Annotated in this window: 71 protein-coding genes (2 of these 71 only partly in view); 2 read left to right on the forward strand and 69 right to left on the reverse strand. The window is 26.8% G+C overall.

The features are described from left to right. The 42 genes from ACYQ1T_RS14275 to ACYQ1T_RS14480 form a co-directional block, all read right to left on the reverse strand. On the reverse strand, positions 1-6 hold the start of the coding sequence (locus ACYQ1T_RS14275; RefSeq protein WP_459836011.1) for a hypothetical protein. Its footprint begins 126 nt before the window's first position; 6 of the gene's 132 nt are visible here — the first part of the coding sequence; its start codon is at positions 4-6; the stop codon falls past the left edge of the window. Between the two features lie 236 nt (positions 7-242). Then, positions 243-1103, reverse strand: coding sequence for a hypothetical protein (locus ACYQ1T_RS14280; RefSeq protein WP_459836013.1), 861 nt, complete (start codon positions 1101-1103; stop codon positions 243-245). A 97-nt stretch (positions 1104-1200) separates the two neighbouring features. Further along, the gene (locus ACYQ1T_RS14285) at positions 1201-1695 is read right to left on the reverse strand and encodes a hypothetical protein (protein WP_459836015.1); all 495 of its coding nucleotides are present in this window, start codon (positions 1693-1695) and stop codon (positions 1201-1203) included. 145 nt (positions 1696-1840) lie between these two features. Then, positions 1841-2179: a hypothetical protein gene (locus ACYQ1T_RS14290; protein ID WP_459836017.1), complete on the reverse strand. Its 339-nt coding sequence runs from the start codon at positions 2177-2179 to the stop codon at positions 1841-1843. A gap of 69 nt (positions 2180-2248) precedes the next feature. Further along, a complete protein-coding gene (locus ACYQ1T_RS14295) occupies positions 2249-2890 on the reverse strand; it encodes a hypothetical protein (RefSeq protein ID WP_459836019.1) in 642 nt (213 codons plus the stop codon). A gap of 101 nt (positions 2891-2991) precedes the next feature. Continuing rightward, entirely contained in the window at positions 2992-3189 is a 198-nt protein-coding gene (locus ACYQ1T_RS14300; protein ID WP_459836021.1) for a hypothetical protein, read from the reverse strand. 54 nt (positions 3190-3243) lie between these two features. Next, a complete protein-coding gene (locus ACYQ1T_RS14305) occupies positions 3244-3450 on the reverse strand; it encodes a hypothetical protein (protein WP_459836024.1) in 207 nt (68 codons plus the stop codon). A gap of 172 nt (positions 3451-3622) precedes the next feature. Then, positions 3623-4426, reverse strand: a complete 804-nt coding sequence (spo0A, locus tag ACYQ1T_RS14310; RefSeq protein WP_459836027.1) for a sporulation transcription factor Spo0A — start codon at positions 4424-4426, stop codon at positions 3623-3625. Between the two features lie 293 nt (positions 4427-4719). Then, positions 4720-5910, reverse strand: coding sequence for a SpoIVB peptidase (gene spoIVB / locus ACYQ1T_RS14315; protein ID WP_459836029.1), 1191 nt, complete (start codon positions 5908-5910; stop codon positions 4720-4722). A gap of 178 nt (positions 5911-6088) precedes the next feature. Beyond that, complete coding sequence (gene recN, locus ACYQ1T_RS14320) at positions 6089-7789, reverse strand: DNA repair protein RecN (RefSeq protein ID WP_459836031.1); 1701 nt, start codon at positions 7787-7789, stop codon at positions 6089-6091. A 21-nt stretch (positions 7790-7810) separates the two neighbouring features. Beyond that, a complete protein-coding gene (locus tag ACYQ1T_RS14325; protein WP_459836034.1) occupies positions 7811-8260 on the reverse strand; it encodes an arginine repressor in 450 nt (149 codons plus the stop codon). Position 8261: 1 nt separating this feature from the next. Beyond that, positions 8262-9113: an NAD(+)/NADH kinase gene (locus tag ACYQ1T_RS14330; protein ID WP_459836036.1), complete on the reverse strand. Its 852-nt coding sequence runs from the start codon at positions 9111-9113 to the stop codon at positions 8262-8264. Between the two features lie 107 nt (positions 9114-9220). Further along, positions 9221-10030 carry a TlyA family RNA methyltransferase gene (locus ACYQ1T_RS14335; protein WP_459836038.1) on the reverse strand — a complete coding sequence of 270 codons (810 nt, stop codon included), beginning with the start codon at positions 10028-10030 and terminating at the stop codon, positions 9221-9223. 1 nt (position 10031) lies between these two features. Beyond that, positions 10032-11900, reverse strand: a complete 1869-nt coding sequence (dxs, locus tag ACYQ1T_RS14340; RefSeq protein ID WP_459836040.1) for a 1-deoxy-D-xylulose-5-phosphate synthase — start codon at positions 11898-11900, stop codon at positions 10032-10034. 19 nt (positions 11901-11919) lie between these two features. Then, positions 11920-12789 (reverse strand): polyprenyl synthetase family protein, encoded by an 870-nt coding sequence (locus ACYQ1T_RS14345; protein WP_459836042.1) that lies wholly within the window; start codon positions 12787-12789, stop codon positions 11920-11922. Then, complete coding sequence (gene xseB, locus ACYQ1T_RS14350; RefSeq protein WP_459836044.1) at positions 12779-13000, reverse strand: exodeoxyribonuclease VII small subunit; 222 nt, start codon at positions 12998-13000, stop codon at positions 12779-12781. The genes ACYQ1T_RS14345 and xseB overlap by 11 nt, the downstream gene beginning before the upstream one ends. 10 nt (positions 13001-13010) lie before the next feature. After that, complete coding sequence (gene xseA, locus ACYQ1T_RS14355; protein WP_459836046.1) at positions 13011-14210, reverse strand: exodeoxyribonuclease VII large subunit; 1200 nt, start codon at positions 14208-14210, stop codon at positions 13011-13013. Next, positions 14200-15048, reverse strand: coding sequence for a tetrahydrofolate dehydrogenase/cyclohydrolase catalytic domain-containing protein (locus ACYQ1T_RS14360; RefSeq protein ID WP_459836048.1), 849 nt, complete (start codon positions 15046-15048; stop codon positions 14200-14202). Before ACYQ1T_RS14360 ends, xseA begins: the two co-directional genes overlap by 11 nt. Before the next feature lie 29 nt (positions 15049-15077). Then, a complete protein-coding gene (nusB, locus tag ACYQ1T_RS14365; protein ID WP_459836050.1) occupies positions 15078-15482 on the reverse strand; it encodes a transcription antitermination factor NusB in 405 nt (134 codons plus the stop codon). Between the two features lie 124 nt (positions 15483-15606). Further along, a complete protein-coding gene (locus ACYQ1T_RS14370; protein ID WP_459836053.1) occupies positions 15607-15993 on the reverse strand; it encodes an Asp23/Gls24 family envelope stress response protein in 387 nt (128 codons plus the stop codon). Positions 15994-16078: 85 nt separating this feature from the next. After that, positions 16079-16621: a SpoIIIAH-like family protein gene (locus ACYQ1T_RS14375; protein ID WP_459836055.1), complete on the reverse strand. Its 543-nt coding sequence runs from the start codon at positions 16619-16621 to the stop codon at positions 16079-16081. A gap of 38 nt (positions 16622-16659) precedes the next feature. Then, the gene (spoIIIAG, locus tag ACYQ1T_RS14380) at positions 16660-17265 is read right to left on the reverse strand and encodes a stage III sporulation protein AG (protein WP_459836057.1); all 606 of its coding nucleotides are present in this window, start codon (positions 17263-17265) and stop codon (positions 16660-16662) included. A gap of 13 nt (positions 17266-17278) precedes the next feature. After that, positions 17279-17860, reverse strand: coding sequence for a stage III sporulation protein AF (gene spoIIIAF / locus ACYQ1T_RS14385; protein WP_459836059.1), 582 nt, complete (start codon positions 17858-17860; stop codon positions 17279-17281). A gap of 1 nt (position 17861) precedes the next feature. Further along, positions 17862-19103, reverse strand: a complete 1242-nt coding sequence (gene spoIIIAE, locus ACYQ1T_RS14390) for a stage III sporulation protein AE (protein ID WP_459836062.1) — start codon at positions 19101-19103, stop codon at positions 17862-17864. Between the two features lie 8 nt (positions 19104-19111). Further along, complete coding sequence (spoIIIAD, locus tag ACYQ1T_RS14395) at positions 19112-19495, reverse strand: stage III sporulation protein AD (RefSeq protein WP_459836064.1); 384 nt, start codon at positions 19493-19495, stop codon at positions 19112-19114. A 9-nt stretch (positions 19496-19504) separates the two neighbouring features. Beyond that, a complete protein-coding gene (gene spoIIIAC, locus ACYQ1T_RS14400; protein WP_459836067.1) occupies positions 19505-19702 on the reverse strand; it encodes a stage III sporulation protein AC in 198 nt (65 codons plus the stop codon). Between the two features lie 15 nt (positions 19703-19717). Then, positions 19718-20236 carry a stage III sporulation protein SpoIIIAB gene (spoIIIAB, locus tag ACYQ1T_RS14405; RefSeq protein ID WP_459836069.1) on the reverse strand — a complete coding sequence of 173 codons (519 nt, stop codon included), beginning with the start codon at positions 20234-20236 and terminating at the stop codon, positions 19718-19720. Continuing rightward, the gene (gene spoIIIAA / locus ACYQ1T_RS14410; protein WP_459836071.1) at positions 20224-21147 is read right to left on the reverse strand and encodes a stage III sporulation protein AA; all 924 of its coding nucleotides are present in this window, start codon (positions 21145-21147) and stop codon (positions 20224-20226) included. Before spoIIIAA ends, spoIIIAB begins: the two co-directional genes overlap by 13 nt. A 184-nt stretch (positions 21148-21331) precedes the next feature. Continuing rightward, complete coding sequence (locus ACYQ1T_RS14415; protein ID WP_459836073.1) at positions 21332-21694, reverse strand: CD1247 N-terminal domain-containing protein; 363 nt, start codon at positions 21692-21694, stop codon at positions 21332-21334. A gap of 111 nt (positions 21695-21805) precedes the next feature. After that, positions 21806-22363, reverse strand: coding sequence for an elongation factor P (gene efp / locus ACYQ1T_RS14420; protein WP_459836075.1), 558 nt, complete (start codon positions 22361-22363; stop codon positions 21806-21808). A 157-nt stretch (positions 22364-22520) separates the two neighbouring features. After that, on the reverse strand, positions 22521-22886 hold the full coding sequence (locus ACYQ1T_RS14425; RefSeq protein WP_459836079.1) for a hypothetical protein: 366 nt from the start codon (positions 22884-22886) through the stop codon (positions 22521-22523). 10 nt (positions 22887-22896) lie between these two features. Beyond that, positions 22897-23298: a hypothetical protein gene (locus ACYQ1T_RS14430; protein WP_459836082.1), complete on the reverse strand. Its 402-nt coding sequence runs from the start codon at positions 23296-23298 to the stop codon at positions 22897-22899. Continuing rightward, a complete protein-coding gene (locus tag ACYQ1T_RS14435; RefSeq protein WP_459836084.1) occupies positions 23282-23920 on the reverse strand; it encodes a hypothetical protein in 639 nt (212 codons plus the stop codon). Before ACYQ1T_RS14435 ends, ACYQ1T_RS14430 begins: the two co-directional genes overlap by 17 nt. 13 nt (positions 23921-23933) lie before the next feature. Further along, on the reverse strand, positions 23934-24395 hold the full coding sequence (locus tag ACYQ1T_RS14440; protein ID WP_459836086.1) for a hypothetical protein: 462 nt from the start codon (positions 24393-24395) through the stop codon (positions 23934-23936). Next, positions 24386-24901 (reverse strand): type II secretion system protein, encoded by a 516-nt coding sequence (locus tag ACYQ1T_RS14445; protein WP_459836088.1) that lies wholly within the window; start codon positions 24899-24901, stop codon positions 24386-24388. Before ACYQ1T_RS14445 ends, ACYQ1T_RS14440 begins: the two co-directional genes overlap by 10 nt. After that, complete coding sequence (locus ACYQ1T_RS14450; protein ID WP_459836091.1) at positions 24858-25013, reverse strand: hypothetical protein; 156 nt, start codon at positions 25011-25013, stop codon at positions 24858-24860. Before ACYQ1T_RS14450 ends, ACYQ1T_RS14445 begins: the two co-directional genes overlap by 44 nt. A gap of 138 nt (positions 25014-25151) precedes the next feature. Beyond that, positions 25152-25607, reverse strand: coding sequence for an IS200/IS605 family transposase (gene tnpA / locus ACYQ1T_RS14455; protein ID WP_459831012.1), 456 nt, complete (start codon positions 25605-25607; stop codon positions 25152-25154). A gap of 126 nt (positions 25608-25733) precedes the next feature. Further along, entirely contained in the window at positions 25734-26000 is a 267-nt protein-coding gene (locus tag ACYQ1T_RS14460) for a hypothetical protein (RefSeq protein ID WP_459836093.1), read from the reverse strand. Beyond that, on the reverse strand, positions 25997-26452 hold the full coding sequence (locus ACYQ1T_RS14465) for a type II secretion system protein (protein ID WP_459836096.1): 456 nt from the start codon (positions 26450-26452) through the stop codon (positions 25997-25999). The genes ACYQ1T_RS14460 and ACYQ1T_RS14465 overlap by 4 nt, the downstream gene beginning before the upstream one ends. Next, positions 26452-27495, reverse strand: a complete 1044-nt coding sequence (locus ACYQ1T_RS14470; RefSeq protein WP_459836098.1) for a type II secretion system F family protein — start codon at positions 27493-27495, stop codon at positions 26452-26454. The genes ACYQ1T_RS14465 and ACYQ1T_RS14470 overlap by 1 nt, the downstream gene beginning before the upstream one ends. Further along, positions 27470-28855 carry a GspE/PulE family protein gene (locus ACYQ1T_RS14475; protein ID WP_459836099.1) on the reverse strand — a complete coding sequence of 462 codons (1386 nt, stop codon included), beginning with the start codon at positions 28853-28855 and terminating at the stop codon, positions 27470-27472. Before ACYQ1T_RS14475 ends, ACYQ1T_RS14470 begins: the two co-directional genes overlap by 26 nt. Before the next feature lie 103 nt (positions 28856-28958). Beyond that, positions 28959-29945, reverse strand: coding sequence for a hypothetical protein (locus ACYQ1T_RS14480; protein WP_459836100.1), 987 nt, complete (start codon positions 29943-29945; stop codon positions 28959-28961). Between the two features lie 298 nt (positions 29946-30243). On the opposite strand from ACYQ1T_RS14480, the gene ACYQ1T_RS14485 reads away from it, so the two are divergent. Further along, on the forward strand, positions 30244-31995 hold the full coding sequence (locus ACYQ1T_RS14485; RefSeq protein WP_459836102.1) for an Rqc2 family fibronectin-binding protein: 1752 nt from the start codon (positions 30244-30246) through the stop codon (positions 31993-31995). A 56-nt stretch (positions 31996-32051) separates the two neighbouring features. Here the strand turns inward: ACYQ1T_RS14485 and ACYQ1T_RS14490 are convergent, their stop codons facing one another. The 21 genes from ACYQ1T_RS14490 to ychF all read right to left on the reverse strand — a co-directional run bounded on the left by ACYQ1T_RS14490 (position 32052) and on the right by ychF (position 50936). After that, entirely contained in the window at positions 32052-33209 is a 1158-nt protein-coding gene (locus ACYQ1T_RS14490; RefSeq protein ID WP_459836104.1) for a THUMP domain-containing class I SAM-dependent RNA methyltransferase, read from the reverse strand. 18 nt (positions 33210-33227) lie between these two features. Then, entirely contained in the window at positions 33228-33764 is a 537-nt protein-coding gene (pyrR, locus tag ACYQ1T_RS14495) for a bifunctional pyr operon transcriptional regulator/uracil phosphoribosyltransferase PyrR (protein ID WP_459836107.1), read from the reverse strand. An 11-nt stretch (positions 33765-33775) separates the two neighbouring features. Continuing rightward, positions 33776-34687 carry an RluA family pseudouridine synthase gene (locus tag ACYQ1T_RS14500; RefSeq protein ID WP_459836110.1) on the reverse strand — a complete coding sequence of 304 codons (912 nt, stop codon included), beginning with the start codon at positions 34685-34687 and terminating at the stop codon, positions 33776-33778. A 126-nt stretch (positions 34688-34813) separates the two neighbouring features. After that, complete coding sequence (locus tag ACYQ1T_RS14505; protein ID WP_459836113.1) at positions 34814-35413, reverse strand: DivIVA domain-containing protein; 600 nt, start codon at positions 35411-35413, stop codon at positions 34814-34816. A gap of 15 nt (positions 35414-35428) precedes the next feature. Next, entirely contained in the window at positions 35429-36199 is a 771-nt protein-coding gene (locus ACYQ1T_RS14510) for a YlmH/Sll1252 family protein (protein ID WP_459836115.1), read from the reverse strand. After that, positions 36196-36447, reverse strand: a complete 252-nt coding sequence (locus tag ACYQ1T_RS14515; protein WP_459836576.1) for a YggT family protein — start codon at positions 36445-36447, stop codon at positions 36196-36198. Before ACYQ1T_RS14515 ends, ACYQ1T_RS14510 begins: the two co-directional genes overlap by 4 nt. 12 nt (positions 36448-36459) lie before the next feature. After that, positions 36460-36909, reverse strand: a complete 450-nt coding sequence (locus ACYQ1T_RS14520; protein ID WP_459836117.1) for a cell division protein SepF — start codon at positions 36907-36909, stop codon at positions 36460-36462. Positions 36910-36925: 16 nt separating this feature from the next. Beyond that, on the reverse strand, positions 36926-37579 hold the full coding sequence (locus tag ACYQ1T_RS14525; protein ID WP_459836119.1) for a YggS family pyridoxal phosphate-dependent enzyme: 654 nt from the start codon (positions 37577-37579) through the stop codon (positions 36926-36928). A gap of 93 nt (positions 37580-37672) precedes the next feature. Next, positions 37673-38410, reverse strand: coding sequence for a DUF881 domain-containing protein (locus tag ACYQ1T_RS14530; RefSeq protein ID WP_459836121.1), 738 nt, complete (start codon positions 38408-38410; stop codon positions 37673-37675). Between the two features lie 12 nt (positions 38411-38422). Then, positions 38423-38761, reverse strand: coding sequence for a small basic family protein (locus ACYQ1T_RS14535; RefSeq protein WP_459836123.1), 339 nt, complete (start codon positions 38759-38761; stop codon positions 38423-38425). Between the two features lie 12 nt (positions 38762-38773). After that, positions 38774-39496, reverse strand: a complete 723-nt coding sequence (locus ACYQ1T_RS14540; protein ID WP_459836125.1) for a DUF881 domain-containing protein — start codon at positions 39494-39496, stop codon at positions 38774-38776. Positions 39497-39512: 16 nt separating this feature from the next. Next, entirely contained in the window at positions 39513-40265 is a 753-nt protein-coding gene (locus ACYQ1T_RS14545) for a cell division protein FtsQ/DivIB (protein WP_459836127.1), read from the reverse strand. Positions 40266-40419: 154 nt separating this feature from the next. Continuing rightward, positions 40420-41550, reverse strand: a complete 1131-nt coding sequence (spoVE, locus tag ACYQ1T_RS14550; protein ID WP_459836129.1) for a stage V sporulation protein E — start codon at positions 41548-41550, stop codon at positions 40420-40422. Between the two features lie 23 nt (positions 41551-41573). Continuing rightward, entirely contained in the window at positions 41574-42548 is a 975-nt protein-coding gene (mraY, locus tag ACYQ1T_RS14555; RefSeq protein ID WP_459836131.1) for a phospho-N-acetylmuramoyl-pentapeptide-transferase, read from the reverse strand. Between the two features lie 36 nt (positions 42549-42584). After that, positions 42585-43949 (reverse strand): UDP-N-acetylmuramoyl-tripeptide--D-alanyl-D-alanine ligase, encoded by a 1365-nt coding sequence (locus tag ACYQ1T_RS14560; RefSeq protein ID WP_459836134.1) that lies wholly within the window; start codon positions 43947-43949, stop codon positions 42585-42587. Between the two features lie 15 nt (positions 43950-43964). Then, entirely contained in the window at positions 43965-45410 is a 1446-nt protein-coding gene (locus ACYQ1T_RS14565; protein ID WP_459836136.1) for a UDP-N-acetylmuramoyl-L-alanyl-D-glutamate--2,6-diaminopimelate ligase, read from the reverse strand. A gap of 100 nt (positions 45411-45510) precedes the next feature. Beyond that, positions 45511-47706 (reverse strand): stage V sporulation protein D, encoded by a 2196-nt coding sequence (locus tag ACYQ1T_RS14570; RefSeq protein ID WP_459836138.1) that lies wholly within the window; start codon positions 47704-47706, stop codon positions 45511-45513. Between the two features lie 44 nt (positions 47707-47750). Further along, positions 47751-48248 carry a cell division protein FtsL gene (locus ACYQ1T_RS14575; protein ID WP_459836140.1) on the reverse strand — a complete coding sequence of 166 codons (498 nt, stop codon included), beginning with the start codon at positions 48246-48248 and terminating at the stop codon, positions 47751-47753. 35 nt (positions 48249-48283) lie between these two features. Beyond that, a complete protein-coding gene (gene rsmH, locus ACYQ1T_RS14580) occupies positions 48284-49216 on the reverse strand; it encodes a 16S rRNA (cytosine(1402)-N(4))-methyltransferase RsmH (RefSeq protein ID WP_459836142.1) in 933 nt (310 codons plus the stop codon). 12 nt (positions 49217-49228) lie between these two features. Continuing rightward, entirely contained in the window at positions 49229-49657 is a 429-nt protein-coding gene (mraZ, locus tag ACYQ1T_RS14585) for a division/cell wall cluster transcriptional repressor MraZ (protein ID WP_459836144.1), read from the reverse strand. A gap of 181 nt (positions 49658-49838) precedes the next feature. Next, complete coding sequence (ychF, locus tag ACYQ1T_RS14590) at positions 49839-50936, reverse strand: redox-regulated ATPase YchF (protein WP_459836146.1); 1098 nt, start codon at positions 50934-50936, stop codon at positions 49839-49841. A gap of 189 nt (positions 50937-51125) precedes the next feature. Here ychF and pdaA point away from each other — a divergent pair, with 189 nt between their 5' ends. Continuing rightward, positions 51126-51914, forward strand: coding sequence for a delta-lactam-biosynthetic de-N-acetylase (pdaA, locus tag ACYQ1T_RS14595; RefSeq protein WP_459836148.1), 789 nt, complete (start codon positions 51126-51128; stop codon positions 51912-51914). 23 nt (positions 51915-51937) lie between these two features. On the opposite strand, the gene ACYQ1T_RS14600 is transcribed toward pdaA, so the two are convergent. The 6 genes from ACYQ1T_RS14600 to ACYQ1T_RS14625 form a co-directional block, all read right to left on the reverse strand. Continuing rightward, complete coding sequence (locus tag ACYQ1T_RS14600; protein ID WP_459836150.1) at positions 51938-52588, reverse strand: cyclodeaminase/cyclohydrolase family protein; 651 nt, start codon at positions 52586-52588, stop codon at positions 51938-51940. Between the two features lie 14 nt (positions 52589-52602). After that, positions 52603-53751 carry a glycosyltransferase gene (locus ACYQ1T_RS14605; RefSeq protein WP_459836152.1) on the reverse strand — a complete coding sequence of 383 codons (1149 nt, stop codon included), beginning with the start codon at positions 53749-53751 and terminating at the stop codon, positions 52603-52605. Between the two features lie 5 nt (positions 53752-53756). After that, the gene (locus tag ACYQ1T_RS14610) at positions 53757-55028 is read right to left on the reverse strand and encodes a glycosyltransferase (RefSeq protein ID WP_459836154.1); all 1272 of its coding nucleotides are present in this window, start codon (positions 55026-55028) and stop codon (positions 53757-53759) included. A 9-nt stretch (positions 55029-55037) separates the two neighbouring features. Continuing rightward, a complete protein-coding gene (gene murJ, locus ACYQ1T_RS14615; protein WP_459836156.1) occupies positions 55038-56573 on the reverse strand; it encodes a murein biosynthesis integral membrane protein MurJ in 1536 nt (511 codons plus the stop codon). Further along, on the reverse strand, positions 56573-57301 hold the full coding sequence (locus ACYQ1T_RS14620; protein ID WP_459836158.1) for a WecB/TagA/CpsF family glycosyltransferase: 729 nt from the start codon (positions 57299-57301) through the stop codon (positions 56573-56575). The genes murJ and ACYQ1T_RS14620 overlap by 1 nt, the downstream gene beginning before the upstream one ends. A 131-nt stretch (positions 57302-57432) precedes the next feature. Beyond that, positions 57433-57671, reverse strand: the 3' portion of a protein-coding gene (locus ACYQ1T_RS14625; protein ID WP_459836160.1) for a winged helix-turn-helix transcriptional regulator. It continues 91 nt past the right edge of the window; only the last 239 of its 330 coding nucleotides appear in the window; its start codon lies beyond the right edge, outside the window; its stop codon occupies positions 57433-57435.

The following is a 57671-nucleotide window of genomic DNA, read 5'->3' on the forward strand; positions in this document are numbered from 1 at the left end:
ATTCATAAAACTATTTCCTCCTTATATGTAATTTTTTCACGACAAAAAAAGATAGCCAAAAGACTATCTTTATATTTCTCATATTCAATTTATAAAATAAAATCCAAGTTTTAATTAGGTAAACACTAGTTATTTGCTTAGTTTGTAGGCTCTCTGTTTTTTCATAGATTTATAGGATTATTTGTACCTTAATTATTTTTTGATGCTAAAAAGGCACTGTAATCAAAAAAGATAGTCAATGACTATCCTTTGTTCCTTTCTGAAGTTACATTTATAACTTTTATAATATCTTCTTTTGGAATGTTTTCATCAAACCTTAAATATGAAAAAATTTTTGGCTTTGAATGTCGCAGTATTTTATTAGCAATAACAAGTATAGCTTGTATTATTAACCATTTTTTTATATGATACTGCTTGTCCTCGTTAAAACTTTCCTCGCTCATTCCATCAGATGAATAATTAAACCATTCATAAGTATAAGGAGTTGCCTTATACTCTACAATGTAACATTGCTCGAACTTACTTGCCCATTCATATTGTAAGTTAGTATTATTAATAAACTTTCCTAGACTGCCTATAAATTCAGGTCTATGTGCTACATTACCACCATATTTTATAGGATCTTCATCACAATGAAAACCATTAATCAAATAATCTTTATACAACTTGTGATACACAAAATCATTTTCACTCCAACTGTTTTTTGAATTATCTACAATTTCTAGCTCTTTTCCTTTGTATTTAATTATCCTATTCTCAAAATCTATTTCTATTCCTTTATCAATTAAGAATCTTCTCATTGGAGTATCTCTTTTTATAGTTTCTCTCAAATTTAAAAGTCCATTATTTAAAATTGATTTTCCATCATCACAACCAGTAGTAACATGAATAGACTTTATTTCAATTATGTCTAAGTCTATTTTTTCAAGGTCTATATTAAACTCTTTAATCATATCTCGGTACAACTGTTCACAATCTAAGTAGCTAGTTGCATTAAACATTAAAAACTTAAAAATATTACATTCTTTAATATTTAGTAGCTTACTTAATGATTCTAAAGCTTTTTCAAAATCAGTAATATCATATAACCACTCTTCTCTCATTTATTCCTCTCTCCTTACATAAAATTTCTTAAAATATTATACTATATTATAAAAATAAGGATATACAGCTAAATCTATTATCATCTTTATTGAAACATTAAAAATAACTACCAGCTTTGCTTTCATCAACATTATCTATATCATCTACTAATAATCCACTTGTACCTTGTGCTATTGGTGGTGCTCCATAAATTTTAATATGTGCATTTATTAAATCTCTTTCTATTGCTTTTCTTTCATCCTTTGTAATATTACCTACCTCATATATATCTAATGAAAGCTTAACCCCGTTCCAATAATACTTGTGCAATGTATAGTTTATGTTTCCTCCTCTTGCCCCAAACTCAGTTGATGCTATATGTTGGCTAAATCTTAATCCAGTAGGCTTATTATTCTTACAACTCTCTCCAATATATACTACTTTACCTTTTTTGTTTGGGTATGGTATATCTGAAGCAACTAGACTATAAATATAAACTACATTTGTAGATTCCTTAATGTAACTAAGATGATTTTTATTCTTAAGATTTTCCAATACACTTCTATCATCGGTTGTTCCTAACTTAAATTCATAATGGTACTTTTTATTCATATGTTTTCCTCCTATTTTCCATAATTTAATTTTTTCATAATATCAAAATTAGAAATCAAAAGGCATCAAACCACCATAATAAACTTACCTTTTATGAAAATTAATAATATCATCTCTATCAATAATATATTTTAATTCATCATCCTTAAATCCAATTTCTTTTAATATCTTGTTTACTACTTCTTAAATCTTCTATATTTTTACTTATCAAATCATAATTTTCTCTGAATAATTCTTGTAACCTTTCTCCAAGTGATTGTCCTAGTTCTAATTCTTTCTTTATTTTATTAGCAACTTTCCAAGCTTCAAATTTTAAATCAAATTTTTTAAATAACTCTTCAAATTCTTTAGTAATTTCCTCTTTTTTTGATACCTTTTTAATTTCTTTTCCAAATTTATTTGTATTAATGTCTGTTTCATTTTTATGAATCAAATATCCATCAAATATATTACACCATCCTAAAAACATATCCTCATAAGACAAAGGAATACCTAAATTTAATTTAAAAAAGTGCTCCATAACAATATAATATTCATCATATAAACGACACCATTAATTATAATAGTTAGTTAATTTCTGTGGTAAATCTTTACACTTAGTTCTATGGAAGCTTTTGTAACATTCATATTCTTTCATATGAGAATTTTTTGTTGAAGTAAAATAACGACTATAATAATTATTACCCTCTAATGTTATCCATATTTCTTTAACACTATCAATTCTTCCTATTAAAATGGCAAAAAATTTAGTTACTATACTTATATCTTTATCCTCAAAAGCAATAGTTTCAATAAATATCTTTTCTCCATCTACTTCTATATTTTCTCTCAACTTATATTCCCCATTATCACTTAATGATAAGCCACTTCCTCCAAGCCACCAATACAAATTAGAAATATTAAATTTAACCTCTGTAATGACTTCTCTATCTACTTCCGATACTATTTTAATGTCTTCATCATTTAATGAAACCAATCCAAATCTAGCATTACCAACTCCATTTAATAAAAAATTATTGCAATAAACTGCTATATAATCTTCATTAATTTTTGAGGAAAGTATAGTTCCATCAGTAATCATTTTACCTTCAAAGTTAACTAATATCTCTTCATCCTTTAATTCGATATTACCTTCTATCGTATTTTTCTCAGAAATATTAATTCCGCTACTCCACTGCCCATTATATGAAAACACACCTCTCACCATCCTTAACATATTGATTATTAATTATACCATATTATTACAATAAAAAATAAGGATGTATAACTAAATCAATAGTCATATATCCTTAAATCCTAGTAAGCTAATCCAGCTATCCTATTTGAACGCTTATTGATAGTGTTTATCTCGTTGTTCATATACTTAGCACTTTGCTTAACTATTTCTTTTCCTGATATTTGTATAGAGTTTTCAAGATTAATAGTTTGTCCTGAAGCTAAGATAGTTACCATTTGCATCAGTAAACCATTTTGATTCTTAAGTTCATTAATCATATCAACGTTAGTTTTATCAGCTTTTACGCTAGAAGTTGATAAAACTGGTGTAGGTTAATACATTCTTCCAGCATAAGCTATATCTCTAGTCATTAATTGCATATTAACCATATATTCTTCCTTTAAGTATTTAAAAAATAATTGTAAGGTAGATTCATAACTATTTAAAGTTTTCTTACTTAACTCTTTTAAAGTACAATGTTCCATAAAATCTTCCAAATAAAACTCTAATGTTTTTGATTGTTTTAATAATCTTGCCATAAAAAAATACCTCCATTTGCTAATACATTTCTGTATTTGCCAATAGAAGTATTTTCACATGTATAAATAACCTACTTAGTAGGCTTAAAAACATATTAGTCGGCTTTTTAATATAAATTTGACAAAATATCAAATCTATTCTCTCACGCTATTTCACTAACTTTACAGCCAATTAAGATACTTTATTTTTTAAACGAAGCTTGTCAGCTATAATTGCAATGAATTCACTATTTGTTGGCTTACCTTTATCATTGTGAACTGTATATCCAAATAGTTTATTTATAGCTTCTATTTGGCCTCTACCCCAAGCTACTTCTATAGCATGTCTTATAGCTCTTTCTACTCTTGAAGCAGTTGTATTATATTTCTTAGCAATAGACGGATATAGTTCTTTAGTAACTGCTGATAAAAGCTCCATATCGTTTACTACCATTGTTATTGCTTCTCTTAAATACATATATCCTTTTATGTGTGCAGGAACTCCAATTTCATGTATTATATTTGTGATTTCTGTTTCTAAATCAACTGGACCTTTACTTTGAGGTTTAACTTCTTCAACAGAAATTGATTGTTTTCTTACTACATCATTTGAAGATCCATTAAACATTTCTCTTATTCTCTTTGTAAATACATCCATATCAAATGGCTTTACAACATAATAATCTGCTCCTAAAGTTATAGCCCTTTGTGTTATTTTATCTTGCCCCACTGCTGATAAAACAATTATTCTTGGTACTTTTTCTAATTCCATTGAATTTAATTTTTCAAGTACACCTAGACCATCTAAATGTGGCATAATTATATCTAAAACCACTAAATCTGGTTTCTTTTCCTCAATTAATGTTAATGCTTCTCTACCGTCTTTAGCCACAGCTGTCACGATTATATCCCTTTGATTAAGCAAATAATCATTTAAAATACTACAGAATTCTTTGTTGTCATCAGCAATTAATACTGATATTTTTGATCCATTCATGTTTTTCTCCCCTTCTTCCCATTATACTCCACGTTACATAAATAATTAATTCTACATATGTTCTCAAAATCCTTTTTAATTTTAGGTTTATTACATAATTATCCAATAAACTTTACTTAATGAGATTTTATTTAAAATACTTTGTTTAGCAGAATAATTTATCATTATTATATCACAATAAAATTCAAATTAATAGTTATTTTACATTTTTTTCTAAATTTTATTATAATATTTAGTATTCTTGAAAAGTATTTTCTGTTTTTGCATTATTATAAGCTTATGTGTATTTTATATTAACTAATCACTTCTGCATCTTGTAACATCCATTCTATATAAATTCCATACCCAACATCTGGTTTATTAATCAAGACATGTGTTACAGCACCTATAATTTTATTATTCTGTATTATAGGACTTCCACTCATTCCTTGAACTATACCTCCAGTTTTTTCAAGTAACTCTTTATCAACTACTTTAATTACCATACTTTTAGGTCCAGGCTCATCTTGAGGTAACATTTTTATGATTTCTATATCATATTCTTTGGGTCCATTTTCATCAATTGTTGTTATTATTTTAGCTGGACCTTCTTTTATTTCATTTCTAAAAGCAACCTTCATTGGTTTACTATGAAGTTCATTTACTAATGGTATATTACTTTTCCCAAAAATTCCTGATTCAGTATTTTTTTCAATAGATCCTATAGTTTCTTTATCATTATTAAATAATCCTTTTAATTCTCCTGGAGTACCTTTTTCTCCTTTTCTTACACTAATTACAGAGGATGCTAACAAATCTCCTTTCTTTATTGTAAATGATTTATTTGTATCACCATCTGTAATTGGATGACCTAATGCTCCAAAAGTTTCTGTTCCCTTATGATAAAAAGTTAATGTTCCAATTCCGGCTGTAGAATCTCTAACCCATAATCCTAATTTATATTCTTCCGCTTCTTTTATTAAATTTATTTCTTTTGTTTCATTCTTATCATCTCTAATATATTCTAAATTAATTTTACCACTTTCTAATTGTTTTATTTTTTTAGCTAAATCTTTTGAACTTTCTATCTCTTCACCATTAACTTTTATTAATATATCTCCAAGTTCTATACCAGAAGCCTTAGCTGGACTATCTATTTTTCCTTCTTCTGTTTCAATCATAGAGTGACCTACTACTAAAACTCCTTTAGTTGATAGTCTTACTCCTACACTAGTTCCTCCTGGATAAACTTCTAAATCATTAATTTTAGTTACTGGAATTGTCTTTATGGGAATTACTCCTAAAAAATTCACTTTTAACTTATCTTTTTTATAATTTAATTTACTTAATACATTATTATTAGGCAATGAAATATCTGTAGTTTCAATTGCTTCATTTAGATAAATCTTTTCTGGCATTTTCTTTAAACTAAAGTACGTAACTAAACCTAAAATCAAGATTGGAGCCGCTATAATGCTAAAATATTTTATTTTTTTTCCTGTCATATTATCTCCTCCTTTGCTTCTATTTTTAAGTTACCCCGATAGAGATTTTTATATGCTGTATTAACTTTGCTAAAACCGTCAAATATTTTAAAGATATAGTTATTAAAGATAAAAAAATAAAATCATGGTAATAAACCATGATTTTAGTCTGTTCATTTTTTTATTTAGTTATGTGTGTTTAGCTATATTTTTTTCTTATTTCATCTTTTTTTAATTGAGCAAAAGTTACCATTTCAGAAGCATTTTCTAGTGTCACTTCACTAACTTCATCACCTGATGTCATTTTTGCAATTTCTTTTATTTTATCATATTTATTTAGTGTATCTATTTTAGTAAAAGTTTTATCATTTTTAACAAATTTTGATACAAAATAGTGACAATCTGATAAAGCTGAAATTTGTGGTAAATGTGTAATACATAACACTTGATGTTTTAAGGATACTTGATACATCTTTTCTCCTACTCTTTTGGCAATGCTCCCACTAATTCCTGTATCAATTTCATCAAATATTAAAGTTGGAATTTTATCCTTATCTACAAATACACACTTAAGTGCAAGCATTATTCTTGAAAGTTCTCCACCTGATAAAACCTTTTCTAAAGGCTTTAAAGGCTCTCCTGGATTAGTAGATATTAAGAAAGTAACATCATCATATCCTCTACTATTAAAATTATTTAACTTTTGAACATCTATTTTTATTACTGCCTTTTCAAGACCAACATAAGCTAATTCATCTTTTATTAACTTTTCAAGTAGAAGTGCATTTTTAACTCTAGTTTCACTTAATACTTCTCCTATTACTTTCATTTTTTCTAAAATATCCTTTTGCTTTGATTTTAAGCTTAATATTATTTCTTCTGAATTTACTAATTCATCATGTTGATTTTTTAACTTTTTTAAATAATTAATTATTACTTCAATTGACTCTCCATACTTTTTCTTATACATACTAATTTCATAAATTCTAGAATTTATTTTTTCAAGACATGCTTCATCATAATATACTTCATTCATCATATCTCTAATTTCTCTTGAAACCTCTTCTAAAGTATATAATGTTCCTTCTATTTGTTCTCTTTTATCTTTAATTTTATCAAAATGATTTTCTACTAATGAGAGATCATTTACTATTTTAGAAAGTCCCTCTAAAACAGATGTACCTTGTTTTGGTGCATCTAAAACTTCATAACTTCTCCCAAGAGCTAAGGAAATTTTCTCAGCATTTGAAAGCAAATTAAATTCTTCTCTTAATTCTTCTTCCTCACCTAGTTTTAAATTTCCTTTTTCTATATCCTCAATTTGAAATTTAATATAGTCTAAAAGTTTTTCTCTATCATTAGTACCATTTAAAGATTTTATTTTTTCTTCTATAGATGAATATTCATCATTTAATTTAATAAATTTAATTAATTGCTTTTCTAAAGTTTCACCTGAAAAGCTATCTAGATAATAAATATGTGAGGATTTATTAAGTAAATTTTGATTTTGATGTTGACCATGAATATCTAGTAACTTCTCTCTTATTTTTCTTAAATATGTTAAAGGAACAGATCTTCCATTTACTTTTACAATACCTTTTCCTGATAATGTAGTTTCTCTAGATATTATTAATATTTCCTCAATTTCAATTTCTAATTCAGTTAAAATACCTATAAGTTCATTGTTTTCTATAGTAAAAATTGCTTCTACAAAAGTTTTTTCTTCTCCATATCGTATAAGATCTTTTGAAAATTTTCCACCTAATACATAATCTATAGTATCTATTAAAATTGATTTACCGGCACCTGTTTCTCCTGATAATATGTTAAAACCCTCGCCAAATTCAACTGATAATTCTTGAATTAAAGCAAAGTTTTTAATATTCAATTGTAATAGCATTTTATCCCACCTTTATATTTATTACAAAATCATTTTTCTAACTTTATTAACTAAATCTTCTGCTTTATCTAAACTTCTTACTAGTATGAAAATAGTATTATCACCTGCTATTGTTCCTGCAACTTCAGTATCGAATAATGTGTCTATCGCTTCAGCAACAGCCATTGCTGAACCTGTTAATGTTTTTACTACTACAAATTTATCTACATTCTCTACTGAAACTGCTGCATTTGCTAAAATACTAGCTAATTTATCATTTATGTCTTTATGTTCTTTTGAAGAAGCAACATATCTATATTTTCCAGTTAAGTTTTGCATCTTGATTAATTTTAATATTTTTATATCTCTAGAAACTGTTGCTTGAGTAACATCAAAACCTGCACTTTTTAATTCTTCTGCTAATTCTTCTTGCGTTTCTATATCCTTTTCACTTATTATTTCTAGAATTTTATTATGTCTTTTTGATTTCAAATTAATCACCTTCACATTCTTTTGAGTTATTAATAATTTTACTTCTAAGTACTTTAAAATAATCATAGTCATCAAATAACACAATTTTGGCATAATACTTAGATTTTTTAATTTTAATATAAGTTTCGTGGTTTGTTTTTATAGCTTTTTGACCATCAAATGTAATATATATTTCTTCTTCTCCTATTTCTGCCTTTACTTCTATTTCGCTATAACCATTAAGTACTATAGGCTGCATACCTTTGGTATGTGGACAAATAGGAGTTAAAGTAATTACATCTAAATTAGGATAAATAAAAGGTCCACCTGCTGAAAATGAATATGCTGTAGAACCTGTTGGAGTAGCTATAATTAACCCATCTCCTTTAAATGTATAATACCTTTTTCCATCTATAAAAACATGAAATTTTACCATTCTAGATAATGTTCCCCTAGCAATTACAATATCATTTAATGCTTTATGTTCATCTTGAAAGTTTTCTAAAGGTAGTTCACATTCAAGTAACATTCTTTTTTGTAATATATAATTTTTATTTTTTATCTTTTTAAAAGCATCATTCATATCTGAAATTTCTACACTAGATAAAAATCCTAAATTCCCAATGTTAATTCCTAATATAGGTATATCTACTTTTCCATTAATGCCTCTTGCAACGCCTAAAATAGTTCCATCTCCACCTAATACAACCATTAGATCTATAGTTTTACTAAAATCATATGTAGCCACGTCATAACTATTTAACATAATGATTTCTGAAGTATTAAAATGTTTAGTTATTTCCTTTTTAACTTTATGAAATATTTCATTATTTTTATCCTTAGATGGGTTAATTGCTATTGCTATTCTATTCATATTCTGTCCACCCCCTTATGAATTAAAACATTTAAAATTTATTTAATTATCTTTATGTTTAAAACTCCAAAATAAAATTTTGGAGTTTACTTTTATTATTTTAATTTTTAAAGTGTAGAGTGAGATGCTTCCACAGTAATATCTATATCTTCTAATGAAAAGCTAGTTTCTCTATTTTTATCTTTAGTAAAGTAAACAAGATATTCTATATTTCCTTCTGGTCCCTTAATCGGTGAATAACTAACTCCAATTATATTTAAATTTTGTTCAATTAAAAAATTTATTATTGAAGTTACAACTTCTTTGTGAACATTAATATCTCTTACAACACCTTTTTTTCCAACTTTTTCTCTACCTGCTTCAAATTGAGGCTTAATTAAAGCAACTACCTCACCTGTTTCATTTAATAAATTAATTGTTGCGGGCATTATTTTTTTTAATGATATAAATGAAACATCTATAGATGCAAAATCTAGTTTTTCACCAATATCCTCTGGTGTAACATATCTGATATTAGTTCTTTCCATACATACTACACGTTCATCAGTTCTTAATTTCCATGCAAATTGTCCGTATCCAACATCTACTGAAAAGACTTTTCTTGCGTGGTTTTGAAGCATACAATCTGTAAATCCACCTGTAGATGCTCCAATATCCATACATACCTTTTCTTTTAAGTTTATATCAAATTCTTTGATTGCTTTTTCAAGTTTAAGCCCACCTCTACTAACATATGGAATTTCTTCCCCTTTAAATAAAATATCTGCATCTACATTAACTTTTTCTCCAGCCTTATCTACTCTTTGCCCGTCTACAAATATTTTACCTGCCATTATATTAGTCTTAGCTCTTTCTCTTGAAGTAAAAATTCCTTTATCAACTAATAATATATCCAGTCTTTCTTTTTTTGATGACATTTTATTCTCCTTTATTTTGTAGTTGTATAATTGTTTCTGCAATTCCTTCTGGATCTAATTTAGCATTTTTATATAATATATTAACTTCTCCATGAGGCACAAACTTATCCTTGAATCCTAATGCCTTAAATCTTTTGTTAAATCCTAATTGCATTAACTCCATTAATACATAACTTCCAAAACCACCACTTATCATATTATCTTCTATTGTAACTATATCATAGTTATTATCTACCAATTCTTTTAATAGTTCTATATCAAGTGGTTTTATAAATGTAGCATTTATAATTAATGGTTTAATTTTAGTTTCTTTTAATATTCTATTTGCAATTACAGCATGTTGAAGCATTTTTCCAACTGCAATAATTGCAATTTTATCACCTTGTATAACCTTTTCCCATTTACCTAATTTAACTTCTGTTATAGGCTTAATTTCATTACAACAATCTGATCCTCTTGGATATCTTAAAGCCACAGGTCCATTGTAATTTATTGCCCATTTTAATATAATAGGTAATTCATCTAAATGTTTAGGTGCTAAAATACTTAAATTTGGTATTTGTGATAAGAAAGATAAATCAAATATACCTTGATGCGTCTCTCCATCCTCACCTACAATACCAGCTCTATCAATAGCAAATACTACAGGTAGATTTTGTATACAAACATCGTGAATTACTTGGTCAAAAGCTCTTTGTAAAAATGTAGAGTATACAGCAAATACTGGTTTTAGCCCTGCTGCTGCCATTCCTGCTGATAATGTAGTTGCATGTTGTTCTGCTATCCCTACATCGAAAAATCTTTTTGGAAATTTATTTGCAAAATTTTTCAATCCAGTTCCATCTGGCATTGCTGCTGTAATAGCAACTACTCGTTTATCTTCCTTTGCTAAGGCAATTAAAGCATCTCCAAATACTTTAGAATAATTTTTTTCACTTGGAATATATGCCTCTCCACTTTCTAAATCAAAAGGACTTACCCCATGAAATTTATTAGGATTTTTTTCAGCAAGATCATATCCTTTCCCTTTATTAGTTACTACATGTATAATAACTGGCTCATCAATTTCCTTAGCATTTTCAAGAACCTCACTCATAGTATCTAAATCATGTCCATTAATTGGTCCAATATATTTTAATCCCATATCTTCAAATAACATAGATGGAACAACAAATTGCTTAATACTATCTTTAAATCTTGAAATGCAATGTGCAACTTTTTTTCCTACATTGTAATTGCTTAAAGTAGAGTTTATATCTGATTTTAGCTTATTATACTTTGGTTTCATTCTTAGTTTATTAAGATGAGTTGATAATCCTCCAACATTATTCGAAATTGACATTTGATTATCATTTAATATAATTATAAGCTTTGTTTTATTAAATCCTACATCATTTAAAGCTTCTAAAGCCATGCCTCCTGTTAATGCTCCATCTCCTATAACAGCTATAACATGATTTTTTTCTCCTTTTATATCCCTTGCTCTTGCAAAACCAAGAGCAGCAGATATAGATGTACTACTATGTCCTGTATCAAAGGCATCATACTTACTTTCACATCTTTTAGGGAATCCACTTAAACCATTATATTTTCTTAAGCTTTTAAATAGATCTTTTCTACCAGTTAAAATTTTATGTACATAACTTTGATGACCTACATCCCATACAATTTTATCTTCTTCTAAATTAAAATTCTTAAATAAACTAATTGTTAACTCAACTACACCTAGATTTGATGCTAAATGTCCTCCAGTTTTTGAAACACTATCAATTAAAAATTCTCTAATTTCTCCTGATAATACTTCTAATTCTACATTTGATAACTTCTTCACTTCTTCTGGTGAGTTAATTTTGTCTAATATCCTACCCATAATAAAACCTTTCCTTCTGTTAAAATTCTCTATTTAATAACTCAAGAGTAAGCTTTTTTAATTCTCCAGCATCTATAGAAAGACTTTCTAACAGTTTTATACATTCCTCAGATAATTGTTTGCATTTTGCTTCACAGTAATCAATACCAAAAATTGAAATGAAATTAGACTTGTTATTATTTTCATCACTTTTAGTATTCTTTCCAAGTTTGTTTATATCTCCAACTATATCTAATATATCATCTTTTATTTGAAATGCTAATCCTAACTTTTTGCCAAACTCGTTAAGAATATTAATATCATCTTTAGGCGCTTCTCCTAAAATTGCTCCTGCTATAATAGAAGCTCTAATAAGTTCACCTGTTTTCTTCGAGTGCATATATATTAATTCCTCTTGTGATACTAATTTACCCTCATTAATAATATCAACAACTTGACCCCCAATCATTCCTTCCATACCAGCACATTCAGCAATCTCACTTGATGCCATTAATGCTAGTTCACCATGTTTTAATGAGTATTTCATCATTAATGACATGGCTTCATTTAATAATGCATCACCTGCTAAAACAGCTATATTTTCTCCGAATTTTTTATGGTTAGTTGGCATACCTCTTCTTAAATCATCATTATCCATACATGGTAAATCATCATGAATCAATGAATATGTATGAATCATTTCAATTGCTGCTGCAACTTCTATAACTTTGTTATAACTTTCTTTATATAAATTATGTGTTAATAAAAGAAGAATTGGTCTAATTCTTTTGCCCCCTATATTTAAACTATAGCTTGCTGCATCATAAATAATTTTATTATAACTTCCTTTGTTTTGAAAATAGTTATTTAAATAATTATTTATTAAATCTCTACAAAAATTAATCTTCATTCCCTCTATTTATCTCCATTTCAACATTATCTTTAATGGTTACAAACTTTCCCTCTAAAGAGTTTAAAGTACTATAAAGCTTATTTATAAGTTTAACTCCATTTTCATATTCTTTCATAGATTCTTCTAAATTAAGTTCATTTTCCTCTAAATTTTGGAGTATATTTTGTAACTTTTCTACCATATCATTATAAGTATCTTTTTTTGCCATAAAAAACTCCTTATTCTATTTCACTAAATATTCCCTTTACTGATCCATCTTTTAATATAATATTAATTTCATTTTTACCCTTTAAAGAGTCTTTAGATGTTATTATATTGTTTTTTCCATCTTCAATTATTGAATAACCTTTTTTTAATACATTAATTGGATTATGTGCTTCTAAAACATCGTTAAATCTTTTTAAATTGCTTTTTTCTTTCTCTATTATATTACACATAATACTTGCTATTTTATTCTCTAAAGAGTCAACCTCTAAATATGCATTAGCAATTTTATTCATAGGACTATTTAATGATAATATTTTCTTATAATTATTTAACCTTTCTCTCTCTTTACTATACTTATTAATTAAAATTTGTTCAAGTTGTCTTTTGCTCTTATTTATATTCTCAAGTAACTGTATTTCTAACGGAATAGCTATTTCAGCTGCTTGTGATGGTGTAGAGGCTCTAAAATCACTTACAAAATCTGATATTGTATAATCTACTTCATGTCCAACAGCAGATATAATAGGTATTGTAGAATTAAATATTTCTTTTGCAAGTTCTTCCTCATTAAAGTTCCAAAGTTCTTCTATAGAACCTCCACCTCTTCCTATTATTATAACATCAACGCTTTTTTTATTGTTAAAAAATTTTAAACCTTTTATTATTGTTTTATATGCATCTTTACCTTGAACTTGAGCTGGATATAAAACAATATCTACAAGTGAATTTCTCCGTTTTGCAACATTAATTATATCTTGTATAACTGCTCCAGTTTCAGATGTTACAACACCAACTCTTTCTACATATGTTGGAATAGACCTCTTATATTCTTCATCAAAATATCCTTCTTTTAATAGTTTATCTTTTAATTTTTCAAATTTTATATGTAATTCTCCAAGACCCTCTTTTTCTAAGGTATCAATGTAAAACTGAAGTGAGCCACTACCTGGATAGATTGAACATCTTCCTTTTGCAATAACCTCCATTCCTTCCTCTAATATAAAATCTAACTCAAAAGATTTACTTTTAAACATTACGCAATTTATTTTCCCCGCAGAATCCTTTAATGAAAAATATATATGTCCACTACTATGATACTTTAAGTTAGAAATCTCTCCTTTTACAGAGAGATTATTTAAAATAAAGTCATTATCTAAAGTTTTTTTAATATAATTATTTACTTCTGAAACAGTTAAAGTTTTAATTCTCATTTTTCTCTAAAGCCTCACATGCATTTTTTATTAATAAAGTAGTAGTTAAAGCTCCTACTCCACCTGGTACTGGAGTAACAAAGGAAGCCTTATCTATTACATCATTAAAATCAACATCACCTGTTATTTTCCCCTCATAAGATGATGTACCTACATCGATTATAATAGCATCTGTTTTTATATATTCATTTTTTAAATAAAGAGGTTTTCCTATTGCTACAACAATAATGTCAGCTCTTTTAGTAACTTCTTTAATATTTTTTGTTTTAGAATGACAAATAGTAACTGTACAATTTTTATTTAATAATAATTGTGCAACAGGTTTGCCAACAATATTGCTTCTACCTATAACCACTACTTCTTTGCCTTCTAAATTTATATTTAAGCTTTCTATTAAAGTAACTATTGAGTTTGGAGTGCAAGGTATGAAACTTTTTTCTCCCATATATAGCTTTCCTTGGTTGATATATGTTAAGCAATCTATATCTTTACAAGGGTTTATACTTTGGATTATTTTATTTTCATCTAATCCCTTTGGAAGTGGTAATTGAAGAATAATTCCACTTATAAACTCATCTTTATTAAGCTTTTCTATGGCTTTAATAACAATGTCATCGCTAACATCATTATTTAAAATTACTTTTTCAAATCCACATCCTAAAGAATTAGCTACTTTTTCTTGGTTATTCATATAATATATTGAACCACCATCGTCACCTACTAATATAGAAGCTATCTTAGGAGTTTTTAATCCATTCTCAATTCTATCACTTATAAACTTTTTTATATCTTCTTTTATTTTTGCTGCAACTTCTCTTCCATTTATAGTTTGCCCCATTTTAATTCCCCCTTATTTGCAGATATTTATTACATATTTTTAAATGCTTTGTCTAATACTCCATTTATAAAAGATACACTTTTTTCATCAGAATATTTTTTTGTAATCTCTATTGCTTCATTAATTGCTACTTTTTCTGGAACATCATCTAAAAACAACATTTCCCCAATAGCTATTCTTAAAATTGTTAAGTTAACTTTAGAAATTCTATCTAACTTCCAGTTAGTTAATGTACTTTCTATTTTACTATCTATTATGTCCATATTTTCTTGAATTTTTTGAAGAATTTCTTTTATGTACTCTAAATCAATAGTTTTTAAATTCATCTCATAATCTTCTAAAAAATTTTCAATTGTTTCCTCTAATGTATTTTTACTTAATGTCATTCCAAAAAGTAACTCCATAGCAATTTCCCTTGATCTCTTTCTATTCATCTTATCCTCCTGCGTATGCTTTTAATATTATTATTGACTTTCAGAAAGGTCCTTAATCATAAATATACTACACTAAAATTCTTTAAAGCACAAGGAAACACCCTCTGAAAGTCAGAGGGTGAAATTAATCTTCCTTACATTCGTCTTTTTGATTTTTTGGTAAGTATATATTTTGAACATTTATATTAACTGAATCTACTTTTAATCCAGTCATAGCTTCTACAGTTTTCTTTACATTTTCTTGAACTGCACTTACCACTTCTGGTATCTTTATTCCGTATTCAACAGCTACACTTAAATTAATTACTGCACTATCTTCACTTAATGTAACCTTTACGTTCTTTCCTGAAGTTTTCTTACCTTTTAATAACTGTGATATGTTATTTCCAACTAATTGTTGGATATCAACTATGCCATTTATCTCCTCAGCTGCAATTCCAGCTATAACACTAACAACTTCATCTGAAATTTTTACAATTCCAAGGTCTGCATCGTTGTTTATATTTTCCATAAACTTACCCTCCTTATAGTTTTGCAAAGCAAAACTTTTTTTCTTATGTTTATTATATCAAACCCATTGTTATATTACAACGGAATTATTTCTTAACTTCTATTATTACATCGCTTATTGATGATACATTTTCTGCAATTTCTTGAATTGATGCATTATCAGCTTCACTAAGTTCTTCAGCCTTAACCACTATTCTAACTTTATTGCCATCTATAGAACATATTGCGTCTTCAAAGCCCTTATTTTTTACGTTTAGTACTATTCTATTTTCCTTATCTCTTATCATAGTTTTTTCTGTAAGTTGATTTGTAGCAACATCTTTTTGAGCTTGTGAAGTATTTGCATCTGCAATAATTGTATTTAATTGTTGCATTGTCGCAGCATCCTTTTGTTCTTTTTCACCTCTAAGACTATAGAAGTAATCTTGTGCTCCAAGTGTTTCTTTATCCTTTTCCTTTTCAGTGTCCTTTTCTGGTGTCTTCTTCTCATCAGTAGATCCTTGTGATAGAACCTCACTTAAATCTGTAGGATCTGTGTAACCTGTCTTGTTTAGTTTTGCTGCTAATACTCCAACACATACTATTAGAGCCATTAGCGTAAAGATAATTCCAAATTGTTTTCTGTTCATGATATTTTCCCCCCATCATTTTCTCTTTAAATTATATGCTAATTTTTCATAGGATATACATTAACTTTATCTAATGAAATTCCATATAAACTTGAAGTTGCTGTTTGTATATCATATTTAACTTTACTTTTTTCAGCACCTTCTGCAACTATAACAATTCCAGTTATCTCTGGTTTATATGTTTTTAATATAACTGGCTCGTTATCACTTCCATTTCCACTCATGACAACTTTAGTGCCTTCTGATTGTTGATTATTTACTCTTTTTCCTCCATCTCTATCTGATTCCTCAGTTACAGTTACTTGTGTATTATTATCTAATGCTGGTACTTTAATTTCTCCACTTTTAAAGTACATCATAACCTCTACTTCTCCAACTCCATCCATTTTTGAAATTAAGTTTTTTAAGTCTCTCTTTTGTAAACTTTCATAACTTGAAATTTCTTCAGAAGTTAAGGCCACCTCCGTCTTACTTTGTTGATTAGTTTCTGTGCTTGCAGTTTTTACAGTCTTTTTTCTCCCTGTTGCTAGAAAGCTTATAGCAAGTAATACAAATGCTAAAACTAAAGCAATACTAACAGCATTTAAGAAATTCCTATTGTTTAAGATATCCGTTAATTCCTTTTTAACATTTCCTTTCCCCATTTTTTCACTCCTATCACTCTAACTTATGCACCTCTATTTTATCTTTAGATACTTTAAGTATATTTTCTATATAATTTTTTATTTCTTCCTCACCTTCTATTTCATCATTAGAAGATAGTACTTCACTTGTTTCATCATTAGTATTTATAATAATCTTTGGTATCTTTTTAACCTTGCCATCCTTTACTCCTACTGAAATTTTATCTATTGAGTAAGTCATGTTTTTTAAATCAACATTGCAAGTTATGTTGCTTTTGAAATCTTTTCCTTTGAACTCTTCTTTTAATAAATTATTACAATTTTTATCTAAGTTATTTTTAAAAGCTTTCTCACTTGTATTTTCTAACTGGATATTTTCTTTTGACTTCCCTATATCTATATAATTATTTTGGTATTTTTCTATTTCATTTATTATGCTTTTTTCACCACCTGTTAATATTGAAACTATCGGTGTTAGCATAACTGATATTAGAATTAATCCTAATATAAATCTTAAGTATTTTTTCATACTATTATCAGGAGCTATTAGTTCAATAGCTGTCATTAGTATTAACATAGTTACTAATGTAATTATAAAAGTATTTATTTTCTCCATTTTATCCTCCTATAACAAATTTTCCAGCTGATGCCATTACTGAAAGAAGAATAAAAAACATTAAACTAACTGAAATTACACAGGACATAATAAGTATAAGCGAATCACCTGCTGCTGCTATAGATCCAGTTATTCTTTTATCACTTATAGGTTCTATTAATGCAGCTGTTAATTTATAAACTAACGACATTAATGCAAGTTTTATAATTGGATATAACATTAATAATATTATTGTTATTAGACCTATTGAACTAATAGCATTCTTTATTATTAATGAGTACCCTGCAAATGAAGCAATGGCATCTGAAAAAGCTTTTCCAACTATAGGTATAAAATTATCAATTGCAAATTTTGCTGTTTTTAAAGTAACAGCATCTATAGTTGATGCACTTATTCCTCTTATAGTCAATAAGCCAATAAATACTGTTAATACTATTCCTTGCATTAATAAAGTGATTTGTTTCATTAATTTACATAGATTACTTATTTTATGCTCTGTTGAAATATTATTTGCAAATTCAAGAACAAAAGTTGCTAGTATTAGTGGGATTATTACTGTTAAATATATTCTTGGAACTAAAATAGTTGCTCCTATAACAATTGGGTCCATAGTTGCGGCTTGAGTAAAACCACCTGCGCTTCCTAGCATTATAACTAAAATGGGCAATATAGCTGCCATAAAATTTCCTATATCTATTATTATGTCTTTTGCTAATGTTATAGAAACTAAAAAACTTTTAGACAATATAACAATTAATAATGCATAACAAGCAAAAAATGCTATATTAGAAATACTTTCACTTGAAAATGCTGATTGTAAATTTTTAAGTAATGAACAAATTATAGCTATTATAATAATTGTAATTGCCAATGTTAATACTGTTTTTACTTCCTTAAACATAAAATTTACTACTGCTTTTGAAATATCCTTAAATGAAATATTCCCTTCTCCACTTTTCATATAACTTTTAAAGTATTCTAATGGATTTAATTCATTCATAAGCTCAACATCTGTTTTCATGTTATTTATATAATCATATAAGTTTTCTAACTTTTTATTTACTTTATCATCGTTTGTATATCCATCTTCATTAATTTTAAATTCCATATTTCTTTCTTCTATGTTAATGCTTGTACTCTTATCATTAGCATAGACATTAACAGTTGGAAATATTACACTTGCTATAATAAAAATAGAAATTACTATTACTAAGTCCTTTGTTATTTTTTTTATTCTCTCCATAATAACACCTACAATATTTGTAATATAGAATCAAGTACAGCCATTAATATAGGTACTGCTAAAGCTAAAATTAATACTTTTCCTGAAAATTCAACTTTAGATGCTATACTTCCTGCTCCTGCATCTTTGCATATTTCACTGCAAAATGACGCTAAATAAGCTATTGCTAGTATTTTGAGTACTATACCTATATAAACCATATCAATATTGGCTCTGTCTGCAATATTTCTTATAAAACTTATAACATCTGTTAATTGTGTAATAATAAATAGGAAAATTATCGCTCCTGCAGCTAATGAAATTAAAACTGCTAAATCATTCCTTTTATCCTTAAATAGTATAAAAATAAATAATGCTACAAATGCAAAGGATACAATTTTTAATATCTCCATAATTATCACCTATAGCATAAACATGGTTTTAACAGTATCAAATAAATTTCCTATTAATCCTATTACAGTTAATAAAATAATTACAACACCTGCTATATTTGTAATGGTTGCTATATCATCTTTCCCACTACTTTTTAACACTTTATCTAAAACAATTAACAATATTCCCATTGCTCCAATCTTAAACAATATATTTACATCTATCATTCTTACCCCTCCAATTTATAATAAAAATATTGCAATCATAGCTCCTACACAAACACCTATTCCTCTATACATTTTTGTATTTTTGCTTGAAACTTCCTCTGCTACTTTACAATTTATCTTTAAATTCTCTATAGTTAAATTAAATAATTTATCTTGTCCATATACTCCAGACTCCCCTAATGATTTTATAAAATCCTTTAATACTTTCTTATCATCTTCATGTAAGTAAAAATCACCTTTATACTTTTTATATTCATTGCTAAAAGCTTCATAAACAGTTAAACTTTCTCCTGATTTTAATTCTTTTGAAACTCCTATAAAAAGTTTTTTTAATGGCTCTTCAACTTTATGTGATATATATTCTAATGCTTCTGGTAATGGAGTTGTTGCATATATTACTTCATTATTTAAAAAAAATACTGATTTTAATATTGAATTTAATTGTTTACTTCGCCTTTTAAAATTCTCACCATAATAAAATCCCATATAGCTACATCCTAAAAAAATAATAAATATTGAAATCATTTTAAGCATTTTAACTCACCACCTATACTAATTTCATATACATTTTCTAAGGTTGAAATTCCTCTTCTATTACTTAAAACCACTATTCTATCTAAAATAGAATTTTCTAATAAATTTTTAAATACTTTTCTTTTATATATATCTTCAACACTATATCCATGAACTGTTACTATAATGTTTACACCTGAATTAAAGGCCATATGAAGTGCATCTATATCTTTTGATGTTCCTATTTCATCACATATTAAAACATCTGGTGAAAGACTTCTTATAGCCATAATCATCCCTTCTGTTTTTAAACAATTATCTAATACATCTGTTCTAATCCCTACATTCATTTGAGGAACCCCATTATAACAAGCTGCTATTTCACTTCTCTCATCAATAATACATATCTTTTTTCCTCTTAACGAAATAATGCCCATTCCATCTGAAATATTTCTAGATATATCTCTAAGCATAGTTGTTTTACCACATTTAGGTGGTGAAACTATTAATGTATTAAATATTCTATTATCTTTTGAAATATATTTCATAATCTCATTTGAACATCCAATTACTTCTCTACAAATTCTTATATTTAATGATGCAATGTTTTTAATAGTTCTAATACTTCCATTAACATTTACACATTCTCCTGCAATACCTATTCTATGACCGCCTTTTATTGTTAAGTATCCTTGCTTAATTTCCTCTTCATAAGCATATAATGAATAATTTGATATTTTAACTAATGTTTGTTTAATTTCTTCTAAGGTAGGTTTATAATTTAATACCTTTTCACCCTCTAAAGAATTTATTATTATTGGCTTTCCTGATTTTATTCTTATTTCTTGTACTTTATTCTCTTTATAGTAAGGAGTTATTTCACTACAAACCTTTAATGGTAGTATCTTTAATATCTCATCTTCACTTATCAAATTTTATCACTTCCTTTTCTAAGGTTCTCTATAAACTTTATTGCCTACTATCAAATAATATTCATACTTATAATTAAATATGTAAAATATTTTTATAAAATATAAACAAAAAAAGATAATATGTTTTGTATTACTAATTTTTATCTAAGTAATACAAAACATATTATCTTTTTATTAAAATAATTTATTTAATATTTTTTGAACAAAATGGACATGGAATCAATTTATTATTATCTAATGCATCTTTTTCTACAAAAAATGGTTTTTTACAGTTAGTACAAGTTATTTCTATATACTCATCTTCTATTTCATTTAAATCATCAAAAGAAACTTCTTCAAATAATTCTTCTTGAAGATCTGTAATATCTTCATCCATATATTGAACATTTTCCTCTAAAAATTCCTGTTTAACTATAGTTTCCTCTAATTTATCAGATAAACTTACTAAAATGCTACTAATTTGACTGAAAATTTCTTTATTTTTTCCATCTGATAAATTTGTAATGGTCTCTTTTAACAAATTTATATTATCTTTTATTTCTTTCATATTTTCACTTCCCTTTGAAATAATTATATTAAGATTATTTATAATATATCTATTTATAAATATACATATTTTAAAAAATGCTAAGTTTTTAAACTTAGCATTTTAAAAATATTATACTCTTTCCATATAGTCGCCAGTTCTTGTATCTACTCTTATAGTATCTCCTTCATTAACAAACATAGGAACATTTACAATTGCACCTGTTTCTAATGTTGCTGGCTTTAATGAGTTTGTAGCTGTATTACCTTTAACTCCTGGATCTGCTTGAGTTATTAAAAGCTCAACAAAGTTTGGAGCTTCTACTGAGAAAGCTTCACCCTTATAAAATTTAATAATTGCAAACATATTTTCTTTTAAATACTTTATTGCATCCTCAACCTTTTCGAAGTTTAATGGGATTTGCTCAAAAGTTTCTTGATCCATGAAGTAGTAAAGTTCTCCATCTGAATAAAGATATTGCATTTCTTTTCTTTCTATTACTGCTTCTTGTAATTTTGCAGTTGGGTTAAAAGTAGTATCTGTTACACCACCTGAAATAACATTTCTAAGCTTTGTTCTAACGAAAGCAGCTCCCTTACCTGGTTTTACATGTAAGAAGTCTATAACTGTAAAAACTTGTCCTTCATGCTCAAAAGTTGTACCTTTTCTTAAATCACCTGCTGATATCATATAATATCCCTCCAAAAAATAACTTAATTCATAGATTATTATAACCCAATTATTATCTAAATAGTCATAATTTAATGTGTTACTATGACATAACAAAAATATTTTATCAAAATTCACAGATAAATGCAATTATTAAAAGAAAGTTTTATATATATTGTCACTTTTTACTTATTATTTCAAGATCTAAATTAAGTGTACTTTCTACATAGCTTATAGCATAACTATTTATATAAAAACTTGAAATTTTATTTAAATTACTTTCTATATCTTTTGCTGAACCTTTAATATTTAAATTAATCTTCCAATTATCATTTTCGTTATTAATACTTACTATACTAGCATTATGTAAACTACCTAGTTCTTCATATATATTGGATATATTTAATTTACAGCTTGTATTTTCCACATTTACTTCACTTATTACCTCAGATGTGGCTTCATTAAAATTATAGTTGTTTATAAAAATTTGTACTATTGTAATTGATATTATAAAAATTAATCCTATTAAACTTCTAAGCTTCATTATTCCTCCCTTAATTAATTCCCAATATAAAATTACCTTCATTATTTTGAGTTATACTTTTTATTGATAACTTATAATTTTCTTCTAAGGTATATATCTTTTCTTTACTATTAACCTTAATTTCCCCTATTCCATCTAATATATTTAACTCAATAACATCTTTATCTATTAACCCAAACCAAAATACTATATCTTGTATATATATTCCCCTTTGTATTTCTATTATTTCCTCTGTAACCTCTTCTTCTTTTTTGTATATATAAGTAAATTTATCTAAGGTTAAAGGAAGTATAGCTATATTTAATAGAATCAAATATATTATTGCTTTTCTATTACTATTTTTAATTTTTAAGTTATTTTTTTCTATAAATCCATTAGGTATAAAATTATTGTTTTTAAGATATTTTTTCACTTATACACTTCCTTATTTCTAAGAATTTAAAATTCCCCTTTGAAATTTCTTCATATTTAAAATCATCTTTTAAATATTTATCTATAATAAAATCTCTTTCTCCCTTATTGTTATTTAAATAGATTTCTATATCTTCCTTTAAATTAGAAACTATATTATTTACTATTAATCCATTTCTTATTTCAAGTAAATAATACTTATCTCTATATTTACTAATTATTGTATATACTTTTGTAAGATCAAACTTTAATTTTATTTTATTTTTAATTAAGAACTGTATTGGAATAACATTTAATTTTTTTGCTTTACTTCCTAAAATTTCAGCCTCTTTTCCTCTTTTAATTGAATATAGATATAATATATCTAAATCTTTAATGTATTCATAATGAAATAACATATCACTATAAATTCTAAATTCTCTTTTAATAATATCATCTACATATTTTTCTAGATTGTCTATATTACTCTCTAAATTATATTTTTTAATTAATAACTGCTCTCCTAAAATTAAAATATTAATGTTTCCTTTTAATACTCTATTTATTTCTTTTTGATTGCTAAACTCGTATTTTTTCCCATTATAAATATAATACTCCTCTTCTATATAGATATTTTTATACATTCCTATACTCCTTTTACCCAAATATAAAATCTGTTTTATTTAAAGATGGTATTAAAACTATTTTATCTTCATGTGAATTGCTTTTTAGCTTCATCTCTAAATAAGTATATTTTTTACTATTTCCCTTTTCTTCTACAATATAATCTTCATTTCTTGTTATAACTATCTTTCTTCCCTTAAACCCTGTATTTTTATATTCATATATTATTTTATTCTCATTTTCATCTTCTAATAATTTCTCTTCCTTGATTTTATTGACTAAATCTTTATTGTTATTTATAGATTCACAAGCTTTATATAAAAATTCTTCTTCCTTTAAAGAAATTGTTCTTATATCAAATTTCGTATCAAACAAACTTGATTTTATATAATTGTTAGAAATCAATTTATTTAAGTATATGCTAATTGAAAATATAAACATTAAAATTACAAGTGATTCTAATAATATATAGCCTTTTTTCTTTTTTATAAACATTGAATTCGCCTTTCGCCATTTAATAATCCTATATTTATATAGCTAATGTTTTCTTTTTTTATAATATTAAATTCCGATACATTTCTTAGTACTATATTAGTACTTAAGTTTATATTATTTTTGCTAGTTATAAGTACTATTTTTCTTTCTATGTTATCTAACATAATGGTTTTCTTTATTGTTTTTTCAGTATTAAACTTTTCTAAAGAAACAACCTCAATTTTCCCATTTTCTAAGTTTCCTTCTTGTATATTTATTTCTTTAATCATATTTTCTTTTAAGATTCTATCAATTGTTATCATAGCATCATCTAGATTATCATTTCTAATATTTACATTTATACTGTCTTTAAAAATATTTAAATTTTTTATTATTATACTCATACCAACTGAAAGAACTATACTACTTATACATATACAAATAACTACTTCAACTAATGTATACCCTTTATTTCTTTTATTTTTATATTTCCTCCATCCAATAAGATTTAATAAATTTTCTTTCACTTATTACCTCCTTGCCACCTAACATTTTCTTTACTACAATTTTCAGTTCCAAAGTATGGCCATTATTTATTTCATTAATCTTAGAAATGATAATATCATCTCCTTTTTTCATACTTTCTATAGAAGTTACTGATAAGTCTTTAATAAAAATCCACCAGCTTAGCTGGTGGTATTTCCTAAGCCCTATAAGGGCCTCTTACCTGCATTGCGCCTTAAGGCGCTTAAATTGGTTCGCCAGCCGCATACTATGTTACTTGCTACCCTTAAAAGGGTCCATATATTCTTTCATACTTATTTGATCTGAAATCATATCTTCTTTTTCTTGATTTCTTATATATTCTTCAATTGCCTTTCTATTTCTTCCTACTGTATCCACATAAAATCCACGACACCAAAAATGTCTATTTCCATACTTATACTTCAAGTTTGCAAATCTTTCAAAAATCATAAGACTACTTTTTCCTTTTAAAAATCCTACAAAGCCTGATACACTCATCTTTGGTGGTATCTCAACCAACATATGTATATGATCAACGCATACATGCGCCTCGATTATAGTTACACCTTTCCACTCACATAACTGTCTTAATATTTTACCTATTTCTTTTTTCTTTTCTCCATATAGCTCTTTCCTCCTATACTTAGGCGCGAATACTATATGATATTTACAATTCCATTTTGTATGTGATAAACTATTACTATCCATTACGGATGCCTCCTTTGGTTATTAAATTTGGCTGTCGAACCTAGTTTAATTATACCAAAGGAGGTTTTTATTTCCTACTGACCGCTAAAGCTTTTCGGAACTCACCTGCATAGCAGGTGGTTTTCATTAAACAAGAAAGTTATCATAGTATTCAAAAGATAAATTATTTTCAAGTAAAAATTTCTTTGTTTCTTTAAGAGTAATATTATATTTAACCTCATTAATAACCGAATATAATACTCTATTTACTTCCTCTTCTGAGAATCTAATAATCTTACTTCTCTCATTTCCCACCATAACTTTCATTGATATGTTAATTGCAATTACTAAAATTAACATTCCAACTATAACTTCAACAAGAATACTTCCCTTTGTCCTTAACTTTCTTATCACTCTTTCACCCCGATTATATCATTTCCTACCCCTATTGAAATTTCTATTAATTTGTTTTTATCTCTCTTATTTACCATATTAATAGTTCCTGGTGTTGTAATAAATCCCGACTCATCTATTTTAATTATGTTTCCTTTAAAGTTATTTCCAACATTAATATAACTTGGGAACTTTATTTCTTTAGTTATATTTATTTTTGATCCACCTGCACTTAAAACAAAAGTCTTTTTATCAAGGGACATTGCAATATCTCCTGTTACACCATATTTCCTACAAAAACTTTTTCCTAAGCTTAAAAGTTGCCTAACCTCATAAATATAGCTTGTGAATTCCACATCACTTTTAGCTTTAGAAATAGAGGTTATAAATTTTATCCCCACTGTTAATAGCGTTCCTATAATAAAAAGTACTACCACTAACTCTATTAAAGTAAATCCTCTTTTTCTTTTCACTATATTCCTCCAATTAAGGAATTAAATAAAGGTAATACAAAAATACCAATAAATATTACTACAATTACTGCCATTACAATTATCATTACTGGTTCTACTAATTTCAAAAATTCATTTATTTTTGATATAGTTTTTCTTTCTAAATAACAAGATAATGACTCAAGCCTTTTATCTACCGATCCACCTTCTTCTCCAAGTCTTATTATTGCAATTGAATAACTTGAAAATTGATTTAATTCTTCCAATGAATCCGCTAATCCAATTCCATTTATTATATTTTTATTTAATAGGTTGAAATTTTTTCTTAAAGTTACCTCTCTAAAACTTTCTTCACAATAATTTAATCCCTTTGATAAGTTAATTCCGCTTTTTACTATTATAGATAATAATGATATTAATATATATTCATTTAAGTCTCTAAAAAAGGTAATTTTATTTACAAAAGTTACTTTTTTGTATTTTAATAAATTTAATATTCCTAAAGATAATAGTCCCCCCCAACAAAATATAAAAGCCATACCATTAATAAAATTAGATTTTATATAGTTAACAAAAATATACATAGCTTCACATATTAATGGAGGTTCAATTCCAGATGATATATAAAAATCATAAAAACTTGGTATAATACCAAAAATCATAAAGAATATCATAACTATTATAGAAATTAATAATAAAGTAGGGTAAGATAAAGCACTTTTAATACTTTTCTTTATATTTGACATTTTTAAATAATATTCTTCTATCCCCCTTAAAACCTCAGTTAACCTTCCACTTTTTTCACCAACTGCAATCATACTTATAAAAAATTCTGGATATAGATAACTACTCTGCCTAAGTCCATCCTCTAATGACATTCCATTATTTACATAAGTTTTTAATAAAGTTATACTATTTTTATAAGCATTAGTAAGTGGTAACTCTAATAGTAAATCCATAATTATTAAAAATGGAATTCCTTCATCATAAAGCATTGCCATATTTGATGCTATAATATGAAGATTATTATCATCATATTTAGGATATTCCCTTCTTATTTTCAACCTCTTCAACCCCTTCCATCTGTAAAAACTCATTATAATCTTCTGTTGTTATAGATCCAGATTTAAGTAATAGATCTAAATTGTCTATCATCTCTGAATTATTTAATAAATTTATTTCCTGGAAAATATTTGAAATAAATTCTTTATCATTATCTAAGTAATATATTGCACATACTATCGATCTTCCTTTATACCCAGTATAATTACAATATGAACATCCACACTTTTTATATTTCTTTAAAGTTTCACCCTTAAATATAAAATTGCCAATTTCTTTTTTGCATTTCTCACATAAAACCTTAATTAGTCTTTGTGAAATAATCCCTATTAAAGAATCTTTTAAAAGATAATCTTTAACCCCCATATCTTCTAGCCTTAAATAAACATCTCTAGGTGTTTTAGTATGAATAGTTGAATATACTTTATGCCCTGTTAATGAAGCTCTTACTGCCATTTGAGCTGTTTCTTCATCTCTTATTTCCCCAATCATCATTGCATCTGGATCTTGCCTTAAAATACTTCGTAAACCATTTGCAAAATCTATATCTACTTTTCTATTTAGAGAAACTTGATTTATACCTTCTATCAAGATTTCTACAGGATCCTCAATTGTTGTAATATTAATATCCATATTATTTATTTCCTGTAATATGGTATATAGAGTAGTAGATTTACCACTCCCAGTTGGTCCATTTATTATAGTTAGTCCGTGTTTTCTAGATATTATTTTTTTAATTTTTTCATATTGATATTGTGTTAAATTTAAACTTTTCAACGAATAATTAAAGACTGTTCCATATAAAATTCTAACCACTAATTTTTCGCCATAAAAAGTTGGTAATGTAGAAATTCTTAAGTCATAATTTTTTTTATCTAATCTTATTGTATATTTTCCATCTTGTGGTCTTCTTTTTTCTGTTATATCCATATTACTTTCAATTTTAATTTTAGATAAGAGTATATTATACTCATTATGAGTAACTTTATATTGTAATATAAGTACACCATCAATTCTAAAGCGTATAATTACGTCTTTTTTACCTGGTTCAAAATGAATATCAGATGAATTATACTTAATTGCATTTTCTAATATATCATTTACTAAGTTTTCACTTTCTCCTAAGAAAACCTTATCTATCATAGAATAAATATAATCTTCTGTACAAATATCAACAATTATATTTTTATTATAGATAAATTTTATCTCTTCAAAATTTGCTCTATTTTCTTCTTTAGCAATTATAACTATATTTTCATCTATTACTTTAATTGGCAAAAACTTTTTAGTCTTAGCTTGATTTATATTAACTTTTCTTGCAACATTTAAGTCTACCTCATTAATATAATTTTTATTATTCAAAACACCACCACCTAGCATAATTATTAACCATATTTTTACATATTATACAGTTAAAAAATAATAAAAAAAATATATTCATAACATTTACGTTATGAATATATTTTTAACTAAACCTTATGAAATAGTATTTAGAATTATCATTAGTTAAGTATTTTACTTCACCATTTTCATATAAATATACATTTTCCTTTTCAAAAGATTCATTACTGCCTACAAATAATAAATTACCTTTTTCATCTTGTGATAAACCTTTTTCTAAATGAAGCATAGTAGGAAAATCAAAAACTAATCTTTTAAATTTCCCTCCTTCAATTTTATATATTGAATAATTATTATCTACCATTTTACCTAACATATAAACTGCATCATTTATTATTATAATATCATTTACTTCTAAAACATCTTTAGTAAGCTCAGCTACATTTTTATTTTTATCTACTGATTTAAGAACTTTTTTCTTATTTGTAGTTTCTTGTAAAAATATTACGCCATTACCTGATACCTTAAAAAACTCTATATATCCAACTTCTAATTTATATAGTAGTTCTTCTTTTTTTTCGGAAATATTATACATAAATATTCCATTTCTTTTATTATTATCAATTCCATAATAAACTATTGTTTCCTCATCTAACCAATCTAAAAAATCTCCTGAAATAGCTACATTACTATTAAATTCTATATTTTTATTCTTTTCAACATCTAATAATTTCACTTCTAAAATTGGATCACCAGTAAAATAAGAAACATATTTTCCACCTGAAGATATTTTGCTACTTATTACTTTATCATCTTCTATAGGTATTTCTTTTCCATTAGAATATATGTAATTTTTCCCTTCTGAATTATATAAGTATTTTAAGCTCTTTTTATCAAAAGCTGTAATAGTTTTATTTAAGTCAACTTTAGAATATGCGTTGTTTATATAGTCGTATATTTTATATTCTCCATTAGCTTCCTTTGCCACTGCCCCTTGTGATAATTTTAGTTCAACCTTTTTTTCATTATTTTCTTTATTACATCCAATGAAAAAAAAGCTTGTAACTATTAAAGTAGCAAATAAACAAATATGTCTCTTTCTTTTTTTCATATTTTCTACCTCATCTATGAATATGCTAATTACACTTAAAAACTTTTAACTTTTATTTATATTAATATGGTTTTTTCCATTTTAATACTTTCTTTTACATTATACCCTTAATTATCATTTGCTACAATACAAGAAATAATAACTATTACTGTAATCTATGTTTAAATTTACCACATTTATGATTAAAGTAAATATAAAATTTATTTTAACACCATACTACTCTGTATATTCCATTGATAAAGTAACTCTATAAATGTTATACTATCCTTAACTTACTACCAAAGAAAGGATGATACTTATGGCTTTAGATGGTATCTACTTATATAGTTTAATTGATGATTTAAAAAAATCAATATTAAATTCTAAAATAGATAAAATAAATCAACCGGAAAAAGATGAAGTGATTTTTACATTAAGAAAAGAAAGACAAAATTTAAAACTCTTGATATCTGCATCATCAAAATTTCCAAGAATTCATCTTACAAATATAAATAAAGTAAATCCACTTCAAGCACCAATGTTTACAATGGTTTTGAGAAAATATTTAATAGGTGGAAAAATTATTGATATTTCTCAAATAGATGGAGATCGTATTGTTAAAATTGATATAGAATCTACTGATGAAATGGGTTTTAACAGTAAATATTTTTTAATAACTGAAATAATGGGAAGACATAGTAATATTACTCTTATTAGAGAAAGAGATAATAAAGTTATGGAGTGTATAAAACATATAACACCAAATATAAATAGCTTTAGAGTTCTTTATCCTGGAGTTAATTATGTTTATCCTCCAGCCTCTAAAAAACTTAATCCTTTTAATTTTACAATTAGTAGTTTAGATTTCTTTATTAATGAAAATAATATATCTTATGATGAAAATTTATTTTCAAAGGTTTTTACTGGAATCGGTAAAGAATTATCAGTAAATCTTTTTAATAGTTTTATAAATAGTAATAATAATTTAAGTTCTAAAGAAATATTATCTTTTATAAATAATTTTATATTAAATTTAAAAGATAATATATGTCATAGAATTTATAAGGATTCAGAAATCTTCAAAGATTTCTATTGTATAAAATTAGGAACTTTAGAAAATAAGTATTCAACTATTGTTTTTGAAGATCCAAGTAAACTATTAGAAGAATTTTTTGCAACTAAAGATAAGCAAGAAAGACTTACTAATAGATCAATAGACTTGCAAAGACTTATTAATACTAACATAGACAGATGTATTAATAAAGATAAAAAACTTAATAATATATTAAGAGATTGTAATGAAAAGGAAAAGTTTAGAATAAAAGGCGATTTGCTTACTTCTTTTATATATGAAGTAAAAAAAGGTGATAAAGAAATTACTGTTTGTAATTTTTATAGTGAAAAAGAAGAATATATAAATATTGAACTTGATGAAAATAAAACTCCATCTGAAAATATACAATTTTTATATAAGCGCTATAATAAATTAAAAAAATCTGAAGAAGCTGCACTAGAACAATTACTTAAAAATGCTGAGGAACTTGAATATTTAAACTCAGTTTTAACTAATATTTTAAATTGTGAAACATATATTGAAATTGATGATATAAAAAAAGAATTAATAGAAACTGGTTATTTAAAATTTAGAAATTCAAATAAATCTAATAAAAAAGAAAAAACTTCTAAACCTCTTCACTTTAAATCATCTGATGATATTGATATATATGTAGGAAAAAATAATTTGCAAAATGATTATTTAAGTTTAAAATTTGCAAATAAAAATTATATGTGGCTGCATACGAAAAACATTCCTGGTTCTCATGTTATTATTTGTTCTGATAATATTCCTGATAATACTTTGGAGGAAGCAGCTATACTTGCAGCTCATTATAGTAAAGCAAAGGAATCTACAAAAGTTCCTATAGATTATACACTAGTGAAAAATTTAAAAAAACCAACTGGTTCTAAACCTGGTATGGTTATTTATCACACTAACTATACATTATACACTGAGCCATCATACTATAATAATTTTGATATTATTAATAATAAAATAACTTTTAAAAAATAATATATTCTAAAAATACACCCTAGAAATTTTCTAAGGTGTATTTTTACTTTAAAACTTTAAATATGATTAATTACCATATCACCATCATTTTTAATTTGATTATTATCAAAATATTGATAATAATAACATTTTAGCTTACCACTATATAACTTTCTGTTTTTAGATGCTTTTCTTCCAAATGGCTCTTCAAATCTTTCAAATGATGTAAGTATATTATAATCCCAAGTTCCAAATCTTCTTTTGAATAATCCAAAAGTTTTATATAAGTTTTTAACCTCTTCCTTTTCTCCTAAACGTTCACCATATGGTGGATTTGATATAATAAATCCATATTTGTTACTATTAGAAAAATCATTAAAATCTCTCTTTTGGAATTCTATATATTTTGAAACTCCAGCTTTTTGCGCATTACTTCTTGCAACCTTTAACATTCTTCCATCAATATCATAACCTACTAATTTTATATCCTTATCTTTTATAGCTCTTTCAGCACCTTCTCTGACTTGTTCAAAAATATCACTATCCATTGTTGGCCAAGTTTCACATGTAAAACTTCTACACATTCCTGGTGCAATATTTAACATTATCATTGCGGCCTCAATTAGTATTGTTCCTGAACCACAAAAAGGATCTACAAGAACAAAATCTTCTTTCCATCTAGAAATCAATACCATTGCTGCAGCTAATGTTTCTTTAAGAGGAGCTATACCAGCTTCTTCTCTATAACCTCTTTTATGAAGCCCTGGACCTGATGTATCAATTGTTAATGTAACTTTATCTTTTAATATTGAAACTTCAATTTTATATAAAGGTCCACTCTCTTCAAAATGGCTAATTCCATAATGTTCACTCATACTATTAACTATTGCTTTTTTTACTATAGATTGACAGTCAGGAACACTATGTAAAGTTGACTTTACTGATTTTCCATTTACATGCATAATTCCATCCTTAGGAATTATTTCTGCCCAATTTACATTTTTTGTTCCTTGAAATAATTCTTCGAAACTTCTAGCTTCAAACTCTGCCATATTTATTAATATTCTATCTGCAGTTCTTAAATGAATATTAGCAATAGCTATATCCATTTCATCTCCAGTAAAATATACTTTCCCATTTTCAGTTTTTAAGTCTTCATATCCTAAAGCTTTTAATTCCTTTGCTGTAATTCCTTCTAAACCAAAAGTAGTAGTAGCAATTAAATTATATTCCATTATCTTTCTCCTTTGATTTTAATCTTCATAAATTTTTACTGAGTCATTCCCATCAATTTCTTCAATTTCTACGGCTATTATCTCTGACTTGGATGTTGGTATGTTTTTACCAACATAATCTGCTCTAATAGGCAATTCTTTATGACCTCTATCAATTAAAACTCCTAATTGAATTTGCTCTGGTCTTCCACAATCTATTATAGCATCAATTGCAGCTCTAACTGTTCTACATGTATATAATACATCATCAACTAATATAACTTTTTTACCTTTAACAGCTACACCTAAATCAATATTATTAACCTTTGGCATATCTTTAATTTCTGTAATATCATCTCTATATAAAGTTATATCTACGTATCCAACTGGAATTTCTACACCTTCTATATTTTTAATATTATTAGCTATTCTTTTTGCTAGAGGATATCCTCTTCTTTTTATCCCAACTAAAACTATATCCTCTACCCCTTTATTTTTTTCAATAATTTCATGAGATATTCTAATTAAACTTCTTTTTATAGCTTTATCATCTAATAAATTTGCTTTTAATTTCATAATACACCTCTTTATTTCCTAAGATTTTGTAGTAACTCATTATAATATTTAGGTAACTCTGAATCAAATTCCATATACTCTTTAGTTCTAGGATGTATAAATCCTAAAGTCTTTGCATGTAAAACTTGACCATTTAATTTAAACTTTTGCTTTTTTAATCCATACAAGGGGTCTCCTACCAAAGGATGACCTATAGATGCCATATGAACTCTTATTTGATGTGTTCTTCCTGTTTCTAATTTACATTTAACTAATGATGTTCCATTATTATACTGCTCTAAAACTTCATAATGTGTTACTGCCCTTTTCCCATCATCAATAATAGCCATTTTTAGTCTTTCCTTTTTATGCCTACCTAATGGTTTATCTATAGTACCCTCTAATTTATTAAATTTACCTTCTACTAAAGCATAATACTCTCTTTTTATACTGTGGTCTTTAAATTGAATAGCTAAATTATTATGAGCTTCATCATTTTTTGCTATTACTAATATTCCTGAAGTATCTTTATCTATTCTATGAACTATTCCAGGTCTTATAACTCCATTTATACCTGATAAGTCCTTACAATGATATAAAATAGCATTAACTAATGTTCCAGTATAATTCCCTGGTGCAGGATGAACTACCATGCCTTGAGGCTTATTTATAACTGCGACATCTTCATCTTCATAAATAATATTTAAAGGTATTTCCTCTGCTTTAATATCTAAAACTTCAGGCTCTGGCATAATTATCGATATAATATCATCTTTTCTTATCTTATAATTACTTTTTACTTCACATTTATTTACAAGAATATTTCCACTACCCATTAATCCCTGAATAAAAGATCTTGATTTTCCCTCTATTACAATAGTAAGGTATTTATCTAATCTTTCACCTATATTTTCTTCTACAGTATTTATAATAATTTCATCCATTATTTTAAATCTCCACTTCTATAATAATCCTTACCACATTATAATATATTGAAAAAATATTCTCAATAAAAAACTCTATATCCTTAATAAAAACAAAAAAATCCGTTTTTCACGGATTTTTAGATATTATTTTTTTGCAAAGAAACTTTTTATTTCATCCATATCATCTGTATATACTTCTTCTACTTCTTCGATATTATCTTCTGATAATTCAATATTCTTTTCACAAATCATTTGTAACTCTTCAACTGGTTCTGCTACACTATAATTTTTTGTTAAGTCTTTTTCTAATTCATCAAAGGTTTGAGTTTGAGTATTCATAAAGTTTCTAAACTTAGCTCTAAATTTAATAAACTCTTGTCTAACTTTTTCATACTCATCATTGATTTGTATAACATCACCATGAGCCTTATCTAATATTTTTTGTGCTGTTTCATTAGCATTTTTTATTACCATATCAGCTTCTTTTTGAGAACTTTCTCTTGCTTGTTCAGCTGCATTTTGTGCTAGTAATAATGTATTTTGTATAGTATTTTCAATTTTTGAATAATGCTCAACTTGGTCATTAACTCTAGCTAAACTTTCCTTTAACCTTGAATTTTCCTTATAAAGTTCTTCATAATTTTCAACAACTTCATCTAAAAACTCGTCTACTTCCTCTACATTATACCCTCTTAATCCCTTTTTAAACTCTTTATTATTGATGTCCATTGGAGTAAGCTTCATAAAACCACCTCTATATTATGTATATTTTTTTATCATCACTCTTTGCTTACCACTTTTAGTACTGCCAACTATATCTCCTACTATAAACTTTCCAATACCTCTAACAGTAATTCTAGTGTCTTTTGAAATTTCTTCACTTTTACTCTTTACTCTAACATAATTAATTAAAACTTTTCCATTATCAATTAATTCTAGAGCCTTTGTTCTAGATATATTAGATACCTTAGAAACAAAACTATCTATTCTTAAAGAAGCTATTATAATAACTTCTTCCTTAAAATCAAAGTTTGGTAATATATCAATATTGGTTATTTCATTAATTTCTACTGGTACTTTACCAATAGATTGTAAATTAAAAATTATATAATTGCTAATTCCATCTGATACGGGAACATATGCCCTATTATCCTTTACTAAAACATCTCCAATCTTTTCTCTTTCTATGCCTAAAGACATTAAAGCACCAAGATAATCTTTGTGCTGAAGAGTAGAAAAATTTGATTTATTATTTATTTCTAACATAATCATAGGATAATTTTCATTATATAAATTATTAAAGGATATCATTCTTCTTTCTGAATCTTTAAAAGCACCTAAAGTATCAATTTTCAAATTACTAGTTATTAAATTTCTCTGAAAAAAGCTCCATATATTTGGAGGATAGAAAGAATTTGTGAAAACTACAATATCTTTTTTATATGCTAACATCATTTTTTCATATACATTAAGTGCTTCATTAACTTCATATTTATCAAAACTTTTAATTATTAATTCTTTATCTATCATAATAGTATTATCCTAATAAAATTTAAAAATAAAATTGCAAATATAGGAGAAAAATCAACTGCTGATACAGAAAAAAGCTTATTTTGTAATATCCTAAATGGTTCAAGTATAGGATAATTAAAATTTAATACTAATTTATACATTGCATTTTCTCTTAAATTTGGTATATACGACATTATTACTTCTGCCAAAATAGTAAATTCTAATAATTTAATTAGTAAAACTAAAGTTGTTCTTATTATGCCTATTTAAATCCCCTCCTATTTGTTCCAATTAAATAAGGCTTTTGAACTTAATTCATTTTTTAATTCGTTAGTTACTTCTACATTAGATGGTGATAGTAAATAAACTCTTTGTTCTATTTCTTGTAATGTAGCACCTAATACATAACAAGATCCACTAATAAAATCTACTAATCTTTGTGCAATTTTAGTTTCTAATGTAGTTGCATTAACTAATACTATCTTTCTTGCTTTTATAGCATCTGCAATTTCTCTTGCATCATCGTAGTTTGTTGGCTTTGTTACCATAACCTTTGCTGTTGATGCTGTATGGATATTAACAACTTTACTGCCCTTTTGCTTAGATATTATCGGCTCAATATCATCTTGAATTTCTTCTTCTACTTCCATTTCTTCTAGGTCATCAAACTCATCGTCATATTCGCCTAAACCTATAATTTCCTTAAATTTTCCAAACATGTTTCCCACTTTTTATTCCTCCACTCTATTTTCTACTTCCAAATATACCTTCCCCAATTCTAACAAGGTTTGCCCCTTCACTTATAGCAACTTCAAAATCTTTCGACATTCCCATTGATAGAATTTCCATAGATATATTGGAATAATCTTGCCCTTTTATTTTATTAAATATATTTTTCATTTCCTTAAAGTAATATCTATTACTTTCTTCTTCACCCTTTGGTATTATAGCCATTAGACCTTTTACCTTAACAAATTTACACTTTTCTATTTCTTTAATTATTTCATCTAATTCCTCTACTAATAGTCCACCCTTGCTATCTTCTCTTCCAATATTAATTTGTATTAATACATTAGCAATTGCTTTCCCTTTTCCAAATTCACTTTCAATTTTATGAAGAAGCTTTATACTAGATAAAGAATGAATTAAAAAAACTTTATTTACAATATATTTAACTTTATTTGTTTGTAAATTTCCTATTAAATGCCATTTTACATCTTTATGGAATATCTCTTCTTTGTAAATTAACTCCTGAACCTTATTTTCACCAAAATCTCTTATTCCAAATTCATAGGCCTTTTCTAAGTCCTCTAATGGTTTTGTTTTAGATACAGCAACTAATTTAACATCTTCAGGTATCTTTTGTATGATTGCTTTTATATTTTCTTCTATATTCAAATCTATAATCCCCCTAAAGATAAATTACTCTTTTATATTATTCTTCAAAAAAACTAAAATTCCTTCATTTTTTTAGATTTTTTTAATAAAATTTTATTTTACATCATATCTTTCCATATATTTTACATCCATATTTTGTATTGTAGCTGGAACTAATATTTCCGCTTTTTCTTCTATTTCTACCTTAAGCTTTCTTCTCGCAAGTTTTTGAATATGACTATCCTCTGCTAATAATGCTGCCTTTAATGTTCCTGGATCACCTATTGCATAAATATAAAAAGGTGCTCCTTCCATTGAGTCATCCTCAAATCCTATAAAAGCCCAATTGCAATTCACTCCTGTTAAACCAATTACTCTATGATTATTTATAGAAATTGCTTCTGCTCCAGCCTTTCTAATATCATTAAGAACTAAAGCCATATCATTATCATGTAATGTTTTTCTCCATACATCAAATTGAGTTTCAAGCTTTCTGTTATAATCGCCATCATTAATTTTTATAATTAAACCCGGTCCTTTTAAATCTATACTTCCATTTAACATACCATAATCTAGTAACTGCCTTTTCATATCATCTATTAGCTTTTCTTTTTTATTATCATTTCCACTATACTTATTTATTTTATATTTAGCTTGAGAATTATCATTTCTTAAAACTTCAATATCTTTATACAATTTATTCCTTTCATCAACTGCTTTTTTATATTCTACTGTATTTAATTGAGCAACTGACGGTGTTCTAGTTAAGTTTAAATTTATATTTGTAACTATTAGAACACCTACAGCTATAGAGGCTATAAAAATAAATATCTTCCCATTTAATCTTTTCATTTAATCACCTCTTTATCGTGACTTCACCTTCTCTATTATTAACCTTCTTATAACAGCAAAGTTATCGAATATTCTTCCACCAAATACAATTACAGCAGCAATATAAATAGGAATTCCTAATTTATCACCCAGGTACGCAAGACCTGCTGCTAAAGCAGCATTACCAAAAAAACCTGAAATAAATATATCCGCTTTAAAGTTTTTTGATAAAGAAGCTCTTACTGCTCCAAATACTGAGTCAAGACATGCAAGTATTGCTACTGACATATATGGTGAAAAGCTATCTGGTATATTTACATCTAATAATAATCCTAAAAGTACTCCGATTAAAAGTCCTATAAATGCAATCATTCTAATTCCCCCTTACTGTTTAACAGGTATAATATACTCAGTTTTTAAAGATTGTGTAGTTTTATTAATTACTATTTCATCACTTAATTTAATTTCACTATTATAATTTTGTAATGCATTATAATCTAAAACTCCTGCAAAACCTACAGCTGTTTCTAATTGCTTTTTATCTCCAATTACTTTTATTATTATTTTTTCCTTTGGATCAATTTTTCCAGCTGTACCTATCCATATATTATTCCCTGAATTTTTAATCCCAGTTTGTGGAGTTAATCTAAAGTCATTAACAGAAATCGCTTCTGCTCTTACATACTTTAATGAATTAACTACATGAACTATTTCATCTTCGCTTATTGTTCTTGAAGAATCATTTGCATTTGATCCAAAAATATTTGTCTTTGGAGTAATAGTTAATATAAGCCCCGGTCCCTTTACATCTACAAGCCCTAAATTCATTCTAGCATTATCAAGTTCCTTTTTTACTTTAGCTTCTACTTCCCCTTCTTTTGATGCTGCATCTTCTAAGCCTTTTAACTGTTCAGAAAGTAATGCATTTGTTTTTGTAAGTTCCTCTTTTTCCTTCTTTAATGAATCTATTTCTTCTATTATATTTAAATTTTGCTTATTAATATTTCCTGGATCTTTTTTATTCAATAATTTAAATTGATGTGAAAGTAAAAATCCTAGTAATGCACAAACAATTGCCACAACTATTTGAGAAGCTACTTTTTTCATCTATTTTCCCCCTCTTCTACTCTTCTTGTTTTATTACTGCTGGTCCATCATAACTTACATTTATGTAACCCTTTTTTATAACGCCTTGATCTATTGAATTTAAAACTAAATTCATTTTCTTTACAAGATTTTCACTATCACCTAAATAAATTTTAACTTCTCCTATAGAAGCTTTTATACTAGTCAAATCTGAAAGATCTATGTAAGAGAAAAAATATTCTTCCGGCATTTCTTGTATTATAGGGTAAAAATCATTTAATATTTTAGAAGTATTTTTATAATCATCTACTATTACTTCCCCTATTCCCTTGTTATTATTACTTAAACCAATAATTTCAACTAATTTTCTACCTTCTAAAGTATTAACTCTCTCAACTAAAACAAGATTATTATTTATAATCTTAATAGCCTCCCCGTCTTTAATATAGAAAGCTATTTTATTTTCTGTAATATTTATGTTAAGTTTATTTATTCCTCTTTTTTCTATAGAAATCTTGTTGATATATGGATTTTTCAAAAGACTTTTTTCAATTTCATTGTAATCCAATGTAAAGATATTAAGGCCTTTAAATCCTTCTACATTTTTTTGTATTTCCTCTTTATTTAATGTTATTACTCCATTTATTGTTATATCTTTAACATTAAATATTGATGCTTTATATATAAATATCACTAATGCTATAATTAAAACAAAAACCCATAATACTAATCTTCTAAGTGCTTTTTTTCTTTTCTTTTTATTTATAAACTCTTTTGCTTTTTTATCCATAACTCTCCTACTTTTACATAATATAATCTTTCATTTTAATAATAACACTTCATGGAATTTTTTTCATTACATTTTTATTAAATTTAATTTCTTTTTAAATTTTTTCAATAAAAAAAGAAGACATTTTTAGTGTCTTCCTTTTTAAATATTATATTTAATCATTGTTTACTATTTCTTTTCCAGAAACATTCCGAGATATGTTTAAAAGTATTCCCATTGCCATCATAGTAATTACTAGCGATGTTCCTCCATAACTTATAAATGGCATAGGAACTCCAGTAACCGGCATTGATCCTGTTACAACAGCTATATTAATTATAGCTTGAACCGCTATTACAGATGTTATACCAACAGCTAATAACGTTCCATAAGTATCTTTAGCTTTAATAGCTACTTTTATTCCCCTCCATATAAAGAAAATAAATAAAGATATTATTAATAAACATCCTATTAAACCTAATTCTTCACCTATAATAGAAAATATAAAATCATTATGTGGTTCTGGCATATAGAGTGTTTTTTGTCTTGATTGACCAAGACCAAGGCCTGTTATCCCACCTGCACCTAATGCATAAAAAGATTGTATTAATTGATAACCATCTCCTGCTGGATCTTGCCATGGATTTAGAAAATTAAGCATTCTTGCTCTTCTATATGGTTCAAAAAATATAAATCCCATTGCAGCTGCAATAAGAACCGGCGCAACTTTTCCAAACAAATCTACAAGTCGTCCTCCTGCTACAAAAAGCATTATGAAAGTAACAATCATAATTATTGCAGCTATACTTAGATTTTTTTCCAATAGTATCATTCCAGCAAAAAAACCTGCAACTCCTAAGTAAGGTACTATACCAGTCCAAAATTTCTTTACTCCATCACCTTTAATATCCAAACTCATTGCAACAAATAATACAACTACATATTTAGTAAGCTCAGATGGTTGAAAGGATAATGGTCCAAGCTGAATCCATCTTTTTGCACCATTTACTGCTGGAAAGAAAAATACAGCAACAAGTAAAGGAATTGTAACTATCAATAAGTATGGTGTTATCTTTTTAAGTTTATGATAATCTATAGACATCATAAAAATCATTGAAATCAATCCTATAATTGCACATAATAATTGTTTTCTTAAGAATACCATGCTATCACCCTCTTTAAACATAGCATAGTATGAACTTGCTGAATAAACCATAACCACTCCCACTGCTAAAAGAAGTACGACAGCATAAAATATGCCATAATCAATTTCTCCAACTTTTTTCTTGGGCTTAGTTCCTCTCATAAAAACTCCTCCAAATTAATTGATTAAAGGGCTATAAAACCTATAAAACATAGCAATACAGTTATAACAGAAAATACAGTAACAATTTTTGTTTCACTCCATCCAACTTGTTCAAAATGATGATGTATTGGAGCCATCTTAAATAATCTTTTTCCTCTTAATTTATAAGATGATACTTGTAAAATAACAGAAAGTGTTTCTATTACGTAAATTCCTCCAACTATTACAAGAAGTAATGGAAGCTCTAATACTAAAGCTATAGTTGCTATTGCTCCACCAATTGCTAATGAACCTGTATCTCCCATAAATACTCTAGCTGGATATGCATTATATTTTAAAAATCCTAATAATGTTCCAGCTAATGCAATTGAAAATACCGCAATTGACTCATGCTTCATAATAAAAGCAACTACTCCAAAGAATGTAAGTACTAATACTGTAACTGTAGAAGCTAATCCATCCAATCCATCAGTAAGGTTTACAGCATTGGTAACAGCTGCATAATATACTACTACAAATGGTATATAAAGTATTCCTAGTGGTATACTAGTACCAATGAACGGAATCTTTAAATTTGTTCCTAAATTAACATATCCATATATTGCGATAACACAAGAGAAAACAACAAGTAAAGCCATCTTTTGCCATGCCTTTAATCCTTCATTTTCTTTTTTGATTATCTTTAACATATCATCTAGGAATCCAATAAATCCAAAGGCTATTAAAGAATATAGTGCTATCATCGCTTCATCAGATACTTTGTATCTCATAGCTATCATTACGATAGCAGTAGCTAATATGAACATTACTCCTCCCATAGTAGGAGTTCCTGCCTTTTTTAAATGACTTTGTGGCCCTTCTTTTCTTATATTCTGACCAAACTTTAATCTTCTAAGTACTGGTATTGTTATTGGCCCTAGTATTAATGCTATTATAAAACCAAATACTAATGCTATAACTAAATTTGATGTTATTATATCTATTACCTTATCCCCCATATTATTCCTGCCTAATTAGGCAGTTCACCTCCTTCGTTATATTGAGATATTCTCTAAAGAAGTAATAATATCTTCAAACTTCATACCTCTTGAAGCTTTTACTAAAACTATATCATTTTCTTTGATATGTTTATTTAAGTTTCTTATTAATTCTTCTTTTGTGTTATAAACTTTAAGCAAGGATCCTTTAAATCCTTCTTTAAAGCTATCTACATAATCTCCGACCGCTATTAACAAATCTACTTTACTACTTGCATATTCACCAACATCTTTATGTGCACTAACAGATTCATCTCCAAGTTCAAACATAGTCCCTAAAATAGCTACTTTTCTATATTTTTTATAACTATTTAGTACATCTAAAGAAGATTTCATAGAATCTGGACTTGCATTATAGCAATCATTTATTATTGTAATTTTTTCTTTCTTTATCACTTGTAATCTCATTGATGTTGCTTCTAAATTATTTATACCTTTCTCCATTTCTTCAAAAGTTACCCCTAAGGAATCTGCTACTTTTATAGCAAGCATTGCATTTAATACATTATGCTTACCTGCCATTGGCAACTTAAAAGTATATCTTTCTTTATTTAACACAACATCAAATATAGTTTTATCCTCTTCTAGTATAATATTAGTTGCAATAACATCATATTCATGATTATATCCAATTTTATAAATTTCAAAACATTTTTTTCCAAGGTTTTTAAGTTTCTCATCTTCTCCATTAATAATAAGTATATTATCTTTTTCAAAAAATGATGTTATTTCCATCTTAGCTTTAAGTATATTATCTTGGGTTTTTAAATTCTCTATATGAGATAAACCTATATTAGTTATAACAGCAATATCTGGTCTTGCTGTTTTTGCAAGTAACTCTATTTCCCCTAAATCACTCATACCCATTTCTAATACTGCAACATCTATTGTACTATCTAATTCTAAAATCATTAATGGTAATCCAATTTGATTGTTAAAATTACCTTTTGTTTTAAAAACTTTATACTTATCACTTAAAACTGCTGCAATAATATCCTTTGTAGATGTTTTTCCACAAGAACCTGTTACCCCAACAATCTTTACTTTTAATTTATTTCTATAATAGTTAGCAAGCTTTAAAAGAGCCTCTAAAGTACTATCAACTTTTATTACTATACCTTTTTCTTTTAAAGCTTCTTTATCAAATAAAACTTCGTCTACAATAGCAATAGAAGCACCTTTATCAAAAGCTTCTTTTACAAAGCCATTACCATTAAAGTTCTCTCCTTTAATTGCTAAATATATATTATTTTTTTGAATCTTTCTTGTATCTATACATAAATTATTAAACTCTTTATTTTTACCGTCTATTAAAATTTCTCCATCAATTGCTTCTATAAGTTCAATAAAAGTTAATTCCAACTTAATCACCTCAGATTACTTTCTTAAAATTTCATCTACTATTTCTCTTTCATCAAAATGAATTACACCTTCATTAGTTATTTGATAATTTTCATGGCCTTTCCCTGCTAATACAACAACATCGCCTTCTTCTGCCATATTAAGTGCTAATTTTATAGCTTCAATTCTATTTTCTATAGCTAAGTAATTTGTCTTTGTAATACCATAAACTATTTCTTTTATTATAGCCATTGGATCTTCATTTCTAGGATTATCTGATGTAATTATTGCTAAATCAGCAAGTTCAGTCCCTATTCTTCCAAGTTCAGCTCTCTTAACTTTGTCTCTATCTCCACCACATCCATAAACTGCAATAAGTCTATTTTTTGTAAAGCCTCTTAACGTTTCTAGTATATTTTTAAGTCCATCTGGTGTATGTGCAAAGTCTATAATAACATCATAAGGAATATCATACTTATATCCTACTCTTTCGCAACGTCCTGGAACTACAACATCCATTAAACCTGCTTTTATAAAATCTTCATTAATTCCTAATGCTCTCATAGCTGAAATTGCTCCTAGTGCATTATATACATTATATTCGCCTGGTAATATAGAGTTAAATTCTTCTCCATTTACCTTAAAGTGAATATCTTTATCTTTTAATTTTAAATCTGATGCTTTTATGTTACTTTCATTATTAATTGAATATGTTATTACTTTTTTACTATTTAAATTTTCTACATCTTTTAAAACTTTATATCCATAGTTATCATCAACATTAATAATTGCTATATCACTTCTTTCAAACAATTTAAACTTTGCATTATAGTAATTATCAAAGCTCTTATGGAAATCTAAATGATCTCTTGTAAGATTTGTAAATATCCCTGTTTCAAAATGACATCCATATACTCTATCTAATTCCAATGAATGTGAAGATACCTCCATAACACAATATTCACATCCATGATTAACCATATCACTAAATAATTTTTGTAATTCTAATGACTCAGGAGTAGTTCTTTCTGATTTTATCTTTTCATTTCCTATATAATTAGCTATAGTTCCTACTAAACCTACTTTTTTTCCTGCCTTCTCTAAAATTGATTTTAATATATATACGGTTGTAGTCTTACCATTAGTCCCTGTAACACCTAGAAGTTTTAGTTTTTTAGTTGGATGTCCATAATAATTAGCTGACATAGTAGCTAATGCTTTTCTTCCTTCATTAACCTTAATAATAGTAAGTGTACCATCATTTTCAATATTTATATCTCTTTCACAAAGAATTACAGTTGCACCTAATTCAATTGCTTTTTTTGCATAATCATGTCCATCTACCTCAAATCCTTTTAAACAAACAAACATATCACCCTTAAGTATTTTTCTGCTATCATATTGAAGATGATTTATCTCCTTGTCTAATGACCCACCTAATACTTCATATTCAACACCATTTAATAATTCTAATAGTTTCATTTCACCATCTCCTTAATATTATGAAAGAATATCTCCTTATTTTTTTACAAAAATTTAGCATGTGAAACTTCCACATGCTAAATTAAAGGGAAATTCTTTTTTAATCACCATAATCTTCATTAAGCACTAATTTCACTTCTGTACCTTTAATAATAATTTCACCTTTGGGAATGCTTTGTTTAGTAACAACACCTTTTCCTTCAATGGTATATTTTATTCCTAATCCATTTAGAATTTTAGTTGCTGACTCAACTGAGTACCCCCTTAAGTCAGGCATAATAACGTTTTTATTATAATCTCCAGTTGTTCCTGTGTAAAGATTTATCTTCGTACCTTCTTTAACGGAATATCCTGGATAAGGTTTTATATCTGTTATTATAGACCCATTTCCATCAATATTATACTCTAAGTTGCTTTCTTTTAATACTTTTTTTGCTTCACTTACTTCAAGCCCTCTTATCTCTGGTATTATTACCTCTTTAACTATACTATTTATATTATCTTTTGAAAAGTCTGATTCCATATAATTAAATATATCTGTAAATAAATTATTTATTAAAGGAGCAACTATTTGTCCTGCATAATATGCTCCCGAACTTGGTTCATCTATAGATATAAATACTGCTATCTTAGGATCATCAACTGGAGCAAATGCTGCAGATGATGATATATATTTACCTGATTCATATCCACCACCATTAGGGTTTACTTTCTGAGCTGTACCTGTTTTACCAGCTATATGATATCCTTCTATATAAGATTTACTGGATCCTCCTTGGGCTACTGTTCTTTCAAGATAATCTCTTAGTATAGCTGTATTGCCTGCACTTAAAACTTCCTTTATTTCTGGTTCAAAACTTTTATCAACCACTCTACTTCCATTTTCATCATTGTAACTCACTTCTTTCATTACATGTGGTTGTATAAGTTTTCCTCCATTTGCAATTGAATTAAAAGCAGCCATATATTGAACTGCATTTAAGGTATTAGTTTGACCAAATGATATAGTTGCTAGATCAGCTTCTGCTATATCTTCTGTTTTTTTTACAATACCTTTAGCTTCTCCTGGTAAATCTATACCACTAACTTTTCCAAAGCCTAACTTTTTAATATATTCATTTAATTTTTCTTTTCCTATCCTTTTACCAATCTCCATAAACCCTACGTTACAAGAGTTTTGTAAGATTTCAGGAAGTGTTTGTGTTCCATGTCCTGATGTCTTCCAACATTTTATAGTATGAGGTCCTACTTTTAAATTACCATTACAAGTAAAAGTATCTGATTCCTTTACTAATCCCTCTTCCATATTAGCAATCATAGTAACTATCTTAAATATGGATCCTGGTTCAAAAGTATCATTTACTAAATGATTTCTCCACATTTTTTGTAGCTTATCACCTGCTGTCTCTCCTTGGAAATTTTCAGAACCTTCATATGGTTTATTAGGATTAAAATCTGGTTTATTTGCCATAGCTAATATTTCACCGGTATTAGGATCCATAATAAGCACAGATACTTGATTTGCTTTATTATCTATTAAACCTTTTTCTGCAGTTTTTTCTGCAAAGGCTTGAAGATTTCCATCTATAGTTAATGTAACATCTTTCCCATCCACCGGTGGGGAAAATTTAGAAATAGTATAAGGTAACTCATCATTATATTTATCTAATTCTGAAATTCTCAAACCTGGTGTTCCTGATAAATATTTATTATATTGTAATTCTACACCTGTTAATCCTTGTCCATCTATATTGGTACTCCCTAAAACATGAGCTAGAAAATTACCATTTGGATAATACCTCTTAGTATCTGGAGAAACAATTACACCTTGTATTTTTAAATCTTTTACTTTATCTGCTTGTTCTTTTTCTATTCTTCTAACTAATGTTGCTGAACCTGCATCTGCACCACTTGGAAGTTTTGTGTTAAGTTTTTTCAAAACTTTTTCATTTTCCATATCTAATGCAGTAGCTATTTTAGGTGAAATATCGTCATTTGTTAGATTTTCTTTTTTAAGATGAGATCTTATGGAATTCAAATCAAAATCTACTCTATAAACATTAGCAGAAACTGCAAGTTCAACACCATTTCGATCTAATATCCTCCCACGCCTAGCATCAATTTTAACTTCGCTTGTCCATTGCTCTTCTGCACGACTAGCATAGTCAGATCTTTTAACTATCATTATGTAGGATAGCCTAATAATCAATGCCCCAAATAAACAAGTTAATACTGTAAGGGCTAATGATATTCTCTTTTTCATTACCGCCTTATCTCTGTAATTCTTTTTATACAACTTCATTCCCCCATGTAATTGATAAAAAACATGTAGGATGCACTCTAATTAAATGCATCCTTAATCTTAGTAATTATATTCTTTTTAACTTCTGTTTTTTCCACTTCATTAGATAGGTTTGAAAAATAGTTTTTTGAATTATCTACAGTAACTGATATATTTTTATCTGGTGACTTCATTCCTAAATTTGCAGCTGTTGTTTTAACATTTTCTAAAGATGAATACTTTAGCAAATCAAATCTTAGTGCTTCTCCTTCTGCCTTTACTACTCTTATTTCATCTTTTATCATAGTAAGATTTTGTTGCATCTTATAAATTTTACCATACCTTCCAATTATCAAAACACCTAAACAGCTTATTAACGCTGCAACTTGAATTATATTTTTAGTTGCAATAATTTTAGCTTTTCTTATACGTTTATTTTTTTCTAATCTTTGCTTCTTTTCTTCTTCTAAACGCTTTTTCTTATTAGTATCATCATTTTTTCTCTTAGGTTGTATTACTGTGTTACCTCTTATATAATCATATTCTCTTTCCACCATTTTATTACATCCCCCAAACATTTTACTTAACTATTTTATAGTTTTTCTATAACTCTAAGCTTTGCACTTCTACTTCTTGGATTTTCTTCTACTTCTTCCGCAGTTGGTTCTATAGCTTTTCTATTAACTAATTTCACTTTTGCTATTCCTTTACAAACACAGATAGGAAATTCCTTTGGACATGTACACGCAGTAGCTAACTCTTTAAATTTTATTTTAACTATTCTATCTTCAAGAGAATGGAATGTTATTATAGCCATTCTTCCACCCTTGTTTAATCTATTTACACCATCTTCAATTGCTCTATTTAAAATAGAAAGTTCACTATTAACTTCAATTCTTATAGCTTGAAATGTTCTTTTAGCTGGATGTGGCCCTTCTCTTCTAGCCTTTGCTGGAATAGCATCCTTGATTATATCTACTAGTTCTAAAGTTGTTTCTATAGGTTTTTCTTCTCTTCTCTCAACAATAAACTTTGCTATCCTCTTAGCGAATTTTTCTTCACCATAATCTCTAATAATTCTATATATTTCTTGTTCATCATATTCATTTATTACATTATAAGCAGAAAGTGGATTTTCTCTATTCATTCTCATGTCTAACGGAGCATCCTGCATATAACTAAATCCTCTTTCGCCAGTATCTAATTGATACGATGAAACTCCTAAATCCATAAGCATTCCATCTATTTTTTCTATACCTAACTCATTTAATATATTATCTATATTATAAAAGTTATTATGAACCAGAGTTACATTATTATAATTTTGTAATCTTTCTCCTGCTGCCTTTAAAGCATCTTTATCTTGATCTACTCCTATTAACCTTCCTTTTTTAGACAGTTTTTCTGCAATATGAGAAGAATGCCCAGCTCCGCCCAATGTTCCATCTACGTAAATCCCATCTTCTTTTATATTTAATCCTTCTATACATTCGTTTAAAAGTACTGAAACATGTTTAAATTCCATAATTACTTCTCCTTATATTCCTAACTCGCTCATTTTTTCTGCTATAGAATCAAAATCTACATCTGATTCATTATATTCTTGCCATTTTTCCTTGCTCCAAATTTCTACTCGGCTTAATACTCCTATACTTACTATTTCCTTTTCAATCCCTGCATATTCTTTTAAATTTTGAGGAATCAATCCTCTTCCTTGCTTATCCATCTCAATTTCACAAGCACCTGAAAAAAAGAATCTAACAAAAGCTCTAGCGTCTCTGTTTGTAAGTGGTAAAGATTTAAGTTTTTCTTCTAACAATTTCCACTCCGATTCTGGATATGCGTATAAACATCCATCTAATCCTTTAGTTATAACAAACTTATTCCCTAATCCTTCTCTAAGCTTAGAAGGTACAATCATTCTGTTTTTGGTATCTAAAGCATGCTGATATTCACCTATAAACATATCTCTAACCTCTAATCTTATTTTTTACTCCACTTTACACCACTTATAACCACTTTATACTATATATTGTATAAAACTTAGGATAATTCTTCAAGTTTTATTTATTATTTCTATAAATTTATTTTAAATAAAAAAATAAAAACCGGTGAAATATTCACCAGTTTTTTACTTTTAATGAAGTTTACACGTTAAATCTAAAGTTAACAACATCTCCATCTTTCATTATATATTCTTTTCCTTCTAATCTATAAAGCCCTTTTTCTTTTGCTGCTGCTTCTGAACCACATTCAATCAAATCATTATATCCAACAACTTCTGCTCTTATAAATCCTCTTTCAATATCTGAGTGAATTTTTCCTGCTGCTGCCGGAGCTTTAGTTCCTTCCTTAATAGTCCAAGCTCTAACTTCTTGTACTCCAGCTGTTAAATAGCTGATTAATCCTAAAAGTTTATAACTTGCTCTTATTAATTTATCTAAACCTGATTCATTTAATCCATATTCTTCTAACATTTCTTTTTTTTCTTCGTCTTCTAAGCCAGAAAGTTCCTCTTCTAACTTTGCACATACAACTACAACTTCTGATTTTTCTGATTCTGCATAAGCTTTAACTTTTTTTACATATTCATTTTCAATATTTCCAGCCATCATATCATCTTCTGAAATATTACATGAATATAAAACAGGTTTAGATGTTATTAAAAATAACCCCTTTATATATTCTTCCTCTTCCTCAGTTACTTCCATGGTTCTTATTGGAAGATTTTTTTCTAAATGAGCCTTAACTCTTTCCATAACTGCATATTCTTCTTTTGCCTTTTTGTCTCCAGACCTAACTAGCTTTAAAGATCTTTCCATTCTTCTATCTAAAACTTCTAAGTCTGCAAATATTAATTCTAAATTTATAGTTTCTATATCTCTTATTGGGTCAACAGATCCTTCTACATGTATTACATTTCCATCATCAAAACATCTTACTGCATGAACAATTGCAGAAACTTCTCTTATATGAGATAAAAATTTATTTCCTAATCCTTCTCCCTTAGAAGCTCCTTTAACTAAACCTGCTATATCATAAAACTCAACTGCTGTATAAACTTTTCTTTTTGTATTATACATTTTTTCTAAAACATCTAATCTTTTATCTGGTACACTTACTACTCCAACATTTGGTTCAATTGTACAAAATGGATAATTTGCTGATTCTGCTCCAGCTTTAGTTATTGCATTAAATAAAGTACTTTTACCAACATTTGGTAAACCAACGATTCCTAAATTCATCTATGTACATTCCTTTCTAATCTTTAATCATATCTTTAAAATTATACTCTACAATAATAATTATTTCAAGAAATAAAGAAATTGTATTAATCCAGATTATACTATATGATCTTTTATTTTACATGCTTAAAATCGGTAACTTTTGCAAACACTATTTGTAAATACTTAAATTTAAAGGTGGTGAAATAAATGAAAAAAGCAAGATTTATTGTATTTTCTGTTTTATTATCTCTATTATTAACAATTCCAGTATTTATATCCGCTCAAGTATTTGCTTCTGATGATACAGAATTAAATTGGTATTTTGTTAATAGGGAAAAAGGAAAAACTCCTGAGTGTCCTAAAGAATCTTCAGATTTTTTTAATGAATTAGGTGCATATTATGTTGGAGATACAAATTCAAAAGTACTTTATTTAACTTTTGATGAAGGATATGAAAATGGAAATACTCCAAAAATACTTGATGTTTTAAAGGAAGAAAATGTACCTGCAGCATTTTTCGTGGTAAAACCTTATATAAAAGATTATCCTGATATAGTTAAAAGAATGGTTGAAGAAGGTCATTTAGTTTGCAATCACACTTCTCATCATCCCTCAATGGCATCTATTACTAATACTGAGAAATTCAATAAAGAATTTACAGATGTAGAAGATGAATTTAAAACTTTAACAGGAACTGATATGCCAAAGTTTTTTAGGCCTCCAATGGGTAAATATTCAAAAAATTCTCTTAAAAAAACTCAAGCATTAGGTTATAAAACAATTTTTTGGAGTTTTGCTTACAAAGATTGGTTAGTTGATAAACAACCATCACAAGAAGCTGCAACTAAAAAAATAGTTGAAGGAGCTCATCCTGGTTCAATTATGTTATTACATGCTGTTTCTGATACAAATACTAAAATATTAAAAACAGTAATACAAGAATTAAAATCTCAAGGTTATGAATTTAAATCTTTAAATGAATTGCCTAATAATTAAAAAAAGGCTCTTAGAGCCTTTTTTTAATTATTAGGATAAATAACATTATTTACTTCAATTACTATTTTTTCTTTTTCTTCTAATGATTCTTTAATAATTTCCTTACATCTTTTATCTATATCTAAGAAAAACTCTTCATTTCTTAGTGAATTTAAGTTCACTTTTACATTTAGTATTGCACTCTCAATTGCTCCATGTAGCAATATTGCAGCAACTCCAGCATCAGAAACTAAGTTTTTATTTCCAAACTTAACTGCAAATTTTATATTTTCATAAAATTCCAATGCATTTTCAGCTAAATTTAAAGGTGTTCTCATAGCTTTTACAGTGTTTTCTTGTATAGCTTTGCTTCTATTATTTTTTTCTTCTTCAGTATTTTTAGCTAGCTTATATGATGCCATTAATCCTACAAAATCTTCTCTATCTTTTTCCATAAATTCTTGAGATACAGTTGTAAATTTTTTAGCTTTTTCTCTAAACTCTATCATTTTTTCTTTTTCTTCATCTTTTAAAATATCAAAACTTTTTTTTCCAACAGTTAAAGAATAAACCATAGAATTTAAGCTTGCTGCTAATGCAGATACTAATGCTGCTGTACTACCACCTCCAGGTGATGGTGCATCTGAAGATAATTCTAAAACAAACTGGTTAATATTATAATCTTTAAATAACATACTTATCTCTCCTTCTACATTTCATTCAAAACTTCTTTATAAATACTAGCTATCTTTTTAACTATTACATTTTTTCCAAATCTACTTTCACAATCTAATTTTATATCTTGTGAATTATATTTTTCTATATTATTAATAACATATATCATAGCATCTTTTAATTTATCAATTTCATCTATTCCTACAATTACTCCATTATTATTATTAATAATATCCTCCGCTCCTCCATTTTTAGTTCCTATAACTGGTTTTCCAGATGCTAACGCCTCAATATAAACTACTCCAAAGGTTTCATATCTTGATGGCAATACAAAAACATCACATTCCGCCATTTGATTTGCCACTTCTTCTCTTGAAAGAGCCCCTAAAAATTTCACTTGATTAACTACCCCCATGTCTTTTGATAGCTTTTCAAGTATTTCTCTTTGGCTTCCATCTCCCCCAATTTTAAGTATATAATTAGTATTTTTAAACCCCTTTGAAAATGCCTTAATTAAGGTATCAAATCCCTTTTCTCCTTCTAAAAATGCAAGTGAAAAAAATACTCCTTTATTAATTTTCTTTTTATCTGTAATTTTATATTTATCTATTGATACTAAATTATGAATTATTTCAATATCATTTCTTCCACTAAACTCTTCTATTTCTTTTTTTAAGCCACTTCCTACTACTATAACTTTATTAGCATTATTATATGATTCTTTAATTATAGGTTTATAACTTTCTCTTACATAAGGCCCTCTTTCTATTGAGGAATGTTCTGTAATAATCAATGGTATATTATACTTTCTTGCAACATATGCAGCGCTAATCCCCCCCCATAAGGATGACTGAGCATGTATAATGTCTACTTTTCCCTCTTTTTTCACTATTTCTTTATATAAAATTTCCATACGTTTATTAAACATATTAAACATTAATGGATTTTTAGGAAGAAAATTATAGTTTTTATATCTATATGTTTTCAGTTCCCCTTCTTGTTCTACATTTAATCCCTTTTTCTCTTTAACTTTTCCTAATAGTGTTAAAGGCCATATTTCATTATAAGCTACTGAAATTTTAAAACCATATTCTTGCAATGCTAATGCCTGTTCTTTAAAAAAACTTCCGTGAACTTTATTTCTATCATTATGATACCATGATGGTACAAACATTATATGCATAAATATTACTCCCTTAATATTTTATCTAACTTTTTCGAAATATACTGCCATTCATATTCTTCTATAGGATATAATTTTTCTCCCTTAATAACTTTGTTTGATAAACTTTCTATAGATTCTAATATGTCTAGTTCATTATTTTTAGATATACTGCATTTTTCCTTATTTTTAACAACATTTATTATTGGATCATTTTCATCTCCTAAAACAACTAGTATATATCCATTACAACCAAAATAATCATATATTTTAGCTGGAATTTGTTTTGAATTCTTATTCCCAAAAAGCAACAATATATCTCCATTTAACATATATCCTAAAGCTTCTTTATATGATATTCTCCCTGATACAGTTGCATTTTCTACTTTCTCTAAATCCTTTTTTATATTTAAATCATCAATATTACCGAAAAACAATATATTTAACTTACTATATAATTCCCTATTTTGATCCTTTAGCAAATTTAATGAGTTTATAAACGGCTTAATATCTCTAAGCTTTGAAAATATTTCACCAGTATAAACTAAATTAATTTTATCATTCTTTATTAACACTGGAGTTTTTTCTTTATATACTTCTTCATAAACCTCTTTATCATAACCTCTTGTAATAATAAAGGTCTTTTCTCTAGGAATATTATAACTTACGGAATAATCATCTCTATTTGCATCTGTAACAAAAATAAACTTATCTGCTAATTCTATTATTTTCTTTTCAAAATTACCTTCTATTTTTCTTCTTATATTTCCTATATCATCTCTTGTTGAATCTTTAAGCCATGGATCACTCCAATAAGTTACCCACTTTAAATTTTTAAATTTACTTTTTATTTTATATGCACATATATGACTAGATGGTGGTTCATGCATTGAAAACATAACATCAAACTTTTCTTTTCCAACTAATTTTTCGCCATAATCAGCTGCCTTATATGCCCAGTATAAATACATATCTGGTATTGCAAAAATACGTTTTGCCCTCTTTAAATTTTGCTTAATAAAGGATGCTTTATTTGAATCACTAACGTTATTATTACTTTTCCTTGGCATTATTTTTTCAAAAACAATACCACCTGAAATAATATGAAGTTTAACATTTTTATCTAGCATACTAAAAATATACTCATCATAGTACACAGAATCTTTAGGAAAATTAACTGTTAATAAATGAACTTCATTTCCATCTATTTTGGCTAAGTTATTTAAATATTGTAACGTTTCAATTGAAGCGGAATTATTAATAAGTGGTGAATAACAAGCAATAAATAATATTTTCATTTAATCCTCCTATTTACTTCTGTTTATAAATTTATTAGTAATCATTTTAATAGCTTCAATAAATTCATCTACTTTTAAAAGTAATGTACATATTATAAATATAGTGCTACCTAAAATAAAATCAATAATTATAGTTATAAATGAGTTTCTTAATAATATTAAGTTATTAAACAAATATAATCCTAAAATCATAACAGAAGAACTTATCATAATTTTGGTTATTTTAATTAACATAGGCTTTATATCAAACTCTCCAATTATTCTTTTAGTAGAATATAATAATAGTAACGCTGTTACTCCCGCAGCTATTGATGTTGCTAAAGATACTCCTAATACACCTAAGTATTTAGAAAGAGTTATGCTTAATAGTATATTTACAACTACTCCTATAATTCCATTAATTTTTGTAACTTTAGTTTTTTGCATCGAAAAAAGTGAAGAGTTTAATATATCTCTAGCTCCAAAAAACGGTAATTGAATTGCATAACCTAAAAATGCAATAGAAGTTACGTATGCGGCATCACTTCCAAATGCACCTCTTGAATAAAAAATATTTATTATATCATTTCTTAAAAATATAAATGCCATAGTTAAAGGCACTAAAAATAAAGCTATAATAACTATAGATTTAGACATATACTCTAAAAACCCAACTTTATCTCCTGAATTTAACCTATTTGCCATTACTGGATAAATTACAGATACAATTGATGTTGTTATAGCCGTATTTGCAAATACAACTATTTTTTGAGAATATTCTAATGCAGAAATACTTCCTGGTGCAAGTGATGACGCAATATTTTTATCAACTATCATATTTAATGAATTTGCCCCTGCTCCAACTATAACAGGTAGAATAAGTATAAGAATTCTTTTAATTCTACTATCTTTTAAATCAATAAAAGGCCTAATTCTATAACCTTTTTTATAAAGAGATGGTATTTGTACAAGGACTCTAAGGGAGTTCCCTATTACATTTGCTACTGTAAGACCTAAAATACTAACATCTTTAAAAATTAAAAGATAAATAATTATTGGAAGATTAAAAAATAATCCTAGTATTGCTGGAATAATAAAATCTTCACAAACTTGAAGTATTGATAAAAAACAAACATTTATGCATAAAAAGAATATATTAATTAAACTTATTTTAGTTAAAAATACAGTTACTTTCATTTGCTCTTCTGTAAAACCTGAAACAAATATTTTAACTATTTCTTCTGTAAATATCATTCCTAATATAAAAACTATAATAGATAAAACAGATAGTATAGTTATTACATTATTAGAGAATTTAAACATCTCTTTTTTCCCATATTTATGATTTACTTCACTTAGCATTGGAATAAAAGTAGTTGAAATAGCTAATCCTACTATCATAAATACAGATTCTGGTATAGCTACAGCTGCACTATATATATCATATATTGAACCTGCTCCAAAATGATAAGCCGCTAATATATCTCTACCTAGCCCTAAAAATCTACTAATTATAGTTATAATCATAACCATTGCAGTAGCTTTAAATACTTTATTGTTACTCATTATTTCACCTTTCTGTTTCTATAAACAAGCAATAAAAATTTAGGTATACTTCCAAGTCTCTTAATTCTAAAAGGTTCTTTAACCACTCTGTATAACCATTCTAATCCTAATTTAATCATAAAATTAGGAGCTCTTTTCACTTTTTCTCCTATTACGTCAAAACTTCCTCCAACTCCCATAAATATTTTAACATTAAGTTTATCCATATATCTAACAATAAATTCTTCTTGTCTTGGACATCCCATAGCTACAAATAATATTTTAGGATTTTTTTCTTCTATATCTTTTAAAATTTTCTTTGGATTATCTATATCAAAATAACCATTTCTATATCCTTTTATTTTTAACTTTGGAAATTGAATAACTAAATTAGCAACACAAGCTTTTATATTTTCCTCTGATGTTCCTAGTAAATATATTCCTTCTCCATTTTCCTCACACTGCTTAATTAATGCTTTCATAAGTTCAATTCCTGCTATTTTCTCTTCTACAGAGGTTTTTAAAATTTTTGCAGCAATTTGTGTTCCTACTCCATCTGGAATAATTAATGCATTATCAGAGGTAAAGTTTTCTAATAATTTAATGTTATGTAACCCAGTATATAGTACTTCAGGGTTTCCTGATATTATATGTACTTTTTTCATAGAATTAATATATTTTAAACAATCATACATTTTTTTTCTATATATTTTAAAACCTAATATGTCAATAAAATTATTTTCTCCCATTTTTTGCTCCCTTAATTCTATATTTATTATTACTATAATACCATATTTATAATAAAAACTGGAGTTATTAATTCTCTTATATTAGAAAAAAACTGTACATTATTTTTTAATGCACAGTTTTTCCTTAAACTTTATTTGCAAACTAAATTTTTCTCTCCCCATAAAATCATTGATTCTATTGTTGGAAGAAGTTTTTTTCCATTTTCACTTAAAAAATAGGAAGATTCTATAGTATTATTTATATTAATTTTTTCATTTATAACAATACCGTTATTTATTAGTAAATCTAATTGTTGAGTCAGCATCTTCTTACTACAGCCCTCTAAATTTCGCTGTAATTCTCCAAACCTCTTCTTATCATTTTTTATAG

Source organism: Clostridium carnis, from assembly GCF_054657435.1.

Coding starts and splice junctions, on each gene's coding strand:
- ACYQ1T_RS14280 (WP_459836013.1), bottom strand. CDS start 1,103: ATGAGAGAAGAGTGGTTATATGATATTACTGATTTTGAAAAAGCTTTA.
- ACYQ1T_RS14285 (WP_459836015.1), bottom strand. CDS start 1,695: ATGAATAAAAAGTACCATTATGAATTTAAGTTAGGAACAACCGATGAT.
- ACYQ1T_RS14300 (WP_459836021.1), bottom strand. CDS start 3,189: ATGATTAATGAACTTAAGAATCAAAATGGTTTACTGATGCAAATGGTA.
- ACYQ1T_RS14305 (WP_459836024.1), bottom strand. CDS start 3,450: ATGGCAAGATTATTAAAACAATCAAAAACATTAGAGTTTTATTTGGAA.
- spo0A (WP_459836027.1), bottom strand. CDS start 4,426: ATGAATGGATCAAAAATATCAGTATTAATTGCTGATGACAACAAAGAA.
- spoIVB (WP_459836029.1), bottom strand. CDS start 5,910: ATGACAGGAAAAAAAATAAAATATTTTAGCATTATAGCGGCTCCAATC.
- recN (WP_459836031.1), bottom strand. CDS start 7,789: ATGCTATTACAATTGAATATTAAAAACTTTGCTTTAATTCAAGAATTA.
- ACYQ1T_RS14330 (WP_459836036.1), bottom strand. CDS start 9,113: ATGAATAGAATAGCAATAGCAATTAACCCATCTAAGGATAAAAATAAT.
- ACYQ1T_RS14335 (WP_459836038.1), bottom strand. CDS start 10,030: ATGTCATCAAAAAAAGAAAGACTGGATATATTATTAGTTGATAAAGGA.
- dxs (WP_459836040.1), bottom strand. CDS start 11,900: ATGGGTAGGATATTAGACAAAATTAACTCACCAGAAGAAGTGAAGAAG.
- ACYQ1T_RS14345 (WP_459836042.1), bottom strand. CDS start 12,789: ATGAAGATTAATTTTTGTAGAGATTTAATAAATAATTATTTAAATAAC.
- xseB (WP_459836044.1), bottom strand. CDS start 13,000: ATGGCAAAAAAAGATACTTATAATGATATGGTAGAAAAGTTACAAAAT.
- xseA (WP_459836046.1), bottom strand. CDS start 14,210: ATGAGAATTAAAACTTTAACTGTTTCAGAAGTAAATAATTATATTAAA.
- ACYQ1T_RS14360 (WP_459836048.1), bottom strand. CDS start 15,048: ATGGGGCAAACTATAAATGGAAGAGAAGTTGCAGCAAAAATAAAAGAA.
- nusB (WP_459836050.1), bottom strand. CDS start 15,482: ATGAATAGAAAGAGATCAAGGGAAATTGCTATGGAGTTACTTTTTGGA.
- ACYQ1T_RS14370 (WP_459836053.1), bottom strand. CDS start 15,993: ATGGAAAATATAAACAACGATGCAGACCTTGGAATTGTAAAAATTTCA.
- ACYQ1T_RS14375 (WP_459836055.1), bottom strand. CDS start 16,621: ATGAACAGAAAACAATTTGGAATTATCTTTACGCTAATGGCTCTAATA.
- spoIIIAG (WP_459836057.1), bottom strand. CDS start 17,265: ATGGGGAAAGGAAATGTTAAAAAGGAATTAACGGATATCTTAAACAAT.
- spoIIIAF (WP_459836059.1), bottom strand. CDS start 17,860: ATGGAGAAAATAAATACTTTTATAATTACATTAGTAACTATGTTAATA.
- spoIIIAE (WP_459836062.1), bottom strand. CDS start 19,103: ATGGAGAGAATAAAAAAAATAACAAAGGACTTAGTAATAGTAATTTCT.
- spoIIIAD (WP_459836064.1), bottom strand. CDS start 19,495: ATGGAGATATTAAAAATTGTATCCTTTGCATTTGTAGCATTATTTATT.
- spoIIIAC (WP_459836067.1), bottom strand. CDS start 19,702: ATGATAGATGTAAATATATTGTTTAAGATTGGAGCAATGGGAATATTG.
- spoIIIAB (WP_459836069.1), bottom strand. CDS start 20,236: ATGCTTAAAATGATTTCAATATTTATTATTTTTTTAGGATGTAGCTAT.
- ACYQ1T_RS14415 (WP_459836073.1), bottom strand. CDS start 21,694: ATGAAAGAAATAAAAGATAATATAAATTTGTTAAAAGAGACCATTACA.
- efp (WP_459836075.1), bottom strand. CDS start 22,363: ATGATATCAGCAGGTGATTTAAGAAAAGGTACAACTTTTGAGCATGAA.
- ACYQ1T_RS14425 (WP_459836079.1), bottom strand. CDS start 22,886: ATGAAGCTTAGAAGTTTAATAGGATTAATTTTTATAATATCAATTACA.
- ACYQ1T_RS14435 (WP_459836084.1), bottom strand. CDS start 23,920: ATGTATAAAAATATCTATATAGAAGAGGAGTATTATATTTATAATGGG.
- ACYQ1T_RS14440 (WP_459836086.1), bottom strand. CDS start 24,395: ATGTTTATAAAAAAGAAAAAAGGCTATATATTATTAGAATCACTTGTA.
- ACYQ1T_RS14450 (WP_459836091.1), bottom strand. CDS start 25,013: ATGAAAAAAGGAGATGATATTATCATTTCTAAGATTAATGAAATAAAT.
- tnpA (WP_459831012.1), bottom strand. CDS start 25,607: ATGGATAGTAATAGTTTATCACATACAAAATGGAATTGTAAATATCAT.
- ACYQ1T_RS14480 (WP_459836100.1), bottom strand. CDS start 29,945: ATGAAAAAAAGAAAGAGACATATTTGTTTATTTGCTACTTTAATAGTT.
- ACYQ1T_RS14485 (WP_459836102.1), top strand. CDS start 30,244: ATGGCTTTAGATGGTATCTACTTATATAGTTTAATTGATGATTTAAAA.
- ACYQ1T_RS14490 (WP_459836104.1), bottom strand. CDS start 33,209: ATGGAATATAATTTAATTGCTACTACTACTTTTGGTTTAGAAGGAATT.
- pyrR (WP_459836107.1), bottom strand. CDS start 33,764: ATGAAATTAAAAGCAAATTTATTAGATGATAAAGCTATAAAAAGAAGT.
- ACYQ1T_RS14500 (WP_459836110.1), bottom strand. CDS start 34,687: ATGGATGAAATTATTATAAATACTGTAGAAGAAAATATAGGTGAAAGA.
- ACYQ1T_RS14505 (WP_459836113.1), bottom strand. CDS start 35,413: ATGAAGCTTACTCCAATGGACATCAATAATAAAGAGTTTAAAAAGGGA.
- ACYQ1T_RS14510 (WP_459836115.1), bottom strand. CDS start 36,199: ATGATAGATAAAGAATTAATAATTAAAAGTTTTGATAAATATGAAGTT.
- ACYQ1T_RS14530 (WP_459836121.1), bottom strand. CDS start 38,410: ATGAAAAGATTAAATGGGAAGATATTTATTTTTATAGCCTCTATAGCT.
- ACYQ1T_RS14535 (WP_459836123.1), bottom strand. CDS start 38,761: ATGATTGCATTTATAGGACTTTTAATCGGAGTACTTTTAGGATTATTA.
- ACYQ1T_RS14540 (WP_459836125.1), bottom strand. CDS start 39,496: ATGAAAAAAGTAGCTTCTCAAATAGTTGTGGCAATTGTTTGTGCATTA.
- ACYQ1T_RS14545 (WP_459836127.1), bottom strand. CDS start 40,265: ATGGATAAAAAAGCAAAAGAGTTTATAAATAAAAAGAAAAGAAAAAAA.
- spoVE (WP_459836129.1), bottom strand. CDS start 41,550: ATGAGAGGAACTAAGCCCAAGAAAAAAGTTGGAGAAATTGATTATGGC.
- mraY (WP_459836131.1), bottom strand. CDS start 42,548: ATGGGGGATAAGGTAATAGATATAATAACATCAAATTTAGTTATAGCA.
- ACYQ1T_RS14565 (WP_459836136.1), bottom strand. CDS start 45,410: ATGAAACTATTAGAATTATTAAATGGTGTTGAATATGAAGTATTAGGT.
- ACYQ1T_RS14575 (WP_459836140.1), bottom strand. CDS start 48,248: ATGGTGGAAAGAGAATATGATTATATAAGAGGTAACACAGTAATACAA.
- rsmH (WP_459836142.1), bottom strand. CDS start 49,216: ATGGAATTTAAACATGTTTCAGTACTTTTAAACGAATGTATAGAAGGA.
- mraZ (WP_459836144.1), bottom strand. CDS start 49,657: ATGTTTATAGGTGAATATCAGCATGCTTTAGATACCAAAAACAGAATG.
- ychF (WP_459836146.1), bottom strand. CDS start 50,936: ATGAATTTAGGAATCGTTGGTTTACCAAATGTTGGTAAAAGTACTTTA.
- pdaA (WP_459836148.1), top strand. CDS start 51,126: ATGAAAAAAGCAAGATTTATTGTATTTTCTGTTTTATTATCTCTATTA.
- ACYQ1T_RS14600 (WP_459836150.1), bottom strand. CDS start 52,588: ATGTTATTTAAAGATTATAATATTAACCAGTTTGTTTTAGAATTATCT.
- ACYQ1T_RS14605 (WP_459836152.1), bottom strand. CDS start 53,751: ATGCATATAATGTTTGTACCATCATGGTATCATAATGATAGAAATAAA.
- ACYQ1T_RS14610 (WP_459836154.1), bottom strand. CDS start 55,028: ATGAAAATATTATTTATTGCTTGTTATTCACCACTTATTAATAATTCC.
- murJ (WP_459836156.1), bottom strand. CDS start 56,573: ATGAGTAACAATAAAGTATTTAAAGCTACTGCAATGGTTATGATTATA.
- ACYQ1T_RS14620 (WP_459836158.1), bottom strand. CDS start 57,301: ATGGGAGAAAATAATTTTATTGACATATTAGGTTTTAAAATATATAGA.